Raw genomic sequence first — 54,261 nt, 5'->3', positions numbered from 1 at the left:
TTATATAAGATTTCCAGAAATCCTATGTATGTAGCATATTTCATATATTTTTTAGGTTGCTCACTATTGTCAGGTTCATTTGTACTGTTTATTTCATTGAAAAAACGGAATAAACAACAATGGATTATATAAGATTTCCAGAAATCCTATGTATGTAGCATATTTCATATATTTTTTAGGTTGCTCACTATTGTCAGGTTCATTTGTACTGTTTATTTCATTAATAATATTCCAGCTTGCAGTACATTGGATTATTTTATATGAGGAAAGATGGTGTATTAAAGAGTTTGGTAATGATTATAAGAGATATATGAAGAAAGTTAGACGATATATATAAAATCATTACTAACACTAATAGAGTTTGGTGATAGTCAGAATTAGACTAGGAGGATAAAAATGAGCGGTTTTGCTGTTATTAGTTTACTTTTTAATTTTATAATAGGTATTGCGTTATTAGTATACTATTTTTCAAACTTTAAAGAAGTAAATTCTTACATAAAATATGGTATATTTGTGTTAGGAGTATACATTGTTTTAACTGCTTTCGGTGGTGGAATTGATGTATCTTCAATACCCATGCTAATAATTCCCTATGTTAAACTTGCCATATATACATGCATAGGGATGCACCTATGTTCAAAGTTAGGCTTTAGAGATATGCCCTTATTGAGAAAAGTTTTTCGAGATAATACTACTGAAAAAATAAGCATAAAAAGTTATACACTTAGTACAATAGCTGTAATTATTGGCTCAGTAGGGTTTTCATATATACTATTTAAGCTTACAACGCCAAGTGCCTCGGAAGCAATCAAAAGATCTATTGATAATGGAGATGTTGTTACAGATTTAGGTGGTACATTATCAGTAGATATTATACTATTATTTATAGGTGTTGTTATAGCAGAGGAAATAATATTTCGTTTTGTAATACCTAACTATTTAGCAGTTCAGTTTAAGCTTGGTGAAAATAAATATTGGATTACAATAGTGGCATCTTCGATACTATGGGCCTTAGCACATGCAAATACATTAGATCCTGAATGGGTCAAGTTTGTTCAAATATTTCCTGTAGGATTAGCTCTAGGAGCTATCTATAAAAAATATGGTTTAGAAAGCTGCATAATAGCTCATTCAGGCTTTAATATTCTGATGATTTATGTTGCTGGTGGTTTGATAGCTTAGATATCGTAAAGGATAGGTGAATTCTTTGAAAATTGCTTTTTTAGATAGAGATGGAACAATAATAGAAGATTATGAAGATAGCTTATGGAGGCATGTATCTGAACCTGTTTTCATAGAAGGAGCCATAGACGCACTTAAAGCTATTATCGAGAAAGGATTTCAAATTATTATTATAACAAATCAATACATAATAAATGAAGAGATTATAACACTATCACAATATCAAGAGTTTACTATAAAATTTATTAACAAGCTAATAGAAAATAGAGTTGAAATACTAGATATATTTTATTGTCCACACACTAAAGAGGAGGGTTGTAACTGTATGAAGCCCAAAGATGGCATGATAAAAATGGCTTTAGAGAAATATGCAGATATCAACCTAGATGAAAGCTTTATTATTGGCGACTCTATGTGTGATATTCAATTAGGAAAAAGCTTAGGTATAAAAACCTTTGGCATTAAATTAAAGGATGAAGAAGAGAAAGTAGTTACAATTGATTCACTAAAATATATAGGTGAATATTTATAGTTCAGTAAAATAGTAAGTTTGAAAATACCTCCTAATTTGAAGTGCACCCCAAAAGTTTGGAACTGTCAACAAAAACTTGACAAAAAGTTAAGTAAATTTTATGAATTCATCTTCTCAAATTGCGTAGGGGAAAGATACCCAAGAGAGGAATTCATTCTTTTAGTGTTATAGTATAATTCAATATATTTAAATATTTCATGCTGAGCTTGTTCAGATGCTTCAAAGTTGGCATACTGAATAAGCTCTTTCTTTATTGTTCTATAAAATGATTCCATTAATGAGTTATCGTATGGATTACTTTTTCTACTAACACTTGACATAGCTCCGTGTGTGTAATAGCGTCCGAAAGTTACCGCCGGTAAACTGAGAGTTTTGACCCGTATGAACGATAAGTCCTTTATCGGGATGTTCACTCCCATAAGCCTGGCCTGCATGAATACATCAATTACAAGGCTGTTCTTCATTTTCCTGCCCATGGGCTATCCATATACTTTGCGTGAATAAGTATCTAGAAATACAGCTAAATACAAGCACACCTTTCTTAGTCGGCGCACATGTGATGTCGCCAACCCCAATTTTGTTCCTGCCATCAGTCTGAAATATTTGATTAAGTAAATTAGGTCTTTCTATTGAAGATGATTCCCGATTATATAAAATCTATAGAAAAAACTAAATGGAATATAAAATACTTAAGAAGTAAGATAAGACGGAAATGAATAAATGGATGATTTATTTTTAAAAAGTTATCTATGTTAAGTATTCTAATGAATTAATAGGATATACCAATTTATTATTTATAAATAAATTTAAGTTTTTGAATATAAAAAGAAATAATTAAATTTTTAACCTTGATATACAAACAAAAGTGGTGCATTAATACACCGCTTTTGTATATGGAGTGGCATTTGTGCACCGATTTTTGTTAATAATTTAATAAAAATGAAAGAAAAGGCCATTTTTAGAGGTTTAGATAATTGGCATGAAAATTGCTCATATAATAATTAGGTGCTAAATAATAAATATTTTGAAAGATCAATTATTAAAAACAATGGGAAAATAAAAAAAATGATATAGGTATTGATTCCTATTGAGGACAAAAGACTTGTTCAATATTTAAGCAAGAAAACAAAAAAAAAGATTTTATTGGTGAATTACACATGGAGTATCATTTCAAGAAAAGTAAAACCAAATATCTCATTCAAGTTTTGAATGGTAAAAATTTTATTACAAATATTTGAAGGTCACTCATTAAGTTGTTGTAAAGTAACTTCTTCAAAATTATGAGGAGAAGATAGAATCAAAAAATATTTTTGATGTTTTCTAAAAACATTGGAAAACGTTACTACTGTATTTTATATGTAAAATATTCTAAAAGAAGTTAATATGTAACTTATTTATAGCTATTTATCAGACAGAGGCACCACTTTTTTTCACGACAAAATCTTGGGCTCAAAGAGAGTATGGTGTAACTCTATCTAATAAATTTATTATATATTTAAAATTATTTGTTTATTATTTAACAAAGGATTATAGGTTTCCTTTAATAACCTAAATATATTGATAAGGAGAATAAAGATGAGCAAAGAAAAAAAGGGACTAGCATGGGCTGGAGTATTTAGTATTGCATCTGTATGGTTTGGAGCACATGTAGGAGGTGGTTTTGCTAGCGGGAGTCAAACAATGAGTTTCTTTATTCAATATGGTAAGTATGCAGCACTATTTGCTGTATTATCGATGGTTGTCGTAGGATTAACTTATCGTGAAAACATGATTATGGCCCGCCATTATAATGCTTACGATTACCACTCATTTGGCAAAGTATTATTTCAACCATACAATAAAATTTTATCTCCAATTTATGACATTTGCTATATAATGGCAGGAATGTTGGCAGTTAGTGCATCTATTGCTGGAGCCGCAGCATTATTAACTCAAGTCTTTGGGATCACATATTTTTTATCTGTATTAATTATTGGTATATTGACACTATTATTAAGTATGTTTGGATCAAATTTGGTTAGTAAAGCATCTTCTGTTTTAACTGTATTAATAGTTGCTTCTTTTTTATTAATTTGCATTCAGGGAATAGGCAAAAATAGTGTGATTTTACAGCAAAACTTATCTCTATCTGTTGGAGGATCAACATTTTGGAAAGGAGTTTGGAAGGCCTTAAGTTATGCTGGATTTCAATGTTTTGCATTTTTAGGTCTTTTAGGTGCAACTTCATTAACAAAAACAGACGAAGATTGTACAAAAGTAACAGCAATTGGGTTTGTTATTAATGGAGTGATGATTGCATTAACTGTATTATTAATTCAAGCGTATATGCCCGATGTTGCAAAAGAAACTTTACCAATATTAGCTGCTACAAAATTAATGGGCGGAGGATATTTAGTTGTAATTTATTCTATTGCTTTATTTAGTGCATTTCTATCTACTGCAGTTGCTGTAGTTTATGGGAATATAATGCTATTTAGTCGCCTTTCTATTGAAAAGGGTCTTAAAATTGCAAATAATAAAAAATCTTTATCTTTGGCTATAGGTATAATAATAATTTTGATTTCTATGATAGTTTCTTCAGCAGGATTAACAAAGATTATTGCTGTAGGATATTCTTACTTTGGTTACATTGGAATTTTCTTGGTGATTTTGCCATCCTTGACGTATGGACATTTTCGAAATAAGAAATATAAAAAAAATAATTGTAATAATTAGTTGAATATTTTCAAGAACAGGGAGGATTATTATGCAAATTACAAATGAAATGAAAGATTTACGAGAATTAGTGGAAAGTTACATGGAAAAAGAAGTAGCTCCAGTGGTGGGAGAATTTGATGCTTCCGGTGAATTTCCTGAAAAAATTTATAAAGATATTTTAGATATGGGAATTCACTTGTTAGAGGTACCTGAAGAATATGGTGGAGCTATGGTGGATCGAAAAACCGAAGTGTATATTGCGGAGACATTAGGCAGATATGATTGTGGACTTGCTTCAGCTATTGGAGCAAATAATTCTGCATGTAGTACGATAAATTTATTTGGAACTGCCGAACAAAAAAAACAATACTTTGATATCCTTGTATCTGGGAAATTAGCTGCTTTTTGCCTGACAGAACCAAATGCTGGCTCTGATGCAGCTTCGGTAAGTACAAAAGCCCATTTAGAAGGAGATGAATATGTATTAAGTGGAACAAAATGTTTTATCACCAATGGGGGAATAGCTGGAGTATACAGCGTATTTGCGTCTACTGATTTATCGAAGGGGACAAATGGTTTATCAGCATTTTTTGTGGAAAGAGATCGTCCAGGTGTATCTATTGGAAAACATGAAGACAAAATGGGAATCCGATTATCGAATACTACTGAGGTAATTTTTAATGAATGTAGAATTCCAAAAGATCATTTAATTGGAGAAGAAGGTAAAGGATTTGTTTATGCAATGAAAACATTAGATACTTCTCGTCCTTTCGTTGGAGCTACTGGTGTTGGACTAGCACAAAGAGCTATTGATGAAGCGGTAAAATACTCCAAAGAACGTGTCCAATTCGGCAAACCAATTGCCTCTAAGCAAGGATTGCAGTTTATGCTTGCGGACATGCAAATTCATACAGAAGCGGCTCGTCAGTTGGTATACCATACTGCAGAGTTGATAGATGATGGAGAAAATTATTCGATTTACTCTGCTATGAGCAAAGTGATGGGAGCAGATACTGCCATGAACGTGACGTGTGATGCATTACAAATATTTGGCGGATATGGCTATATGAAAGAATATCCTATAGAAAAAATGATGAGAGATGCAAAAATTCTTCAGATATACGAAGGAACAAATCAAATACAACGTGTTGTCATTTCAGGTATAATGCTGCATTAAATAGGAGGGATTTAAATGAATATTTTAGTTTGTGTGAAACAGGTTCCTGATACGACGGAAATCAAGATTGATCCTGTAACTAATACTCTTATACGTCAAGGTGTGCCTAGTATTGTAAATACCTTTGATGCTTATGCTCTAGAATTAGCTGTTCAGCTAAAAGAAAAGGAAGGCGGAAATATTACAGTAATTTCTATGGGGCCAGAACAAGCAAAAACAGCTTTAAAAGAATGCTTATCTATAGGGGCAGATGAAGCATATCTAATCAGTGATCGAGTTTTTGGGGGATCTGACACTTTAGCTACAAGTTATATTTTATCCACTTACATTCGGTTTTTGGAGCAAAAGAAAGGTGCATTTGATTTAATCTTTTGTGGAATGCAAGCGATAGATGGAGATACTGGGCAAGTGGGACCAGAAATTGCAGAACACCTAGGGTTACCGCAAGTGACCTATGCAACCGACATCAAACAGGAGCATGCCCAAACCCTAATCAAAAGAGACAATGATCAAGGATATGATTGGATTGAAGTGCAAACTCCGGCAGTAATTACAGTATCCAAAACGGAATTTGAGCCAAGATATGCTACCATAAAAAGCAAAATGGCTGCTAATAGAGCAGAAATTCCAGTGCTGACCTCAAAAGATGTATCCATAAACATAGAAAAATGTGGATTAAAAGGTTCTCCGACAAAGGTAAAGAAAACCTATACACCAGTACGATCTAAAAATGGCGTAATTATTCAACAAGAAACAGTAGAAAAATCTATAAAAACTTTAATGTCATTACTAGTAGATTCTAAAGTACTGTAAAGGAGGCAAATCATGAGTGTGAATTCAGAATATAAAAATGTGTGGATTTATGTTGAAACCGAAGATGGAAAAGAAAAAAAAGTAGGATTTGAATTATTACGTCCAGGCAGAGAAATCGCCGATGCATTAGGAGAAAAATTAGTTGCCGTTGTAATTGGACATCATGTACAAAAAGTAGCGAAAGAAGCCTTAGAGTATGGAGCAGATGAAGTTATATTAGTTGATAATCCTGTATATAATAGGTACTTAACTGATGCAGTTTATTTATGCTTTACACGACTAGTTGACAAATATAAGCCAAATACTATCTTAATTGGGGCAACAAGTAATGGAAGAGACTTTGGACCACGAGTAGCTTGTAAGCTAAGGACAGGGTTAACTGCAGACTGCACTAGTATTGAGTTCAACCAAGAAAGCAATAATGTAACTTGGATACGTCCAGCATTTGGTGGAAACCTTATGGCGAAAATCGAATGTCCAGATCGTCGTCCTCAAATGGGAACAGTTCGACCTGGTGTATACAAAAAGCCATTACGAAATGAGGAAGTAGACGGAAAAATTATTCAAGAAGACATTTCAATTCCGGAAGAAAACATTCGAACTCGAATACACGAAGCTATCAAAGAAGTATCCTCAGAAGTAAATTTAGAAGATGCAGAATTTATTGTCTCTGGAGGACGCGGGCTAGGAAAAGCGGAAAACTTCTCTTACATTCGAGAATTAGCTGAAGTATTGGGAGCGGCAGTAGGCTCATCTAGAGCAGCAGTAGATAGTGACTGGATACCACATGCTCATCAAGTAGGACAAACCGGAAAAACGGTAGCTCCTAAAATATATATAGCTTGTGGAATATCTGGAGCAATTCAGCACTTAGCAGGAATGTCAGGTTCAGATATTATTATTGCAATCAATAAAGATCCAGATGCACCTATATTTAAAGTTGCGGATTATGGAATTGTAGGAGATCTTTTTGAAGTTATACCACAATTTATTGAAGAATTAAAAAAATACAAAAATAATTAAAGGCTAACTATTAAAAATTAATCAGTTTTAAAAAAGGATTATAGGTTACCTTTATTGACCTAAATACATTATATAAGGAGAAATGAATTATGAGTAATAATCCATATAATCTACTAGAGGATGTGAAAATAGTTGAATTAACAACGTACGTAGCAGCACCTTCAGCTGGACGTATATTAGCTGACTGGGGTGCTGACATAGTTAAGGTGGAAGCTGTACCGAAAGGAGATACGACACGTTATGCGGTTCCTTTGCCTGGAATGAAATACATTACTTACGATGTTCATAATGCCAATAAAAAAAGCATTGCGTTGGACTTGAAAACTCTTGAAGGTAAGGAGGTAATGGATAAATTATTGGCAAATGCTGATGTTTTTCTAACTAATACTCGTGGTCGTGCTCTTGAGAAGTTAGGATTAGATTATAACACCCTTCATGGTAAATATCCTAGACTTATCTATGCACATATGACTGGATTTGGAGAAGGTGGATCAATGGCTAATGATCCAGGGTTTGATAATGTTTGCTTCTGGGCATTAGGAGGTGCAATGATTGCTTCTATGGAAAAAAATACAGCTCCTGTGATTCCTCCAAGTTCATTTGGGGATAATTCTACTGCTAGCACTATGGCTGCTGCAGTATGTGCTGCACTATACAAGCAGAAATGTACTGAAGAAGGTAGTAAAATTGTTGTATCGCTTTATGGACAGGCTATTTACAATATGTTAGAGCCTATACTTTCGATTCAGTGTAGTGATTTAGATAAATATCCAAAGAGTCGTCTTGAGAATACTCCATTGAATAATACCTATAAATGTAAAGATGATAAGTGGATAATGGTGTGCTGTCATGAGTATGAACGTTATTTTCCATATTTCATGAAGATTATAGGTCGAGAAGAGCTAATTGAAAATCCAGAATATAATACATTTGCTAAGGGAAATGAAAATTGTAGAAAAATTGTTCAAATTATTAGTGAAGGTTTCATGAAATTTACTCGAGATGAGCTAGATGAAATTTTAAGAGAAAATGATATACCTCATTCTATAGTATGTAATGTTTATGAAATATTAGAATCTCAACAAGCAAAGGACAATTTATACTTGTCTAAGTTTACTCAGCCTAATGGTGATCAATATATCGAGAGTGCTACACCTGCTAAATTTGGCGGTATTACACTCCCTCCGAGAAATCGTGCTCCATTCTTAGGTGAGCAATCTTCAAAAATTTTAGTTGAACTTGGATATAGCGAAGCACAAATTCAAGAAATGATATCAAAAGGCATTCTAATTGAGAAGCATCTACATGCTGATCAAGAAAAATAATTTTAATAAGCTGACTGTGTTTATCGAGCAAGGAGGATAAAATGGATTTGTTGAATGTTACTCTTTCAGATGTGTTGAAAAAAAATGCAGAAGATTATCCTGAGGATGTAGCCTATATTTTTGATGATGTCAGCTATAATTGGAAACAAGTGGATCAAATTACTGACAGCATAGCAGAAATGATGCTAAAAAAAAATATTCAAAAAGGTACACATGTGGGGGTTTGGAGCATTAATTCTATCCAACAGGTTTGTATCATATACGCAGCAATGAAAATTGGTGCAGTTACAGCTGTTTTTAATTATTCGTATAAGCATTTAGAAATGAAAAATGTTTTATCTTATGCTGATATTGAATATTTGTTCTATGGAGAATCTACGGGCTCTATTGATTACTTAGGAGTTATTAACAAAGTTAAGAAGAATCTTCCTAAGTTAAAAGATTACTTTAGTATTATAAGTATATTTAATGAAGCTATTGAATTACAGAAGTCCGATGATGCCATAGGATGGCAAACCATGGAAAAACTTAATAAAGCCAAGAGATTGGTTACAACTGAAGATACAGCTTGTATGCTTTTTACTTCTGGAAGTACACAACTACCTAAAGGTGTTTTACTATCATACTATAGTATACTTAATGATGCAAGAATATTATCAGATTTAATGCGATGGAATAAAAATAAAGATATTATGCTGATTGGTATGCCAATATTCCACTGCTCAGGGATGACATGTGGATTATTATTGGGATTAATGGTTGCGATGCCTACAATAATAATGCGTAAATATAAACCGGACCAAGCTATGGAACTCATAGAGAAGTATAGTGTTACAGCATTCAATGTGGTTCCTTCTATGTTAATGCTTTTAGTTCAGAATCCAAACTTTGGTAATTGCAATATTTCATCATGGAACTCTGGTATTTTAGCAGGCTCAGGCATAACGGGTGAGAAATATCGTGAGTTTGTTTCAAAGGTAGATATTCCTCATTTACAAATAGGATACGGGCAGACGGAAACGTCACCTTTAATTACTTTGTCAGACTATAATGATGACACTATGCTAAAATCAGAAGCGATAGGTAAGGCAATTCCAAATATAGAAATACGTATTTGGGACAATGAAGCCAATTGTGAGTGTGATGTGAATGTTAAAGGGGAAATCCAGACAAAAGGTTTTTGTATAATGAAGGGGTATTATAATATGCATCAAAAGGATCTGGAAAAGTATACTTATGACGGTTGGCTTAAAACCGATGATGTTGGGTATCGCGATAAAGATGATTATTTTTATTTTTGTGGACGAATGAGTGATATGATTGTTCGGGGCGGAGAAAATATTTCTCCAAGTGAAATTGAATGCGTTATAGAACACTATAGTGAGGATATTCTTAATGTTAAAGTTGTAGGAGTAGATGTAGATACTGCTGTTCAGGAAGAAATTACTGCTTTAATAATAATGAAACCAGATAAAAAAATTGATGTTGATGGGTTAAAAGCATTTGTTAAAAATCATCTTGCTAACTATAAGACACCAAATTTTGTTTTTCAGCTAGATAAGTTTCCGATGAATAGTACAGGAAAAGTTGATCTTGTATCTATTAAAAAGTTAGCAAAAAATAAGATAATAAAAATGTTAGAATTACCAAAATCATGTGAGGACATGACTGAATCTATGTCAATATAGTAGATACATTTTCTAAAGCTTTTATAGCTAGTTTAGTAGCTATATTTTTAGACATAGAGCAAACCAACTACTTTGCTTCTGTTAATATCCATAACAGAAGCAAGGTAGCACCAACCGTATTTAACACTATCCACCTTGTTCTTTGAAGAAAAAGGTCTAAATTTTCAACATACTACTGATTTTATACCTAGATTATTCATCTGATATTTTCCTTAGTGGATTATACTAGTAATGATTCTGGAATCAATAGAATCGATATCAAAGTTTCAAGGAGAAAATAGTGTCATTCTATCTTTTAAACAAATTATACAGTTTAAATTGTATAATTGCCAGTTTTAAAAAGGATTATAGGTTGCCTTTATTAACCTAAATACATTATATTATGAAAGTACTTCTGAGGTTTAGAAAATAGTGCTTTCTTCATGGTTAGGAGTAAAGTAGAATGGATACTTCTTATTATTTAGGCGTTGATATTGGTTCAGCATCATCTAAAGCTGTATTAATGAATGAAAATCGAGAGATTATTCAAACAAGTGTGGTGCAATTAGGAACGGGAACTAGTGGACCTAAAAAAGTAATTGATGAGTTGTTTTCGACAACGACCTTATCTGTTGAGCAAGTTAGCTATACGGTGGCTACTGGATATGGCAGATATTCACTTGAATATGCAGATAAACAATTCAGTGAAATAAGTTGTCATGCCAAGGGAATTAATTATGTCTTTAAAAACGTAAGAACTGTTCTAGATATTGGGGGACAAGACGTTAAAGCAATTTCTATTGATGAAAAAGGAAGAGTATTAAGTTTCTATATGAATGATAAGTGTGCAGCTGGAACGGGAAGATTTTTGGAAGTCATGGCACGTATACTAGAGATACCTATTGATGAATTAGGTACTTTAGATGAATTATCGCACACTCCGGCAACGGTAAGTAGTACATGCACTGTATTTGCAGAATCGGAAGTAATTTCATTATTATCCAAAGATGCTAAACGAGAAGATGTTGCCAGGGGCGTACATAATTCTATTGTTAATCGTGCACTTGGTCTGTTATATCGAACCAATATGGAAAAGGATTTTTCACTAACCGGCGGGGTAGCACAAAATCAAGGGGTAGTTCGTGCTTTGGAAAGAGTTTTAGAACAAAAAGTTTATGTAGCGAAAACACCTCAGCTAATTGGTGCAATTGGTGCAACGCTCTTTGCTGTTGAGTTTGGACAAGAAAGGGGTAGGATATGAGTATTATCAATGAAAGTATGAATTCAAAAGAAATGCTAAATATATTGGTGGCTAAGAATATGGAGGATGCAAGAAAAGCCAAGGAACGAGGTGATTTAGTTTGTTGGTCCAGTTCCATTGCTCCCTGTGAATTTTGTGAAACGATGGGGATTTATACCGTTTATCCTGAAAATCATGTGGTAGGAATTGCAGCACGTAAGGGAGCACCAGAATTGTTGGAATATGCAGAACGAAAAGGATACTCCAATGATATATGTGGTTATGCTAGAGCAAATTTAGCTTACATGGATGTACAGCAATGTGTATCTGAAGAGTTGCCGTTGCCAGACTTAGTTTTACTATGCAACAATATCTGTGAAACTTTATTAAAATGGTATGAAAATATTGCCTATGAATTGAATATACCTTTGCTTATTGTTGATGTTCCATATAATCATGATAAAGAAATTACCGAAGAAAACATAAAATATGTTGAAGCACAATTTCATGACATTATTCATCAATTAGAAGTAATTTGCAATAAGCCTTTTGATGAAAAAAAATTTCAAGAAGTAATGAAGATATCTGCACAGAACGCAAAAGACTGGTATGATGCTACTATGCTTTGTTCAGCGCGTCCCTCGCCCTTAAGTGGTTTTGATATGTTTAATTATATGGCGTTAATTGTTTGTATGAGGGGAAAAGAAGAATGTGGAATGACGTTTCGAAAGTTAAAGGAGGAATTAGAAGAAAAGATTTCAAGGAGTGAGTGTGGGTTAAAGGATACAGAGGAAAAATATAGAATTATGTGGGATGGCATAGCATGCTGGCCATATTTGTCCCATACGTATAAAGTTCTGAAAAATCATAGAATCAACATGACAGGTTCAACGTATCCATCGGCTTGGGCATTGGAGTATACACCTGGAAATCTTTTTGAAATGGCAAAGGCATATACGGGCATGGGAAATAATCTGTCTTTAGATGGTCAAATTAATCTTCGAAAAAGTATTATTGAAGAAACTAAGTGTGACGGTGTAATTATGCATATGAACCGTAGTTGTAAAATGTGCGATTTTCTTCAATATGAAGTGGGAAAAGAGTTGAAGGATAGTTTAAATATTCCTATTACGACTTTTGATGGAGACCAAGCTGATCCAAGAAATTATTCTAAGGCACAATATGAAACACGCATCGAAGCTTTAGTAGAAATGATGAGTCAAAAGGTTCCTTCAAAAAATAGTTCTGAAGATTAAAAGTAAAGGAGAACAAAATGGAGATAAATCAAATTATTAATTATTTAATACAAATAGCTGATTCACCAGATAAAGCTGTTAAACAATCCTGTGAAAGAAATCATAAAAATGCAGTAGGTTGGATCGCACCTTATGCTCCAGAGGAAATAATCTATGCTGCAAATTGTATACCTGTGGGGCTATGGGGAGGAGAGGTTGAACTTAGAAGAGCTAGAACTTACCTTCCGGCATTTGCTTGCTCAATAATGCAGTCCGTGATGGAATATGAAACCAAAGGCACTTACGATATATTAAAAGCAGTTTTAGTTCCTGCAATGTGCGATACTCTAAAGTGCTTTGGACAGAAATGGAAGGGAACTTGTCCAGCTATTCCTTTTGTTTACCCACAAAATAGACGAGTAAAAAGTGCAGAATTATTTTTGGAAAATGAATACAAATATATCACTAAAAAATTAGAAGATATTTTAAACGTAGATATTACCGAAAAAGCATTAAGAGAAAGCATAATTCTTTACAACGATTATCGCTTAGTCATGCGTGAATTCACAGAAATTGCCACCATGCATACAACTACTATTTCCCCTATGGTGCGTCATCAAATTATCAAAGCATCTTATTTTATGGATAAAAAAGAGTATTTATGCTATCTTCGGGAGTTAAATGAGAAGCTTCGACTACAGCCGATAGAACATTCTAAGAATAAACGAGTTATTGTTTCTGGAATTATGCTAGAGCCTAAAGGTATTCTTAGCCATTTTGAAGCATTAGGCATTGATGTGGTTGGAGATGATTTAGCACAAGAAACTAGACAGTTTAGAACAGACGTGCCTTTTGCAGGCGATGCTCTAAAGAGCTTGGCAAGGCAATGGATAAACCATAATGCTTGTTCTTTGGCTTTTGATCCGTATAAGCGACGTATTCAGCATTTAGTTGACTTAGTGCATCATTTCAAAGCGGATGGAGTGGTATTGGCACTAATGAAGTTTTGTGATCCGGAGGAATATGATGTACCAATTATCATGTCAAAGATGAAAGAAGAAAATATTCCTTTATTGGTAATTGAGGTTGACCAGCAAGCAACAACCTTTGAGCAAATTAATACAAGGTTGCAAGGTTTTGTAGAAAGTATGGATGATTAATAAATTATTGTACAAATTTTTCTGTTGAAAAAATTAAAAATCACTGATTCTGCAAGATATGTTGCAGATCTAGTTACGTAAGAAAATTCACCTTAAAATTTTTTAAATGTAAACAAAAGAGCAATTACAATTAAATTATGTTCTGAAGAAGGAATGGAAGTGATGTACGATTAAATTCAGTTTTCCATTCCGATCTTCAGAAAATTGTATAATACAAAAAATAACAAGTGTTGTATATCCATCAAGTCTTGTACAATGGGATATATCAGTTCCGACGAGACATGAGCAAATCATGTTTTAGTTAGAGCGTACTGTAGAGATGACAAGAAATTCGGATATTAAGAATTATTTGTAAATTCATCATATAATATTAAAGATTAGTGTAATATATTCCTTTCTTATACTAATCTTTAATATTATAATGAAAAGAAGATTTTTAGATGATCAGTTAAATACTTCTCAGTGCTTATAAAGCTTATAAAAAATCGCTAGAGAATATAGTAATGAAGTAGTCTATATTTATGAAGGAAGGATATACATGGAGTCAGATAGATAAACTTTCGAATAATCTACTCTATTTATCTGCAAGGGATGTGGCTTATAAAAGCACTCATGTGAGGCTTTGGAGAGTTAATTGCTTTGAAAGGCTATTATATTTATCTAGGACTTCAACATTAAGCACTGTGGTGGTATTATTAAACTATGAGTATAAATGTGTAGCTTCGTCTATGCTTTCTATTTTATTGGGCACATAAGGCACAAAATTGTGAGAGGAGGCGGGGACATGTCTCATTTCGAAGTTGAGAAAGTCATTACATCTTTTAGTGAAAATATATTAGGCTGGAAGGTTATTGATATTCTTGATGATATTTTGCATCAAGGAGTAGCAGTTCTTTTTATTATCAATGTCAGGTAAATAGAAATAGAGAAATAATAGATATATTTAAATACCCAATTTGTAATTTTTGTTTTTTGAAAGGAGAGAACCAATGAAAAACGACTTTATTACAAACGAAAATATGATTAAATGCATAGATGAGAGCAACGATGGGATAATGATTAGTGATGCAGAAGGAAGAATTTTATATGTAAATGCAAGCTATTTAATTATGACGAAATTAGATAAAACTATTTTAGGTCATTACATTGATGAATATGTATCAAAAGGAATTATTACTAAATCTACTTGTTTATCCTGTATTAAATATCAACGTACATATACTCATGTACACCATGAAAAAAATGGGGTAGAGATTATTACAGTTTCAAAACCAATTTTTTCAATAAATGGTGAATTAGAGTATACAATTACTAATGTTAGGGATATTTCTAGTTATGTTAATTTAAATCAAAACTTAATGGAAGTAAACGAAAAAATTGCTCATTCGTCAAATGATATAAAATGCGGTGATCAAGAAATTATAGCTAATTCTCCAGAGATGATACAGGTTATTGATTTGGCTAAGACAGTAAGCAAAGTAGATGCAAGTGTATTAATTTTAGGTGAGACAGGAGTTGGTAAGGATGTTGTAGCTAGCTATATTCATAAAAATAGTCCAAGAGCCAGTCATCGATTTATTACGTTAAATTGCGGAGCAATACCTGGTGAACTTATGGAGTCTGAGCTATTTGGTTATACACCAGGAAGCTTTACAGGGGGATTAAAAGAAGGGAAGAAAGGAATTCTTCATTATGCACAAAATGGAACTCTTTTTCTGGATGAAATTGGTGAATTACCTCAATATTTGCAGGTGAAACTTTTGCGAGTTTTGGAGAACAGAGTATATTCACCTATAGGTAGCGTAGAAGAAGTTCCTATTGATATTCGAATTATCGCAGCAACGAATCAAAATATTAAAGAACAAATTCAGAAGAATAAATTTAGAGAAGACTTATATTATCGATTAAGTGTTGTGACTATTAATATTCCGCCTTTACGAGAAAGACAATCTGATATTATTCCCTTAGCTGTACATTTCTTAAAGCGTTATACGAGTAAATATGGAATTACAAAAAAGCTAGGAGTAGATACATTAATTCAATTGCAGCAGTATGATTGGCCAGGGAATGTACGTGAATTAAAGAATATGATAGAAAAAATGGTGATATTAAGTCAAGGAAACACTTTGGATTTTCCTTCTAATAATAATATAAATAGAAAAGAGATGTCAAAGCACAGATTAAATGAATATATGGAACGTATGGAGAAAGAATATTTATTTAATGTGAAAAAATTATTTTCAAGTACAAGACAAATGGCAGAAGCCATTGGAGTTGATCATTCAACGGTAGTTCGTAAATTTAAGAAGTATAATTTATAAATTAAAGGTTAGTATTGTAGTGAATTAATACTAAATATTACTTAGCAAATTATTCCATACCACAAATGTCAAATTAATCTCATCTAAAATCAAGATATAAAGTACATAAAACAGCAGATTAAATAATCTGACTATACTTTAAGAGATGAAATATTTTAGCTTTATAAGATGAGATTAGGATAAGGTAATTTGATTTATAACATTTATTATACTTTTGGTTTTGAAATTGCTATCTATAAAGCCGTAAGAAAGAAGTTAGGTAAAATTATTACTAAAGAGCTCTTTTCCTCTGCCCAGAAAATTGAAAAAAAGATTAGAATTTTTATCAAGCAGAAGCAAGAATGGTTACTATTTACTAGGTTTGAAGTCTTAGATATCAATGATGAGATTTATAGCTTGAGATATGGATGGATAAAAACCTTTGGTATTAAATTAGGCTCTGTTAAAGCATAGTGTTGATAATATGATATATTTTAAGGGAACTCGTTAAAAAGTTCCCTTAACCCACATCTTATGAAAATACGAACAAAAATTTTTCTCATACTCTTCGTATTGGGAAAAAAATATATCCTTGTCCATCTTCAGGACAGGTATAGTCATGAACTGCACCCACAAGTTTGATATTGTTTTCTTTCAAATACTCTATAACTTCGGTAAATGTATTTTGATTTTCATTCTTGACATAAATATACTCATACGATGGAATTGTCCATTTCATCCAACCTTGTGGTGCTTGAGCATTGTCCATAACCTCAACACCTGCAAGGTAAAGTCCTTTTGTGAAATTATCCTCCCAAGGATTAAAGGAGCGGGATAAATCGGACATTGCACCCCATATTCCAAGAAGATTTCCATTCTCATCTTTCTTCGCTAATGGTGACACTTCTGCAAAACTAGAATTAGCATCAGCCCATAATTTCTGAATAAAACCTTTTCCGTCATTTGTAGAACCTTCTTTACCTATGACCGAAAACGACTCTTTTACACACTTTGTTATTTCCATATTTCAAACCTCCCATTATATTAAAGACTTTATGTTCTCATTTAATTATACATCAGATAATTGTATAATTACAAATATCTTACATAAGTTATACATATATTGCTTCTCTAAACCTAAAATCCTTTAATTTTGTGTCAGTATGAGAGGTATAAGATTGTACCAATAAACTTTTGCTCTTTATAGTATCTTTCTTGGCATTGAAGATTTCAAGCCATTTAAACCAATACATATAGTTAGCAAGGTATTTAGTTGCAACACCATTAAACCTATTCATCCACTTTTTGAGTTTACTATGAAAAGCGTTAATATGTTGTATATGATATATATCTTCCTTATGCTTACCACGTTTAATTTGTTGAAGTTCTATACCTAAATTTTGTGCGAATTTAATATAACTCTTATGGGAGTCAGTACACAGGATGGCTTCATCATCAATCATACCAGTAAAGAGCCTTTCTAAATCTGTATGCTTTATTCTTCCTTTACATATAAGTTCAGTAAAATAGTAAGTATGAAAATACCGCCTAATTAGGCGGTAATTTCATATACTTTAAGTAAAATGTTAAATATATTAACAAAAAATATTTCATTTTTGTAAATAATATTATAATATTAATAGTTAAATACAGTAATTTTAAGGAGGAAGTAGGATGTTAAGTAAAAGAATAAAAAACATGATACCATCAATGACTATAGGACTGTCTGATAAGATTGCGGAATTGAAAAGAGAAGGAATAGATATAAAAAACTTTAGTATAGGAGAACCAGATTTTAATACTCCTCAAAATATAATAGATGCAGCAAAAAAAGCATTAGATGATGGATTCACTAAATACACAGTTGTTGCAGGGATACTAGAGCTTAGAGAAGCAGTATGTAAAAAGCTTAAAAATGATAATAATGTTGAATATTTACCTAATCAAATAATAGTTTCAAATGGAGCAAAACAATCACTAATGAATACTATGCTTACAATATGCGATGCAAATGACGAGGTTATTTTATTAACTCCTTGCTGGGTGAGCTATATTGAAATGGTTAAGCTTGCAGAAGCAAAGCCTGTACTTGTACCAACTGATGAAAAAAACGGATTTATTCTTGATATAGATAAAATAAAACAAGCAATTACAGAAAAGACGAAAGCAATTATTATCAATACTCCCAACAACCCTACTGGAGCAGTATATTCTGAAGAACAGTTGAGACAGCTTGGTGAGTTGGCTGTAAAACATAACTTTTATATTATATCTGATGAAATATATGAAAAACTCATATATGACGGAGAAAAACATATATCTATAGCTTCATTTTCAGATGAAATAAAGGAGAAAACTATTATAATAAACGGGTTTTCAAAGGCATATGCAATGACAGGCTGGAGGCTTGGGTATGCAGCAGGGCCAAGAGATATAATAAAAGGAATGTGTGATACGCAAGGACATATGACTTCCGCTCCAAACTCTATTGCTCAAAGAGCAGCAGTTGAAGCATTATTAGGACCTCAAGATTCTATCGAACATATGAGACAAGAATATGCTAAGAGAAGAGAATATCTAATACAAAGACTTAATGATATAGAAGGTATAAAGTGTGCAGAAGCAAAGGGAGCATTTTATCTCATGCCAGAAGTATCAGCTCTTTATGGAAGAAAATACAAGAATCAGGTACTTAAGGACTCAATAGATATCGCTAAATTCCTTTTAGAAGAGGCTCATATAGCTGTTGTACCAGGTATAGCATTTGAAGCACCGAACAATATTCGTATTTCATATGCTAATTCTTTGGAGAATATTAAAGAAGGAATGGACAGAATGGAGAAGGCAATAGCTATATTATAGATAAAAACATAGATATAATATAGTAAAAATGTTCAAAAACGAACTATACTACGAAATATAAAAAAATAATACACTTATACACAAACTATAAATAAAAATTTGTGTTAAAAATTCGTAAAATCTATTGACTATCGGGTTTTTTGCTGTTATGATTTAAGTATCAGAAAAACTTGATATGAGCCCATATAAATCTCAGAATATGGCTGAGAAGTCTCTACCAAGTGACCGTGAATCACTTGACTATGGGTGAAAGTGTGCCTAGGGTTCCGGAGAAGGCTTTTGTCTTTTTGTCTGGTCCAAGCGGTACAGATATTATTTCGATAATATTACACCTAGGGGATAAAAGCCCGGGCGGGTAGGTTTCACTTGTAGTGAGCTTACTCTGCCCGGGCCTATTTTTTTAGAGGGTGGTGCTACGATGAATAGAGATGTACGAAGGGTATTTGTTGAAAAAAAAGAAGGATTTAATATAGAAGCCGAACATTTATGTATGGAATTAAAACAAAACTTAGGAATGAATGGTCTTGTTAAAGTGAGAATTATAAATAGATACGATCTCTCAGGTGTATCAGACGAAGATTATCGTAAAGCGGTAGAACTTATTTTTTCAGAGATTAATGTTGATGATGTCTATGAAGAAAACCTTGAAATAGATAAAAAAGATAAGGTGCTTGCTATAGAATATCTTCCTGGACAATATGACCAAAGAGCTGATTCAGCAGCGCAATGCATTCAGATTATTTCTGAAAAGGAAAGACCAATAGTTAAAACAGCAAAGGTTATAGTGTTAAATGGAGATATCACAGACGATGAATTTATCAAAGTTAAGAATTACTGTATAAATCCAGTTGACTCTAGGAAAGCATTACTTGAAAAACCAGACTTAATAGAAGATAAATTTGAAACCCCTAAAGAAGTTTCTATAGTTGAAGGATTTATTGACAAAACTATGGATGAACTAGAAGTATTAAGAAAAAATATGGGATTTGCAATGAGTATTGAAGATTTGGAATTTTGTCAGGATTACTTTAAAAATACTGAGAAAAGAAACCCATCTTTAACCGAGTTAAAGGTTATAGACACATATTGGTCTGATCACTGTAGACACACTACCTTTCAAACAAAGATAGGGTCAGTAGACGTTGATAATGGAAAATATGGCGATGTAGTAAAAATTGCATATGACGAGTATTTAAAATCAAGAGAATATGTCTATGGTGATGAGATCAAAGATATATGCCTTATGGATATAGCAGTATTGGCTATGAAAAAGCTAAGAAAAAAAGGACTTTTAGATGACTTAGATGTATCAGAAGAAATAAATGCATGCAGCATCAATGTAAATGTAGACGTTAATGGAAATGATGAAGAATGGCTTGTGATGTTTAAAAATGAAACACATAACCATCCTACAGAAATAGAACCATTTGGAGGAGCAGCTACATGTTTAGGAGGAGCCATAAGAGACCCACTATCAGGAAGATCTTATGTTTATCAGGCTATGAGAGTTACAGGCAGTGGTGACCCTAGAGCAAGGGTAGAAGACACTATACCTGGCAAGCTTCCTCAAAGAAAGATTACAACAGAGGCTGCAAGAGGTTATAGCTCTTATGGAAACCAGATAGGACTTGCTACAGGTCAGGTAGCTGAAATATATGATGAAGGATATGTAGCAAAAAGAATGGAGATAGGTGCAGTAGTAGCAGCAGTGCCAAAGGGAAATGTGGTTAGAGAAGTGCCTAAACAAGGAGATTTAGTTGTACTGATAGGTGGGAAAACTGGACGAGATGGATGTGGAGGTGCTACAGGCTCATCAAAGGCTCATACAGAAGAATCAATATTAAACTGTGGTGCAGAGGTACAAAAAGGTAATCCTCCCACAGAGAGAAAGCTTCAAAGACTTTTCAGAAACTCTGAATTCAGCAAAATAGTTAAAAGATGCAACGACTTTGGTGCAGGAGGAGTTTCAGTAGCCATAGGTGAATTGGCAGATAGTCTCGAGATAAACCTAGATATGGTTCCTAAAAAATATGAAGGTCTTGATGGTACAGAATTAGCCATATCAGAATCTCAAGAAAGAATGGCAGTAGTTATAGATAAAGATAATTTAGGAATATTGAGAAAATGCACTAGGGAAGAAAATTTAGAGGCTTCAGTAGTTGCAACGGTTACGGAAGACAATAGATTAAAAATGAGATGGAATGGCACGATTATTCTTGATATCAGTAGAGATTTCTTGAATACTAATGGAGTTAAGCAAAAGACAGATGTATATATAAAAGAGCCTACAGGAAAATGCTATTTTGAATGCTTACCAAACGCAGTAAATAATAATGAAGCTGATATCAATAAATTATGGCTTAAAAACTTGGAAGATCTGAATGTAGCATGTCAAAAAGGCTTGGTTGAAAGATTTGATAGTACTATAGGGGCAGGAACTGTACTAATGCCTTTTGGGGGAAAATATCAATTGACACCGACTTTAGGCATGGCTGCTAAAATACCTTTGACAAAAGGTGATACAAATACTTGTACACTCATGACATATGGTTTTGATCCTAAGCTTTCGAGCTGGAGTCCTTTCCACGGAGCATTGTACGCTGTAGTTGATTCGGTTGCGAAGGTAGTAGCACTAGGAGGAAATCACAAGAAGATAAGACTTACACTTCAAGAATACTTTGAAAAGCTAGGAAAGGATAAAGCAAAATGGGGCAAGCCATTTAGTGCATTACTAGGAGCATTTTATGCACAGAATGAGCTTCAAATACCTGCTATAGGAGGAAAAGACAGTATGTCAGGAACATTTAATGACATCAATGTTCCTCCAACTTTAGTAAGTTTTGCAGTGACTACTGGAGATGCTGATAAAACGATATCTCAAGAGTTCAAAGGTATTGATAGTAATGTTGTATTGATAAAGGTAAGAAGAAAAGAAAATGGATTGCCTGATTTTGAAGCTTTAGATAGAAACTTTTCTAAGATATATCAGCTTATACAGCAAGGAAAAGTTTTATCTGCAAATACAGTTGGTATAGGCGGAATAGCAGCAGCAATAAGTAAAATGTGTTTTGGTAATAAAATAGGCATAAAATTTACTAAGACCTTAAGCAAGAATGATTTATTCATTGCTGATTATGGCACAGTGATATTAGAGATTGATAGAAAACATAAATTATCAGAGCTATTTGATGAAATAGAATATAAAATCCTTGGACTTACGCAACAGAAGCAAGTAATAAATATAAATAATGCTGAGATAGAACTAGAAGCTGCGATACAAGCTTGGATAGAGCCACTAAATGAAGTTTTTCCAATGAAACAGAGCATTACAGGACAGCCTAACGGTACATGTTATCAAAAAGTAAGTAAAGCTAAAGCAAGAGTTAATATTGTAAAACCAAGAATATTTATCCCAGTTTTTCCGGGAACAAACTGTGAATATGATACAGCAAAGGCTTTTGAAAATGCTGGTGGAGATGTTCAAACGCTCGTATTTAGGAATTTATCACCTTCAGATGTAGAGCAGTCCATACAGGCTATGAAGCAGATAATAGATAATTCTCAGATTATAGCTTTGCCGGGAGGATTTAGTGCTGGAGATGAACCAGATGGTTCAGGAAAATTCATAGCAACAGTGTTTAGAAACCCATATATAAAAGAATCAGTTATGAATATGCTAAAACATAGAGATGGATTAATGATTGGTATATGTAATGGATTTCAGGCACTTATTAAGCTTGGACTCGTACCTTATGGAGAGATTACTGAACTAAATGAAAATAGTCCAACGTTAACGTTTAACAAAATAGGCAGACATATTTCTCGTATGGTACAGACAAAAGTAGTATCAGACGTATCACCTTGGTTTAACAATGTAAAAGTTGGAGATATGCATACTATTGCCATATCTCATGGTGAAGGAAGATTTGTTGCTGATGAGAATGAACTGATGAAAATGACACAGAATGGACAGATAGCAACACAGTATGTGGACTTAAACGGCACTCCAAGCTACGATGGTGAATATAACCCTAATGGTTCAATAGGATGTATAGAGGGAATCACAAGTCCTGATGGAAGAGTACTTGGGAAAATGGGACACTCAGAAAGAGTTGGACTAAATGTATGCAGAAATGTTCCAGGAAACAAGGATCAGAAGCTATTTAAAGCGGGAATTGACTATTTTAGATAACCATCTTGATTGGAAATTACACAAATCTTCGATTTGTTGTAAGTCACTTAGCTTCTTCATCAATCGCATAGTTCCTAGATTGGTTCAACTATAATTCAGCTGGAGAGAAGATTCCATCTGAATTAAGTTTCACTGTATTTACCTAATAGTTTTCTCAAAATCTTCATCGTATGAACGTTCTATTTTGTTTATATTCCATGTACCAAACCAAATTTATATAAATAGAAAGGGGATAGTTATGAAGGTTGCTATAGTTATGGGTAGCGATTCAGATTTACTAGTAGTAGAAAGAGGTCTTAGAATACTGAAGGAGTTTGGAGTTGATACAGAGGTAAGAGTTATATCTGCCCACAGAACTCCAGATAAAGCAGTTGAATTTGGTAAAAGCGCTGAAGATAAAGGGATTGAAGTAATAATAGCTGCAGCAGGAAAAGCAGCTCATCTTGGTGGAGTATTGGCAGCGGTAACCACTATTCCTGTTATTGGACTTCCTATTAAATCATCTACACTTGATGGTTTAGACTCATTATTGTCAATTGTACAGATGCCAAAAGGAATACCAGTTGCCACTGTAGCTATAGATGGAGCTGAAAATGCAGCCATTCTAGCAGTACAGATGCTTTCATTAAAATACGATGAACTCAAGATAAAGCTAATTAAATATAGAAAAAAAATGGCTGAGCAAGTTGAACAAAAAGACATAGAATTACAACAAAAATTAAAATAGAACGGGGGAAATAGTGATGAAAAAGCTTGAAATGTTATATGAAGGAAAAGCAAAAAAGGTGTTTAAAACTGAGGATGAAAAAAGATATATAGTTGAATACAAGGATGATGCTACTGCATTTAATGGAGAAAAGAAAGGCACTATCGTTGGTAAGGGAGTAGTAAACAACAAAATGTCAGCTTTGCTTTTCAAGATGCTTGAAGAAAAAGGGGTACCTAATCACTTCGAAGAGTTGATAAATGATAGAGAAATGATAGTAAAAGCGGTTAAAATACTTCCATTAGAAGTTATAGTTAGAAATATTGCAGCAGGTTCACTAGCCAAAAGACTTGGGTTGGCAGAAGGAACTGTACTCAAAAGCACTGTATTAGAATTTTGCTACAAAGATGATGAGCTTGGTGACCCAATAATAAATGAATATCATATAGAAGCTATTGAGCTTGCTACAGATGAACAAATAGATATTATAAAAGAATATGCCCTTAAGGTAAATGAAATATTGGTAGATTTCTTTGGTCAAAAAAATATGAAGCTTGTAGATTTCAAGCTTGAATTCGGAACTTATGATGGAAAGGTTATATTAGCTGATGAGATATCACCTGATACATGTAGACTTTGGGATAAAGACACAGATAAGAAGCTTGACAAGGATAGGTTCAGAAGAGATTTAGGAGATGTTGAAGAAGCTTATGAAGAAGTACTAGGAAGACTTTCCTAATAGAGGAGGTGGAAATATGAGAAGTGCTTTTATAACTGATGACAAATTGAAAGAAGAGTGTGGAGTTATCGGAGTATATTCGAACAGTGAAGAAACTGTATCTGATATGATCCATTATGGACTTTACGCACTACAGCATAGAGGTCAAGAAAGTGCTGGAATAGCTGTAAGTAAGGATGGTGTAATTAATTATCACAAAAACATGGGACTTGTTTCCGAAGTATTTACCCAAGAAAACCTTGATGAGCTAAAGGGAAATACAGGAATAGGACATGTTAGATATTCAACTACTGGAGACAGTCTTGTAGCAAATGCACAGCCACTAGTTGTAAAATATAAGAATGGAAGTATTGCACTTGCTCATAATGGAAATCTCGTGAATGCTGATAGCTTAAGAGAGATACTTGAGGATGAAGGAGTTATATTCCAGACAACAAATGACAGCGAGGTTGTAGCCAATCTAATAGCAAGATACCACAAAGACGGAATTGAAAAAGCGGTAAAAAGAGTTATGGAAGTATTAAAGGGTTCATATGCTTTGGTAATATTAACAGATAACAAGCTGATAGGTGTACGAGATAATCAAGGGATAAGGCCACTATGCTTAGGAAAGATAAATGATGGATATGTTTTGGCCTCTGAAAGCTGCGCGTTAGACACTATGGGCGCTGAATTCGTAAGAGATATTGAACCTGGCGAGATGGTTATTATAGATGAAAATGGTGTTCAAAGCATCTTTAATGATAAATGGTGTAAAAAAAGACTTTGCATATTCGAAATTATTTATTTCGCAAGACCGGATAGTAAAATAGATGATATAGGAGTGTATGCAGCAAGAAAAGAAGCAGGAAAAATACTAGCAAGAGAATACCCAGTAGAGGCAGATGTGGTTGTTTCCGTACCTGACTCTGGTACATCTGCCGCAATAGGATATGCAGAAGAATCAGGAATTCCTTATAGTATAGGACTAATAAAAAACAAATATGTGGGTAGAACATTTATTCAACCAAATCAGGCACTTAGAGAACAAGGAGTAAGGCTTAAGCTAAATGTTTTGAAGGAAAACATTGAAGGAAAAAGAGTAATATTAGTAGATGATTCAATAGTAAGAGGAACGACTAGTAGAAGAATAGTTGACATGCTTAAAAATGCAGGAGCCAAAGAAGTTCACTTAAGGGTTAGTTCACCACCGGTTAAATATTCATGCTATTTTGGAATTGATACTCCAAATAGGAGACATCTTGTTGGAGCCAACAAAAGCATAGAAGAAATTAGAGACATGGTAAATGCAGATAGTTTAGGATATTTATCACAAGAAGGACTTGTGAGATCTACTGGAAAAAATGTCGGATACTGTACTGCGTGCTTTAGCGGAGATTATCCAATGGAAATTCCCAGAGAACGTATAGAATAATAGGAGGCGGTATCATGGATAATGAAAAAATAACCTATAAAAATTCAGGGGTGGACGTGCATGCAGGCTATGAAGCAGTCAAGCTTATGAAGCAGCATGTTAACAAAACATTTACTAGTGGAGTTCTATCTGGGTTAGGCGGTTTTGGAGGTCTCTTCTCTATTGATAAAGATAGATATGATGAGCCAGTATTAGTTTCAGGAACTGATGGGGTTGGAACAAAGCTTATGATAGCTTTTATGATGGATAAGCACGATACAATAGGTGAAGATTGTGTAGCTATGAGTGTCAATGATGTTCTGTGTCAAGGAGCTGAGCCATTGTTTTTCCTTGACTATATAGCTACTGGAAAGCTACATCCTGAGAAGGCAGCAAAAATAGTAGAAGGCATAGCAAATGGCTGCGTTAAGGCAGGGTGTGCGTTAATCGGAGGAGAAACAGCAGAAATGCCTGGGCTGTATAGTGAAGGTGAATATGATGTAGCAGGCTTTGCCGTAGGAATAGTTGATAAAGAGAACATAATAAATGGTTCAGATATTACTGAAGGAGATGTACTGATAGGACTTCCTTCAAGTGGGTTACACAGTAACGGCTTTTCGTTAGTAAGAAAACTATTATTTGATATTAAAAAGCTAGACATTAACCAATATATTGATGAGCTTGGCTCGACTATTGGAGAAGAATTGATAAAGCCTACTAGAATTTATACTAATCCGCTAATTGAGCTTATAAAAAAGTTTAAGATAAAAGGAATTAGCCATATAACAGGTGGAGGTTTTTATGAAAACATACCTAGGATGATACCAGAAGGTCTTATGGGGATTATTGATAGAAGCAGTATAGAAATACCTCCTATATTTAACTACATTAAAAAACTAGGAAATATTGATATTGATGAGATGTACTCTACATTCAATATGGGAATAGGTATTGTTATGGCTGTGGCTAAGAATGATGCGGATGACATTATAAAATTTTTAAAAGATAGTCATAATGATGGTCATATTATTGGTGAGATAATAAAAGGAGAGGGTGGCATAAAGATATGTCACAAGTAAAAATTGGTGTATTAGTATCTGGTGGAGGAACAAATTTACAAGCACTGATTGATAATATAGATAATGGAAATATTAGAGGAGAAATAACTGTAGTCATAGCTAATAGAAAAAATGCTTACGGTTTAGAACGTGCTAAAAACAAAGGAATACCATCAGTTTATATAGATAGAAAAAAATTTGAAAATGATATTGATTATGATAGAGAAATAATAAGGATACTAGATGAACACAATGTAGAGCTAGTTGTTTTAGCAGGGTATTTAAAGATATTAAGTGAAGAACTAATAAATAAATTCAGAAACAGAATAATTAACATCCACCCTTCTTTGATACCAAGTTTTTGTGGCAAAGGATTCTATGGAGAAAAGGTTCATAAAGCAGTGCTTGAATATGGGGTGAAGATTACAGGCGCTACAGTTCATTTTGTTGACTATGAAACAGATAGTGGGCCTATAATACTTCAATACACTGCTGTAGTTAATGATAATGATACTGTAGAATCTTTACAGAAAAGGGTATTGGATATAGAGCATAAAGCTTTGACTGAAGCAGTTAAATTGTTTTGTGAAGGTAGACTTAATGTTGAAGGAAGAAATGTTTTAATCAATAGATTTAGTTAATTAAGTTCAAAAGCATAATCATGCCATGAAGAGTTTGAGAAAATTAGGTAGGGAGTGTTATAGATGAAAAGAGCATTAATAAGTGTTTATGACAAAACAGGAATCGTTGAATTTACAAAAAAACTAGTAAGCTTAGGATGGGAAATCATATCAACAGGAGGTACATCCAAGAAACTCAATGAAGAAGGTATTGATGTTATCGACGTTTCAGATATTACTGGATTTCCAGAATGTTTTGACGGAAGAGTAAAGACACTACATCCTAGAATCCATGGTGGACTATTAGCTCTTAGAGATAATAAAGAACATACAAGCATGATGAATGAGCTTAATATTCAGCCTATAGATATTGTAGTTAACAATCTATATCCTTTTAAGCAGACAATTTTAAAAAAAGGTGTAACTCACGAAGAAATAATCGAAAACATAGATATTGGTGGTCCTTCAATGCTAAGAGCAGCAGCAAAGAATTATAAATTTGTTTCAGTTATAGTTGATCCTAGTGATTATGATACTGTCTTAAATGAGTTAGAGCATAGGGGTGAAGTTACAGAAAAGACAAAAGAATATCTTGCAGCAAAAGTATTTCAGCATACAAGTAGCTATGATGCATTGATTTCGGATTACTTTAATAAAAAAGCTAAAATAGAGCTTCCTGATGCAATAACTATAACTTTTGAAAAAAAACAAGATTTGAGATATGGAGAAAATCCTCATCAAAAAGCGGCATTTTATACAGAAATTAAAGATATAAACGGGACTCTTTGTGATGCTATACAGCTTCATGGAAAGGAACTTTCATACAATAATATCGGAGATACAAATGGGGCTTTGGAAATATTAAAGGAATTTGAAGAGCCAACAGTTGTAGCAGTAAAGCATGGCAATCCATGTGGAGTAGGAAGTGCAGATACTATAGAAGAGGCATTTATTAAAGCATATGAAGCAGATAATATCTCTATATATGGAGGAATAGTAGTTGCAAACAGACAAATAGATGAGAATACTGCAAAGCTGATAAACGCTATATTCATAGAAGTAGTTGTAGCTCCTTCGTACACAGATAAAGCCATAGAAATATTAGGCTCAAAGAAAAACATAAGAGTATTAAAACTTTCTGATATAACTAAAAATGATTATATAAGCTATGACATGAGGAAGGTTTTAGGCGGAATTTTAGTTCAGGATAGAGACACTAAGCTCTTAAACGGAGAGTTTAAAGTTGTAACAAAAAGAAAGCCTACAGAAGATGAAATCAATGATTTATTATTTGCTTGGAAGGTTGTTAAAAACACAAAATCTAATGCAATAGTACTTGCTAAAAATAGTGGAACAGTAGCAGTGGGACCAGGTCAGGTAAGTAGAATATGGGCGCTTGAAAATGCTTTGAAGCAAGGTGGAAATAGCGTAAATGGAAGTGTAATGGCATCAGATGCATATTTTCCATTTCCTGATTGTGTAGAAGAAGCGGCTAAGGCTGGAATTACTGCAATTATTCAACCAGGTGGCTCTATAAGAGACGAAGAATCAATAGAAGCTGCTGACAAGTACGGTATTGCAATGGTGTTTACAGGGATAAGACATTTTAAGCATTAAGTTATTCAATCGACATCTTTAAACACTAAATTTCTCGGGAAATGACACGCATCTACAAATGAACTTCAAATCTAAATTCTAAAGGGGATGATATGATGAAAGTTCTTATCATAGGTAGTGGAGCCAGAGAGCATGCTATTGTATGGAAAATAGCTCAGAGTAAAAGAGTATCAAAAATATATTGTGCACCAGGTAATGCAGGAATACAGCAGGTAGCAGAATGTATAAACATAAAAGATGATGATATAGAAACTCTTGTTAGTTTTGCATTAAAAGAAAAAATAGAGCTTACTGTAGTTGGACCAGAAGTTCCTCTAGTACATGGAATAGTTGACAAATTTCTTGAAAACGGATTAAAAGTTTTCGGTCCATGCAAGAAAGCAGCTATGCTTGAAGGTAGTAAAAGATATTCAAAAGAATTTATGGACAAGTATGACATTCCTACAGCAAAATTTAGAAGTTTTACAAGTACAAAACAAGCATTAGAAGGATTAAGTGAGTTCAATTACCCACTGGTAATTAAAGCTGATGGATTAGCAGCAGGAAAAGGTGTAGTGATATGTCAAAATGAACAGGAAGCAAAGGATACAATCAATAGCATGCTTGAGAATAAGAAGTTCGGAGAATCCGGAAATGAAATAGTTATTGAAGAGTTTTTATATGGAACTGAAGCATCACTATTATGTTTTGTAAATGGAAACAAGATAATACCAATGGAAAGTGCCAGAGATTATAAGAGAGTATTTGATGGAGATAATGGCCTTAACACGGGCGGTATGGGATGCTTTTCACCTAATACTATTTTTACTGAAGAGCTAGAAAAACGAATAAAAGCAGATATATTAGATAGAATCATATATGGATTTGATGGAGAAAGTATAGATTTTAGAGGGGTGCTGTTTATCGGGCTGATGATTACTGTTAATGGGCCTAAGGTTATAGAATTTAATGTTAGAATGGGAGATCCTGAGACTGAGGTTGTGCTTCCTAGACTAGAAAGTGATATAGTTGATATTTTTGAAAAAACTATTGATGGAACTTTAGAGTCAAGTGATTTGAAATGGTTAGACAAAAAATGCGTATGTGTTGTAGCTGCGTCAGGTGGATACCCTGAAAGTTATGAAAAAAACAAAGTTATAACTGGACTTGAAAATGTTGATAAAGATGTAATGGTTTTTCATGCAGGAACTAAAAGAATAGAAGATAAAGTACTTACAAATGGCGGAAGAGTTTTAACAGTAACTGCATTAGCAGATACAATAGATGAAGCAAGAAGAAAAGCGTATAGAAATATAGGAAAAATAAACTTTGATGGAATGCACTATAGAAAAGACATTGCAAATTAGCAAGAGGGGAAGGTGCTTGCTTTTTAGGATAATAGCTTGAATAGTATAAAAAAATGCTCCTTTCTGGATTTAATCTTACTTAGATTTTTCCAGAGAAGAGCATTTTTTTCGCGAGAGTTTAGATTATTTTCATTATCTATTTTAGAGGTTTATCTTTATCTTAACTTCATTTCTTTCCCAACAAATTCATCCCATGAGCTTACTATTTTCCTTATAATCTGTGGTCCTATTTTAGATATTATAACAATTTGTGAATTTGTCTCACTATTATCTGAAGGCTTGTAATCTATCCTCTTATTAACTACATCTACTTGATTCCATCCATCATCAAGCTTAAAGAAGCCTTTTATTCTATAGCTATCTTCCTTGATAATGTCTAAAAACCTAGTTAATTGTTCTTTGGTTACTTCTCCCTCAAATGTAAGACTTAGAGTTTTAGGCTTATTTTCTGGAGTGTTTGTTGTATCTTCAGATTCTATCCATTGGTTTTTCATAAGGTCTTCTTCTAAAAAATTATAGTCAAGCTTCCCAAATACTGATGTTTGAATATCAACCTTATTATTAATGCTTTTGATTTTCTCGATTATTTTAGCTAATGTATCTTGATCAATTAAATCAACCTTGCTTATAACTGCTAGATGGCAATGCTTTAATTGTCTTTCAACAGTTTCTAAATCTTCTATTTGGTCAAGGAAGTTAACTCCGTCTATTATACATATTGCACCTTTATATTCATATATTTTACCTTTTACAGATTCCACACCAGCTAATACTTCTCCGATGTTTGAAGGGTCAGCAAGTCCAGAACTTTCAACAAAAAGATAGTTTAAATTTTGATCTGCCATTTCTATCATTGCTTGAACAAATGACAGTTTTAAGCATGAGCAGAATATTGAGCCCCTATTTATTTCAACAAGCTCCATACCTTCTTTTTTTATAATAGTTCCATCTATACCAATTTTACCGAATTCGTTCATTATGACTCCGACTTTTTTTCTAGACAGATCATCTAGTATATTAGTTAAAAAGGTAGTCTTTCCAGCTCCAAGAAAACCTGTAAGTAGATATAAGTTTGTTTTTTGACTCATATTATCACTCCTTGTATTTAAATAAAGATATATGAAAATGCATTAAATAGATAACCAACGATAATTATTCCTAAAGCTACTATAGTTATAAAAATACCCAATAATTTAGGTTTTACTACTTTACTTAACATAATCATAGAAGGGAGTGAAAGTGCAGTTACTGCCATCATAAATGATAAGACTGTACCAACTCCAACTCCTTTTCCAAATAAAGCTTCAGCTATAGGTATAGTTCCAAATATATCCGCATACATCGGTATACCAACTATTGTAGCTAAAAGAACAGCGAAAGGATTATTATCTCCAACTACTGTTTCTATAATTGATTGAGGGATCCAGTTATGAATCGCAGCTCCAATACCCACTCCAATCAATATATATAGCCATACTTTACGGATTATATCATTAACTTGGCTTCTAGCATAAGAGATTCTCTGCTCTCTAGTCATCTCATCAACTTCAGCATCAACATTTTCTATTCCCCATACATATCCTTCAACATATTTCTGTAACTTTAACTTATCAATAATAGTTCCTCCTAAGACTGCTATTATTAATCCTACAACTACATAGGCTATAGCAATTTTAGCTCCAAAGAACGACATTAAAATTAACAAAGATGCTAGATCTACCAATGGTGAGGATATCAAGAAAGAAAAAGTAACACCTAGTGGAAGTCCTGCAGATGTAAATCCAATAAATATAGGAATACTAGAACAACTACAAAATGGTGTGACAGTGCCCAATAAGGCTCCAAATATATTTCCTTTTATTCCATTAAATCTGCCAAGAATCTTCTTTGTTTTTTCGGGAGGAAAATAGCTTTGAATATATGAAATGATAAAGATAAGTACTGATAAAAGTATAAAAATCTTTATTGTATCATATATAAAAAAATGTATACTTCCCCCAAGCTTACTTTTAATAGATAAACCAAATAGATTTTCTACTAATAGTCTTACTAACTCATATAACCAAGTCATTTTTAATAGTATATCGTTAAGACCGTTAAAAATTAAAGATAATATATTCATAAATTTCACCTTCTTTTTTTTATGGAAAGCATAGACAATTCCTAATTGTCTTCTTACTTATTATTTTTTACACAGAGATAGGTATTTATTTGCATCAACAATTTTTTCAAGATCACCTTTTAGGACCGGGTATTTTTCTATATTATCCGATATACTCTGTATAATTTTTTTAAAAAGCATATCATCTGAATCTAGGTAATATGATATAAACTGACCTTTTCTTTCATCCTTAACCAAACCTATGTCTCGTAATTTCGAAAGATGTTTAGAAACATTTGGTTGAGATAAACCTGTTATTCCGCATATCTCACAGACACATAACTCTTTGTTGGCAAGAAGCATAATAATCCTTAGGCGAGTTTCGTCTGATAATACTTTAAATAAATTTGTTAATTCGTTCATTAAATCACTCCTTTCTAAATTGATGGTTACTGATAAATAAGTAATAAAGCAGGCATGAGGAAGTTCAACAACACATGAACATATAACTACATAAGCATATATTAATAATATAACTATTATATTTATATGTCAATATGTTTTATTAAAAGAAATAATCAAAATAATCTTGAAAATTCCAAATTGTAATTTTGTGAAAAATAATATAGCTTAACAGTAAATGGATTACATAGTATAATATTCATAATAATAAAGATTAGCTTTATATTTCATTAACAATAGCTAAAGTAATTCTATATTATAAATACCACTGTAAAAGATGAATATTTACTTGAAGATGAAATACACCCATGGTGAATGTTAGAAAAAACGTAGAATAGTGAGAGGTGAGCATATTAAATGAGAAAAAAAGAATATATAACAATATTTATTTCATTAATATGTATTTTAGTTGCATTTTTTTCAATAGTCAGATCGAACAGGGTCGATAGAATTGTAAAAATAATGAATGAATATGATAATGTTGATAAGATTGTTATCAAAACAAGTACAAATAATATTTCAATTACTGATCAAGAAAAACTCAAACACTATAAGACGAACTTAGAACCTGATTCTATTTTAGAAAATCAAAAAAAAGATATAAATAATAGTCTTGACAAAAAAGTTCTCGAAATTGAATTCTTTGTAAATGATAAAGTACTATTTACTGAGGAAATTTATTTATTAAATGATGACACACAAGCAACAGACTACTTTATGATAAATGACTCTAAATATATTGCAAAAGTTCATAACTTTTATAGAGAACTACATATCCAAGACAATGCTATATTTGATGATATTTTAATCATAGATTAAAATTAACATTAAATAAATACGTTGATGAAACTATAGAGGCTATCTTAAGCTTTCTGTAAGTTAAAATCTTAAGATTTTTTTGTATTGACAGTTGTATTATAAAAGAATATTATATAGCTATATCAATATATATCGATATAGCTATATAAGCATATATCGATATCAAGTATAATATATCTACAGCTGTTAATTATTAGAGTTAGGAGGTATGTTTATGAACATTAAAGTTTTAGGTACTGGATGTGCAAATTGCAAAAAGTTAGAAAGCAACACAAAAGAAGCGGTTAAGCAACTAGGCATTGAAGCAACTGTTGAAAAGGTAGAAGATATACCAAGTATAATGAAATATGGGGTAATGAAAACTCCAGCATTAGTAGTAGATGAACAAGTCAAAATAATGGGAAGAGTTCCAAGTTCTGATGAGATAAAACAATACTTAGTCTAGCAATATATTTGATAAAAGGAGTAAGGACTTCTATTTTATAGAGTAGGACTTACTTTTTTTAGTTTTCTAGAGTATATTAATTATAAATAGAGAAGATCTATTCAATTTAAATTTTGATATTAAAATATAACAAAATGTATTAATATTTATATTCTTAAAACATATTGACAGTCACAAAAAAAGCTAGTATCCTAAATATAGACACATAGAAATGTATCGATATATGAGAGGTGAAAAAATTGGATGAAAAAGTAGAAATATTTAAGGCATTATCTGATAAAAATAGGATGCTTATACTTGAAATGCTTTCATGTGGAGAAATGTGTGCATGTGACATAATGGATGGCTTGGAATTGACTCAGCCCACAATATCACATCATATGAAGGTCTTGCAGCATGCAGGTTTAGTAGATGGAAATAAAAAAGGAAAATGGATGGTATATTCTATTAATAAAACAAAAGTAGATGAACTGTGTGATTTTATAAAACACTTAACAAGCTTCAAAGAGGACTGTATATGCAAAACAGTAAATAGCTGTTGTAATTTTGAAGAGTAAAAAGGAGGTCTAATATGTCAGAAAAACAACAAAAACAAAGTGAAGGTTTAGACTTTTTTGGAAGGTATCTGACTGTATGGGTCGCATTATGCATAGTAGTTGGAGTTGGAATAGGGCAGCTTATTCCTATAGTACCGCAGACATTAAGCAAATTTGAATATGCTAAGGTTTCAATCCCAGTTGCTATACTTATTTGGCTTATGATTTATCCAATGATGATAAAGATAGATTTTTCGAGCATTGTAGAAGCTACAAAAAAGCCAAAGGGATTAACGGTGACATGTGTTACAAACTGGTTAATTAAACCTTTTACTATGTACATTATAGCAGCATTTTTCTTGAAGGTAGTATTTAAATCTCTGATATCAGCAAACCTAGCATCAGAATATTTAGCAGGTGCAGTATTATTAGGGGCAGCTCCATGTACAGCTATGGTTTTTGTATGGAGTCATTTAACAAAAGGTGATCCAGCATATACTTTAGTTCAAGTTGCGGTAAATGATCTTATTTTATTGCTTGCTTTCACACCAATAGTAGCTTTCCTACTAGGAGTAAGTAATGTTGCAGTGCCTTATGATACACTATTCTTATCAGTTGTATTATTTGTTGTTATTCCATTAGCAGGTGGATATTTTTCAAGAAAATATATCATTAAAAGCAAAGGATTAGATTACTTTGAAAATGAATTTTTAAAGAAATTTAGTAATGTAACAATAATAGGGTTATTACTAACTTTAGTTATAATATTTTCATTTCAAGGAGAAGTAATATTGAACAACCCGCTTCATATTGCACTAATTGCAATACCTCTTATAATACAAACATTCTTTATCTTTATAATAGCGTATGGATGGGCTAAAGTTTGGAAGCTTCCTCATAATATTGCTGCACCAGCCTCTATGATAGGAGCAAGTAATTTCTTTGAATTGGCAGTTGCAGTTGCAATATCGTTATATGGACTTCAATCAGGAGCAGCTTTAGCAACAGTAGTTGGTGTATTAGTTGAAGTGCCATTGATGTTAACACTTGTGAAAATTGCAAATAGAACTAGACACTGGTTCCCAGAAGTAAAAGCAGGGAAGTAAAGGAGGCGCCAATATGAAGAGAAAAATAGCATTTGTATGTATTCACAATTCCTGCCGTTCTCAGATGGCTGAAGGATGGGCTAAAAAGCTTGGTAGTAATGTATTAGAAGCTTACTCAGCCGGCACAGAAAAATATCATGAGGTAAAGCCCGGAGCTGTACAGGTTATGGAAGAAGTAGGAGTAGATATGAGTGAGCACTATCCAAAGCTATTAACTGATATACCTGAAGAGATAGATATTCTCATAACTATGGGTTGCGGAGTAGTATGTCCTTATGTACCATGCAAATATCAAGAAGATTGGGGACTTGAAGATCCGTCAGGTGGATCTATTGAAGACTATAGAAGGACAAGAGGCATCATCAAGGAAAAGGTTGAAGAGCTAATTAGACGAGTACAAAATAGTGAAATACAGTCAAACATGTGTAAAAAATAAGCAACAAAAAGCAAGCAAGAATCATTTCTGCTTGCTTTTTTGCATTCTTTTTGATTCAAATATAAAATAGGTATACAAAATTTGAACAAAAAACTTTCAAATGTTGTATATTTATGTAATTAAATAAATTATTTATAATAAAGACGTGGTGATGATAAATGAAAATAAGTGATAGGCTAATTAAGGTTTACAATTATTTGAAAATTCACAATAAAACATCTATTGAAGAGATATGTACGCACCTAGATATTTCACAGAGAAGCGCTAGATATGAAATTGATAATATAAACTATATTTTACAAAAAGTTAATCTTAAGGAAGTTGAGAAATTGCCAAAAGGAGAATTGAGATTTTATCCTGATAAAAATATCTATGCACTTTTTGAAGAACTTACAAAGGTTGAGGCAGTTTCTAAAGAAGAAAGGATCAGTTTTTTGATATTAAAGCTTTTAATTGATGGAAAGATTAATGTTTCCAAAGTAAGCAGGCAACTTGATGTTAGCAGAAGCACTATAAAAAATGACCTTAAATGTATTGAAGAGATTTTTATAGAAGATGATATAAAGCTTATAAATAATAACGTTGTTGCATTAGAAAATGATATTAGAAGATGTTTACTTAAAAACTATTATTCTATGCTTGGGGAGTTTTATCATATAGAAGATGAAACTATGAGAAATGTGAGTAAAGTCAAACAGCTAATTTATCAGTATATAGAAAACATAGATATAGGATCAGTAAAGGTATTTGTTGAATCGTTAGGAACTAGCTTTGACATTAAGGATAGTAAATTTTATGAGCTTATATTTGCTTATTTAATCATAAGTTATTTAAGAATAAAAAAAGGATACAAAGTGAAAAGTATCTCAAATAAAGCGTTTCTCAAAAGCACATCTGAATATAAGCGATTATTAAATATTATAGACAGCATGAAAAATATACGGGAAGAAAATGAGATATTAATGCTAACTGATTACATTCTGGGCTTTGTATCATATGAGTATAATACCCTAATATTTGAAAATTGGATTAAAATCACAATACTTATCAAAGAGATAATATCATTTGTAGATAAATATATCGAAGAGGACATAATAAACGATGATATTTTAATAGAAGGATTATTAAATCATATTAAACCAACAATATATAGATGCAAGAAGAATCTAAGTATAGAAAATGAAATATATTTTGAATCTATAGAAGGATATCCAGAGTTATTTAACATTGTAAAAAAAGCTTTATCAAAGCTAGAAAAGCTTATAGGTAAGGAATTGTGTGATGCAGAAGTGGCACTAATTACAGTACATTTTTTAGCCTCAATAAGACGAAATGAAAATAAAAGACAAGATAAAAAGCGAATTCTGTTAATCTGTGGTGGTGGTTATGGCACTTCTAGTCTTGTTAAAAATATACTTGAACAAAACTACGAAGTAGAAATAGTAGACAATATATCATGGCTTCAAATTTTAGACTATAATCTAAAAAACATAGACTTAATAATAAGTACAACTAAAATAAACAAAGACATTAGTATAAAAATCGATATACCAATGGTATTGATTACACCATTCTTTACCTTTAAAGATGATGAAATCCTTAAAAAGTATAACATTAATAGAAAAAAAACAGAAGATAAAATTTCGTTAGTTAAACTATTAGAGGTTATAAAAGAGAATACAGTTATAAAAGATGAAGAGAAGCTTAAAAATGATCTTTTAAAAATAATTTATAAGGACAAGAAGCATATAGAGGATATAAACCATCAAACATTGTTTGATAAGCTAAGAGATGATCAAATTGAAATCACAAGCGAAATTAAGGATTGGCAAACTGCATTAAAAATATGTGGTGGAAAATTAATCAAAACTAATGAAATAAAACAAGAATATTTAGACGAGATATTTAATGTCATAGATACATTTGGAGCATATTTTGTTTTAACAAACAATGTTGCAATACCTCATGGTCAATCAAAAGAAAACGTCAACACATCATGTATGAGTATATTATATATAAAAAAAGGTGTCATATTTCCAGGGGACAAGCTAGTAAAGTTACTGATACTAATTGCATCTTCTGAAAAAAATATCTTAATAAAAACAGTAGAAAAAATAAATTCATTAGCACAAAAAGATAATCTATATAAAGAATTAGACGAGGCTAAAAGCAAAAAAGAAATTATAGATTATCTTAGAGACAAGGCTGTATAGAAGGGGAGAAGAAGATGAAAATAGATGATGACCTAATATTTCTAGGAAAAAGCTTCAATAATCAAGACGAACTGTTTGATTTTATGGCAGATATATTATTTCAAAAAGGATATGTTACTGAAGAATATAGGAAAAAGATAAAAGAAAGAGAGAGCGTATTCCCGACAGGATTTAAATTAAAAGATATAAGTGTTGCAATCCCACATACGGATCCAGAATTCACCAAGGCTAGTAAAATAATATTTATAAAACTATTGAAGCCAGTAGAATTTGCAAATGCAGAAGACAATGAAAAAATCCAAGTTGAAATGATATTTGGATTAGTGTTTGAAAATAGCGACAAGCATATTGATGACTTAATGAGACTAGCTAACCTTTTGCAAGATGAAAAAGAGTTACTAAGGTTAAAGAAATCTGACAATATTGGTGAAATCAGCTCTATATTGGGTAGAACACTAAATTAGCATCAAATTATTAACTAGACAATTCAAAATAAAAAAAGATCTGACCTACTATCATAATATATTGTGATAGCAGGTTAAGCAGAGGAGATTAGTTATGGACAAATTGAAAAATTTAATTAAGGATTTGACAGAAATCAATGGGAACTCAGGATATGAGGATGAAATAATAAGATATGTATATAATCGATTAAAAAATAAGTGTGATGAAATAACAGTAGACTCAATAGGCAATGTAACAGCAAAATATTTATGCGGAAAAACAAATGCAAAGAGAATAATGCTATTTGCACATATGGATGAAGTAGGCATGGTAGTTAGGAAGATAGAAGACAATGGGTTAATAAGAGCAGAAAAGCTTGGCTCAATTAATCCTAATGTATTACCTGGGCAAGCTGTAGAAGTCATAGGCTCAAAAGGGAAAATTGTGGGAGTTATAGGAGCAAAGTCACATCACTTCTTAAAGCCTGAGGATAAATATAAGGTTGATGGATTTGACAAGCTGTATATAGATATAGGGGCAATTTCAAAGGAAAATGTTTATGAATTAGGAGTAGAAGTTGGAAATCCAATTGTAATGCAAAGTAGATTTAATGTCCTAGCTAATAATATGATTTGTAATAAAGCTATGGATGATAGAGCATTACTTGCAATTTTGGTTTATTTAGGTGAAAACATAAGAAAAGAAGCTTTGGATTGTGACTTGTACCTAGTGTTTAGTGTTCAAGAAGAATTCAATATAAGAGGGATTATGCCTGTAGTTAGAGATGTTGTCCCTGATATTGCAATAGGCTTAGATGTTACCCCATCTTGTGATGTACCAGATATAGAAGCTTATTCAGGAGTAGTAATTGGGAAAGGACCAGCATTGACTTATATGAATCATCATGGAAGAGGAACTCTGGCAGGACTTGTTCCAAATATAAAGTTTTTAAGCTTCATTGAGAATATATGCAAAGAAAATAATATACCAGTACAAAGGGAGGTGGCGCTAGGAGTATTAACAGAAACAGCATATATTCTATTTGAAAATTCAAAAACTGTTGTAGCTAATATTTCCATACCTACAAGATATACTCATACACCAGTAGAAGTTGTAAGTTTAGAAGATATATTATACTGCTATAATTTGCTTTCTAACTTCTTAAAAAAATATGAATCAAATCAAGAGTTTGGTAAATTTACAATTGTAAAGGAGGGTTAAAATTTGAAAAAAATCGTGGTAGCATGTGGCACAGGTATGGCAACTTCTACAATCATTGCAGAAAAGATCAGAGGGATTTTAGAACAAGAAGGTATTAAATATAGTATCACTCAATGCATTTTAGGAGAAATTGAAAGCTATGCAGCTAACGCAGACCTAATAGTGACATCAATGAAAGTGCAAGAAGAATATGCAGCTCCAGTAGTAGTAGGAACACCATTTATAGTAGGCATAAATGAAGAAATAGCAAAAGAAAAAATACTTGAAATTCTTTCAAAATAAAAGGGGGGAAATAAAAGTGCAACAAGTAGTGGATTACATATTATCTTTAGGGTCTAACGTTTTTGTTCCATTAGTTTTATTCATAATTGGGTTAGTATTTGGTATAGGTATTTTGAAATCAATTAAAACAGCAGCTACAGTAGGAGTTGGTTTTGTAGGCTTAGGTCTAGTAATAGGAATTATATCTGAAAAATTAACACCAGCAGTAAACCTGATGGTAGAAAGATTTGGACTAAATATGACAGTAATAGATGTTGGGTCAGGCACTGCAGCAGGGATTGCCTTTTCAACAGCTATAGGAGCACTTATTATACCAGTTGTCTTTGGAGTAAATGTGTTAATGCTAATATCTGGTGCATCAAAAACTATGAATATAGATGTGTTTAACTATTCACATTATGCGCTAACAGGCTCTGTAGTGTATATAATATCAGGAAGCTTAGTAGCAGGAATAGTAGCAGGAATATTCCATTCAATGCTCTCGCTATTATCAGCAGATTTTACAGCAAAGAGAGTGCAAAATCAGATTGGAATAGAAGGTATATCAATACCACAAGGTTATGCATCAAGTACAGTTCCTCTATATGCAGTACTAGATAAGATTTATGATAGAATACCGTTCATGAAGAATATTAAGATAGATACAAAGGTTATCCAAAAAAAGCTAGGTATGATAGGTGATCCGGTAATTATAGGAATTTTTTTAGGAATTCTATTTGGATTATTGGCTGGATATAACTTTAAAGACACAATGAATTTAGTTATAGCAGTTGTAGGCATTATGGTATTGTTCCCAAGAATGATAAAAATCATAGTTGAAGGATTATTACCAATATCAGAAGCTGCAAAAAACTTCTTCAATACTAAATTTAAAGGTAAAGAAGTTTATATTGGATTAGACTCAGCTGTAACATTAGGACATCCAACAACAATAACAGTTGGAATACTATTAATCCCTATTACCTTACTAATGGCAGCTATATTGCCAGGAAATAAAGTATTGCCACTTGCAGATTTACCTTTTGTGCCATTTTTTATATGTATGGCAACAATTATCCATAAAGGAGATATGTTAAGAACACTTATAAGTTCAACTATAAATATGATATTAGTACTTTTAATTGCAAGCTGGTTCACACCTTACTTTACGGAATTAGCCAATACCAATGGTTTCAATGTTGCAGAGGGTGGAAAAGTATCTGCACTTTATATAGGAAATGTATTTGATCTTTTGATAACTAAGTTTGGACAATTGGGAGTATTAGGATTCATAGTATTGGCGGCAATAACAGTTGGTGGAGTAATATTTGTAAAAAAGAATGCCTATCAAGAATAGCATTTTGAGTTAATACTTTACAGAAATCATTTTTAAAAAATAAACAAATTACACAAAAAACTAAAGCGAAGGAGGAGTAACAAATGACTTGGTTAAAAGAAGTTATAGGAACAGAAAAGGCAATTATAGCAATGTGTCATTTATTACCATTACCAGGAGATCCATATTATGATAAGGAAAAAGGAATGAACTATGTAATAGAAATGGCTAAAAAAGACTTTTTAGCACTCCAAGAAGGTGGGGTAGATGCAGTAATGTTTTCAAATGAATTTTCTCTTCCTTACTTAACAGATGTTAAATCAGAAACAGTGGCAGCAATGGCAAGAATTATTGGAGAACTAAAACATTTAATTAAGATTCCATATGGAGTAAATGTTTTATGGGATGCTAAAAAATCTTTAGACTTAGCTGTAGCAGTAGATGCTAAGTTTGTAAGAGAAATATTTACTGGTGTTTATGCAAGTGATTTTGGTCTTTGGAATACAAATGTAGGTGAGACAGTTAGACACCAAAGAAGAATAGGTGCAGAAAACGTAAAATTATTATTTAACATAGTTCCAGAAGCAGCAAAATATGTTGCTGATAGAGACATTAAGCAAGTAGCAAAATCAACAGTATTTAATAATAGGCCAGATGCATTATGTGTTTCAGGGTTGACTGCAGGAAGCGAAACAGATTCAGCAATATTAAAACAAGTAAAGGATATAGTTCCAGAAACAGTAGTGCTAGCCAATACAGGAGTAAGGCTTGAAAATGTTGAGCAGCAATTATCAATTGCAGATGGAGCAGTTGTTGGAACTACATTTAAATATGATGGCAAATTCGAGAATCATGTGGATATTGAAAGAGTAACTAAATTCATGAGTAAAGTGAAGAGTTTTAGAGAAAAAATTTAACATAACACAAAGGAGTATCATATGAAAATAATTCCATCTATAGCATCAGCAAATCAAGTTAATTTGCAGAATGAAGTTAAAAGGTTAGGTATGTGCTATGATAATCTTCATATTGATATAGAAGATGGAAATTTTATTGAGAATATTACTTTTGGATTTAAGACAATACAAGATTTGAGAAGTATTTGTGAAAAGAAATTCTCAGTTCATTTAATGGTGAATGAGCCTAAGCATTATATAACTAAACTGGCTGCTTTAAATTGTTCACACATATTTGTTCATGTAGAAAATATTATTTATTTAAGAGAGCTTATTAATCTAATAAAATCTTTTGATATAAAAGCAGGAATAGCTTTAAACCCTATATCAAAGGTATATGAGTATAAGTATATTTTTAAAGACATAGATGCAGTTTTATTTATGACTTCAGAACCAGATAATGAAGAACAGTGCTTTAATGAAGAAATATTAGAAAATATCATAGACTTTAAATCGTACAAGCATATAGAATTGTGGGCAGATGGAGGAATAAAGCTTGAACATCTATCAAAATTAGAAAAGAAGCAAATTGATTATGTAGTTATGGGAAGAGAGCTTTTTAGAAGTCATAAGCCAGATGAGATATTAAAAACAAATAATAAATAACTGTAAAGAGGCCAGCCCTTTGGTTAGCCTCTTAATTATTATCTTGAAGGTGGGATAAAGTGTATGAAGGATATATTTTTGATAGATTTTGACGGTACTATTGCGTTTAATGACAGTACTCATTTACTCGCTAATAGATTCATACCGAAAAAATACGAATATTATCGGCAGAAGTTTAGTGAAGGGAAAGTCAACGTAAAAAAGTTTGTATACGATTTGTTAACTTCGTTAAATATTGACCAGGAAACATTTAGAAAAACTTTGCATCAAGAAATTTTAGTGGATAAAAGCTTTAAGGATTTCATAGATAAAGATATAGAAGTTAGAATTGTTAGTGCAGGAACTAAGTTTAATGTAATATATTCTTTAGAAAGTATAGACCTTGATTTTAATGAAGCTAATATATATGCAAATGATATTTTTTTTAATGGTAATGAGATTGAGCTTCAATATCCGTATTTAGATAAATCAGAAGAAAATGGAGTAGATAAAGCTAGTATAATTTACAAATATAGAGATGCTGGATACAGGGTAATTTTTGTTGGAGATGGACCTTCAGACTACATGGCTGCCAAAGAAGCAGACATAGTATATGCAAGAAAGGGAACTAGACTTGAAAAGAAATGCAGAGAATACAATATCAACTTCATGACTTTCTCGGATTTTAATGAGTTATATGCTAATTACTTAAATAACTACAGAGTACGTCAAGAAAATTGTGTAAACTCATCAAAAATATATGTGTAAAATTTCTATATTGCTTAGAAAAGCAAGCAAGGGGCATTCCTGCTTGCTTTTTGTGTTTACTTGTTTTTTTGTTTTTTATTAACTGCATCAGTTCCTTCATAGAACTTCATTGTATCAATAGCATCTACATCTCTCTGCATACTCCATGGAAAAACAAGAGCATTCATTTGATTTTCAATGACTGGGTACTTATGTGAATTATATGTGTTTAAAATTATATCATATCCATTGTTGCTGATAGTGTTAGTCTCATCTTTTTTATTATTCATCTATATTTCCATCCTTTATATCAAAATTTGAGGGTAGTGATTTTTTATTACGTAATCTTTATATACTTATTATTAGTATTATCATAGAAAAATATTTTATATTTTACATGTAGAAAAATGTCAATTAACATAAAAAATAAAAGTATTTTGTTAGCTGTTATAGTATAATTTAAAGTAAATAAGTCTTTTCCAGGGAGTGATAGAATTGCACTTTAGAAAAAATATAATAGCGATAATAATAATTTTTTGTGCTATAAGCTTAGCATCATCATATGCATATTGTGATGATGAAACAATTAAAATAGCAGGTGACAATAATTATCCTCCATATGAATATGTAGATGAAAATGGTGTATTTAAGGGATTTAATGTTGATATTATGAGAGCGGTTGCCATTGAGCTTGAAATAGATATTGAGCTTATACCGATGGCATGGGAAGATGCTCAATTAACCTTACAAAAAGGTGAAGTAGATGCTATTCAAGGTATGACAAAGACAAAAATCAGGGATGAAATTTTTGATTTTACTGATGAACTAGTAATAAATTCACAAGCCATATTTGTTAGAAAAGATACTAGCTATATACAGGATATGAAAGACTTATCAGGTCTTAAGGTTGCATTTCAAAAAGGTGATGTCACTAATGAAGTAATAAAAACTGTACCTGATATTATTACTGTTGAAAAAGAAAATCAGACTATGGCAATAGATGCTTTATTAAATGGAGAAGTTGATGCATTTGTTGGAAATAGGCTTACAGGACTTTATTATTTACAAAAGATTAAGAAAATAGATGGAATAAAAATTGTTGGTGAGCCAATGTATGTTACTGAATATTGTTCAGCAACTAAAAATGGTAATGAAGAAGTGTTGGAATTGTTAAATAAAGGAATTTCTGCAATAAAAGCAAATGGAACTTATGATAAAATTTATAGGAAATGGTTTGGACAAACCTTCACAGATACTGGAGAGAGATGGAAAAAACTACTATATGCTTCAGTTATAACATTGCTAATATCTCTTAGTGCTATTATATTTATTATGTATTGGAATAGAAGCTTGAAAAAAGAAGTTGAAAAACAGACAGCAAAAATAGTGCAAAAACAGAAAGAATTGGATCAAAGTGATAGACTAAAAGGTAAGATTATAGAAAGTATTGTAAGTGGTATAGTTGCATTTGATAATGCTGGCAGAGTTATACAATCAAACTCATTTGCTAAAATGCTCATCGAGAAAAATATAGTTGATACTATGACATGGGATGAATTAGATATAGATGAAAAAATAGACATGAATGCACTAGAATGTGCGTTGAATGGAGAGACATGGAGAAAAAACATAGTATGGAGGACGATGTCAAATAGTGATGTAAGACACGTAGACTGCAGTATAATCCCTATAAAAGGACCAGAAACTATAGAGGGCGTGATACTATTGCTGCATGATTATACTAAAGAAAAGAAACTGCATGATATAGTACAGCATAATGATAAAATGCAAGCTTTAGGAAAGCTGTCATCAGGGATTGCTCATGAGTTGAGAAATCCATTAACATCTATAAAGGCTTTTATAGATATGATGCCAGATAAGCTAGATAATGAAAAATTTAGAGAACAACTGCTTAGAATAGTTCCTCAAGAAATAAACAGGCTGAATAGCTTAGTTAGCTTGCTTCTTGATTATTCAAGACCAAAAGCTTCTAACCCTCAGCAAATAAACCTTGATGAAGTTTTAGAGGATATTATTGCATTATTTTCAACACATATAAGGAAAAAAGATATCAAAATTATAAATAGAATAGATAATATAGCATTTTGGGCAGATATGTCTCAAACAAAGCAAGTGCTTATAAACATAATCCTAAATAGTATAGATGCTATAGACAAGGATGGACAAATCTTCATTGAAGGCTCAACAGAAAATAAAAAAGCTGTAATTATGATTTCAGACAATGGATGCGGCATACCAAAAGAAAAAGTATTTAAGGTGTTTGAACCTTTTTATACATCCAAGAAACAAGGATATGGTATAGGATTATCAATAACACATCAACTTGTAAGCGAAAATAGAGGAGAAATATTTATTCAGAGCGAGGAAGGAAAAGGAACCACAGTAATATTACATTTTCCAACTACCGCGTTGGAATGTGAATAAAAAATTATCCTTCAGGCATCAGACAAACTAGGCACTAGATAAATACAGAAGGGAGAAATAGTATATGAACAATATACTTGTTATAGATGATGAGCCATCAATTTTAACGGCATTACAATTTGCACTAGAGGATAGCTTTAATGTTTTCTGTACAACTAGTGTTCCAGAAGGGCTTGAAATGGTAAGCAGTAAGAATGTTGATTTAGTTTTACTGGATCAATACCTGGGTGAATACAAAGGGATAGAGGTATTGCAGACAATAAAAAAGAACAATCCTGGAGTTTTAGTCATTGCTATGACTGCATATGGAAGTATAGAATCATCTGTTGAGACTATACAAAGAGGTGCATACTATTATATAACTAAGCCCCTAGATATAAATGGATTGAAAATATTAATAAACAAGGCCCTTGATTACAAGAATCTAACAAATAAAGTAGCAGACTTAACAAAACAGGTTACCGAAAAATCTAATATGTTTAATATAGTAGCTTCGAGTAAAGCTATGAATGAGGTTTTCAAGATTATTGATAGAGTAAAAGACTTAGACATTAATGTTCTTATAACTGGAGATAGTGGTACAGGTAAAGAGCTTATAGCTAGAGCTATCCACAATTCAAGTAATAGAGCATCAGGGCCTATAGAAGTAATAAATTGTGCTGCTATACCACATAACTTACTAGAAAGTGAGCTTTTTGGATATGAAAAGGGAGCTTTTACAGGAGCAAATCAAAGATACAAAGGGAAAATTGAGCTTGCTCATAAAGGGACTTTGTTTCTTGACGAAATAGGAGAAATGGATATTTTGTTGCAAGCAAAGCTTTTAAGAGTAATTCAAGAAAAGAAAATAGTTCCTCTTGGCAGTGAAAAACCTATTCCGGTGGACTTTAGACTAGTAGCGGCAACAAATAAAAATTTAGCTGACGAGGTTAAAAAAGGAAATTTTAGAGAAGATTTATTTTTTAGACTAAATGTTATTTCTGTAAAAATGCCACCACTGAGAGAGAGAAAAGAAGACATTCCTGCTTTATGTAGGCACTTTATGAAAAAGTATAGTCAACTTTTTAACAAAGAAGTAGCTGGAATATCAAAGAGTGCCATATCAGTTCTTGAAAAACATGAATATCCAGGAAACGTAAGAGAACTTGAAAATATAATTGAAAGAGCAGTAGCGTTAACTAATAATGACATGATTGATCTACAAGACTTACCTGAAGAGCTCTTAGGAGAACTTAGTATATCTGCATCAAAGGATTGGATTCCTGTATATATAGGTGAGTCAATAGCAGAAGCTGAGAGAAAGCTAATATTAGCTACACTAGAGTATTGTAATGGTAATAAAAGAAAGACTTCTAAAATGCTTGGATTAAGTGAAAGACATCTTCATACAAAACTAAAACAGTATTCAGAAAATAATGAATAGGTTGACAAAACACTGAAATAATTTCATACTATGAGATTATTTCATACATGATGTATATAGAATTCTTGAAGAAATAAGAAAGGTCATTAAATAATGACCTTTTTTTATTTCTTGTGACATTGTTAAAAATTCGCCAAACACTTAGTTTTAGCTGTTTATCAAAGTAAAGTAAAAAAATATATAAAAAAATAATAGTTGGCACGCTTCTTGGAATATAAGAGTGAAAATGAAACTATAGAATATATCTATATATGAACTAATGAAAAAAGGTTTTTTCTATAGCTAAGGATGAGGGAGGGAATGTTTCGGCATGAGTATTTTTAAATAGCAACGGAAAACGTTTACAAAATCAATTAATATTACTAATCAATCTTAAGGAGGATTACTATGATGAAGAAAAGATTATTAATCGGATTATTAGTTATTTCAATGCTTGGAGTATTAGCAGGGTGTGGAAGTTCTTCTACCTCAGGAGACAATGCTTCTGAACTATATATTGCTGCTGCTAACCCAATGACTGGTGACTCAGCACAGTTTGGAGATATGAAGGTTAAAGCTATACAATTAGCATTAGATGAAGTAAATGAAAAAGGTGGAATAGATGGCAAGCAAGTTAAACTTATTGTTGGTGATGATACTGGAAATCCAAAAGAAGCACCAAACGTAGCACAGAAATTTGCTGCAGACAATAAAATATTAGCTGTTATAGGACACTGGAATAGCTCATGTACACTAGCAGCTAGAGGTATATATGAATCAGCTGGGATACCAGTAATTACTGACTCAGTTAATAAAGCTGTAACTGATGGAACAACACCACATGTTTTCCGTATATCTTTAACTGATACAGCACAAGCACAGCATCTTGCAAAATATGCTTATGAGCAAATGGGTAAACGTAAAGCAGCTATTTTATTTACAGCCAATGACTTCGGAACAGGACTAAAAAATGACTTTACTACAAAGTTTACTGAATTAGGTGGAGAAGTTGTAGCAGCAGAAACATACTTTGAAGGACAATCAAAAGACTTTAGTCCACAAATTACAAAGATAAAATCTCAAAACCCAGATTTATTATTCGTACCTGGATATTATGTTGAAACAGCTTTAATAGCTCAACAAGCTAAAGCTGCAGGTTTAGATGTACCAATGTTAGGAACTGAAGGTATAAGCTCAGATGAGCTAATTAAACTAGGTGGCGATGCAGTTGAAGGCATTAAATTTACAGGATTCTTCCATCCAGAAGTGGAATACCCTGGAACAACAGAATTTGTTGAAGCATTCACTGCTAAATATAATAAAGAACCTGACACATATGCTGCTTTAGCTTATGACTCTGCAAAGGTTGTACTTGAAGCTATGGCTCAAAATGGAGCAGATAGAGAGGAAATCAAAAAATATCTTGAAACTGTCAAAGACTTCCCTGGTGTTGCAGGACCAATATCATTTAAAAACAATGATGTAGAAAGAGGAATTATAATTCTTACAGTTAAAGATGGCAAAATAGTTCCTGCAGATGTTCAACCAAGCAATTAATTAAATAAATAGTTATATAAGGGTGGGGATCCCCCACCCCCTGATTATAACGAATAGGAAAGTTCTACTTTTATATTTTTAATAACAAGAATTTTCCGTAAATGAGTTTCAAAAAAGGCGACATTATAATGCTTCTTTAGAAGCCTTTTTTATAATAGGAAGGAAGGTGAAGGCTTTATGTTCATGGAACAGCTAAGCAACGGAATAGCATTAGGAAGTATATATGCATTAACAGCAATTGGCTTTACAATGGTTTATGGAATTATCCGTCTTATTAACTTTGCACATGGCGATATATATATGATTGGAGCATTTTTAACACTTACAGGACTTACTTTATTAAATATGCCGCTTGTAGTGGCCTTCTTATTCGGTATGGTAGGTGCATCAATATTTGGTATTTTGATAGCAAAGTTTGCTTATAGCCCTGTTTTTAAAGCACCAAGGATAAATCTCTTCCTTTCAGCTATAGGTATAGCAATATTTCTAGAGAATTTTGCAATGCTTGTATGGGGACCAGAAACTCAGTCATTTCCTGATGTTATAAACAATAATGTATATAATATTTTAGGATTTAGAGTTTCTACATTACAGCTTATTATTTTAGGAACAACTATAGTGTTAGTAGCAATACTAACGTATGTAGTTCAATATACAAAAATGGGAAGGGCAATGAGATGTACTTCTCAAGATATGGATGCAGCTAGATTGATGGGAATAAACACAAATAGAATAGTTTACTTTACTTTCGTATTAGGTTCATCTTTAGGAGCTGCAGCAGGAGCTTTAGTTGGGATGTACTACAAAGCGGTATTCCCTATGATGGGATTTGTACCTGGACTAAAGGCATTTATTGCAGCTGTAATTGGTGGTATAGGAAGTATACCTGGAGCTATGCTTGGCGGTATCATAATGGGTATATCAGAAAGCTTAGGTGCAGCATATATTTCATCCGGATATCGTGATGCTATAGCGTTTATTATTCTAATAATAATACTTCTTGTTAAACCATCGGGACTACTAGGAAAAGCAGTTAAAGAAAAGGTATAAAGGGGTGAACTCATATGGCAAATCTAGCTATAGTATTAAAAAATCTTGCTATATATACAGTCATATTATTTTTGTCAATTAAGATTTTATCAAGGGTGTTTGACTGGGGTACAGCAAAATTTTCTAAAACAGATAAGAAGACTAGAAGAATAGTATCATTAGCAGTAGTTGCAGTTATATGTGCCTGGCCAATTTTATTTTCGAGTCAGCCTTATGTATTAAGAACAAGTATCATAGTTTTACTGTATATAGTTCTTGCATTAAGCTTAAATTTTGTATTAGGTTTTGCAGGGCAGCTTTCAATGGGTCACGCAGCCTTTTATGCTATAGGAGCATATACTACAGCATTGCTTACAGTAAATTTTAAAATTTCTTTCTGGATAGCCTTAGTTCTAAGTGCAGTGATTGCTGGTGTATTTGGGTTATTACTAGGTATTCCTACACTCAGACTCAAAGGTGACTATTTAGCAATTACAACAATAGGCTTTGGAGAAATTTTACGTTTAGTTTTAATAAACTGGACATCCTTTACAAGAGGACCAGCAGGGATTCCAGGAATTCCATCTCCAAAGATTTTTAGTTTAGTAATAAACAATAACATTGGTTACTTTTATTTGATATTTGCATTAGCTATTTTCACAGTATTTATTTCATATCGTCTATTAAATTCAAGATTAGGACGAGGCCTTATTGCAGTAAGAGATGATGAAATAGCTGCCGAATCAATGGGAATTAATTCAACATTTCTTAAGATATTGGCCTTCGTGCTTGGTGCAGCTATTGCAGGTATGGCAGGAAGCTTCTTCTCAACATTTGTTCACTATGTAAACCCAGACAACTTTGCTTATATGGAGTCAGTAGTAATACTAACAATGGTGGTATTAGGTGGAGTTGGAAGTATACCAGGAGTTATACTTGGTGCAGCCGTATTGGCTATAATACCTGAGGCATTAAGAGATATTGCAACATATCGTTACGCTATATATGGAATATTACTTGTTCTAATGATGATTATACGTCCACAAGGAATGATCAGTATGGATAGCTTAAAGGGAGGTGCACAAAATGAGAATACTAGAGGCAAAAGGAATAACAAAATCCTTCGGGGGCTTAGTAGCAGTAAATAATGTTGATTTTCACATAGATGAAGAAGAAATTGTCAGCTTAATTGGACCTAATGGGGCGGGAAAAACTACATTTTTTAATACTATTACTGGTATTTATGAACCAACGTCAGGAGAAGTACAATTTTTAGGTGAAAAGCTGAAAAAATCAAAGCCTTTTGAGATTACAAAGCTTGGAATAGGAAGAACGTTTCAAAATATACGTTTGTTCAGTAGCATGACTGTTCTTGAAAATGTAATGGTAGGACAATACTGCAGAACATCTACTAACTTGTTTGGTGCAATCTTTACAACTCCAAAGGTTAAAAACGAAGAAAAAATGGTAAAAGAAAGGGCTCTTGAAATATTAGATTTTCTTGAACTTACAGATAAAAAAGATGAGATAGCAGTCAGCTTGCCATATGGCTATCAAAGAAGAGTTGAGATAGCAAGAGCATTAGCAACTGAGCCTAAGCTTCTTTTACTTGACGAACCTGCTGCTGGTATGAATACAGGTGAAAAGGTTGAGATGACACAGCTTATAAAGAAAATTCGTGGCAAGGGATATACTACATTAGTTATAGAACACGATATGAAGTTGGTAATGGGAATATCAGATAGGATAGTTGTTTTGGAATATGGTAACAAGATCGCTGAGGGACTTCCACAAGAAATTCAACGCAACGAAAGAGTAATAAGTGCTTATCTAGGTAAGGGAGGTGCCCAAAAAGATGCTTAAAGTACAAGATTTAAATGTTTATTATGGCGGCATTCATGCTTTAAAGGGAATATCGTTTGATATAGAAGAAGGGCAAATAGTAACTTTAATAGGTAGTAATGGAGCTGGTAAGACAACAACATTAAGAGCAATATCGGGGCTGGTAAAGGGGAAAGGGAGTATAATGTATAAGGGTCAAGAAATACTTGGAATTCCTTCAGAAAAAATTGTTGCTCAAGGACTTTGTCAAGTACCAGAAGGCAGAAGAATATTTACAGCATTAAATGTTCAAGAAAATTTGACGATGGGTGCATATTTGAGAAATGATAAGCAGAAAATAGAAGAAGATCTTGAATATGTTTATGAGCTTTTCCCAAGGTTAAAAGAAAGAGCTAAGCAAATGGGCGGGACATTAAGTGGTGGAGAACAGCAGATGTTAGCTATAGGAAGGGCTATAATGTCAAATCCTAAGCTGCTAATGCTTGATGAACCTTCTATGGGACTTGCTCCTATAGTAGTAGAAGAGATATTTGAATCTATCAAAGATTTAAATAAAAAAGGTTTGACAGTTTTACTTGTAGAACAAAACGCAAATATAGCACTTCAGGTTGCAGATATAGGATATGTTATTGAAACTGGGAATATAGCATTTTCAGGTAATGCTAGAGATCTTCTTAATGATGACAGGGTTAGAAAGGCTTATCTTGGAGAAGAATAAAATAATATACAGACACTATAAGGAGTGAATAGTGTCTGTATATCTGTTAAAATAAAATAAGATACATACAATTAAAAGATAAGGGAGGATTTTAAATGTCAGCAGAAAAACAGTACATTTTGGCAGTACCAAACTTCAGTGATGGAAGAAGAGAAGAAGTAATAGAAGCAGTAGTAAATGAAGTAAAAAACGTAGAAGGAGTAAAGCTAGTAAGCTATGAGCCAGAGCATGATTTTAATAGAACAGTAGTAACAATAATAGGAGAACCACAGCCATTAAAAGAAGCATTAATAAACATGGCAGCAAAATCAATAGAATTAATAGACATGAGAGAACAAAAAGGATCACACCCAAGAATAGGATCACAAGACACAATACCACTATTCCCATTTAAAAATATAACAGTACAAGAATGCGTAGACCTAGCAGAAGAAATAGGAAAAGAACTACATGAGAGAACAAAAGTACCAGTATTCTTCGCAGCAGAAAACGCAAGAACAGCAGACAGAAAAGCATTAGCATTCATAAGAAAAGGACAATACGAAGGATTAAGAGACTTACTAAAAGAAATAAAAGACGATGCAAGCAGAGAAGAAGAATACAACTCAAGAAAACCAGACTTAAGCGTAGACGGATTACTAAGCGAAACAGCAGGAGCAACAATCTGTAGTGCAGAAGCAGAAGGACTAACAGCATACAACGTATTCCTAGCAACA

At 32.5% G+C, this 54,261-nt stretch carries 52 protein-coding genes, 1 pseudogene and 1 riboswitch; of the genes and pseudogenes, 46 read left to right on the top strand and 7 right to left on the bottom strand.

Annotation, left to right across the window (positions count from 1 at the left end):
* Window positions 1-9: 9 nt before the first annotated feature.
* From HNR33_RS15530 to HNR33_RS15515, 4 genes are read left to right on the top strand one after another with little or no spacing between them, the layout of a single operon-like run.
* Window positions 10-132 (top strand): hypothetical protein, encoded by a 123-nt coding sequence (locus HNR33_RS15530; protein ID WP_429085084.1) that lies wholly within the window; start codon window positions 10-12, stop codon window positions 130-132.
* 58 nt (window positions 133-190) lie between these two features.
* Window positions 191-337 carry a methyltransferase family protein gene (locus HNR33_RS15525; protein ID WP_429084978.1) on the top strand — a complete coding sequence of 49 codons (147 nt, stop codon included), beginning with the start codon at window positions 191-193 and terminating at the stop codon, window positions 335-337.
* A gap of 59 nt (window positions 338-396) precedes the next feature.
* Window positions 397-1,182: a CPBP family intramembrane glutamic endopeptidase gene (locus HNR33_RS15520; RefSeq protein ID WP_429084977.1), complete on the top strand. Its 786-nt coding sequence runs from the start codon at window positions 397-399 to the stop codon at window positions 1,180-1,182.
* Between the two features lie 25 nt (window positions 1,183-1,207).
* Entirely contained in the window at window positions 1,208-1,714 is a 507-nt protein-coding gene (locus HNR33_RS15515; RefSeq protein WP_429084975.1) for an HAD-IIIA family hydrolase, read from the top strand.
* Window positions 1,715-1,812: 98 nt separating this feature from the next.
* Here the strand turns inward: HNR33_RS15515 and HNR33_RS15510 are convergent, their stop codons facing one another.
* Complete coding sequence (locus HNR33_RS15510) at window positions 1,813-2,178, bottom strand: IS3 family transposase (RefSeq protein ID WP_429084973.1); 366 nt, start codon at window positions 2,176-2,178, stop codon at window positions 1,813-1,815.
* A 1,111-nt stretch (window positions 2,179-3,289) separates the two neighbouring features.
* On the opposite strand from HNR33_RS15510, the gene HNR33_RS15505 reads away from it, so the two are divergent.
* The 12 genes from HNR33_RS15505 to HNR33_RS15450 all read left to right on the top strand — a co-directional run bounded on the left by HNR33_RS15505 (window position 3,290) and on the right by HNR33_RS15450 (window position 16,825).
* The gene (locus HNR33_RS15505; RefSeq protein WP_429084971.1) at window positions 3,290-4,429 is read left to right on the top strand and encodes a hypothetical protein; all 1,140 of its coding nucleotides are present in this window, start codon (window positions 3,290-3,292) and stop codon (window positions 4,427-4,429) included.
* Window positions 4,430-4,460: 31 nt separating this feature from the next.
* Window positions 4,461-5,588, top strand: a complete 1,128-nt coding sequence (locus tag HNR33_RS15500; RefSeq protein ID WP_429084970.1) for an acyl-CoA dehydrogenase family protein — start codon at window positions 4,461-4,463, stop codon at window positions 5,586-5,588.
* Between the two features lie 15 nt (window positions 5,589-5,603).
* Window positions 5,604-6,401, top strand: a complete 798-nt coding sequence (locus tag HNR33_RS15495) for an electron transfer flavoprotein subunit beta/FixA family protein (protein WP_429084969.1) — start codon at window positions 5,604-5,606, stop codon at window positions 6,399-6,401.
* Window positions 6,402-6,413: 12 nt separating this feature from the next.
* Complete coding sequence (locus HNR33_RS15490) at window positions 6,414-7,424, top strand: electron transfer flavoprotein subunit alpha/FixB family protein (protein WP_429084967.1); 1,011 nt, start codon at window positions 6,414-6,416, stop codon at window positions 7,422-7,424.
* A gap of 89 nt (window positions 7,425-7,513) precedes the next feature.
* Entirely contained in the window at window positions 7,514-8,749 is a 1,236-nt protein-coding gene (locus HNR33_RS15485; protein WP_429084965.1) for a CaiB/BaiF CoA transferase family protein, read from the top strand.
* 41 nt (window positions 8,750-8,790) lie between these two features.
* Window positions 8,791-10,437, top strand: a complete 1,647-nt coding sequence (locus tag HNR33_RS15480; RefSeq protein ID WP_429084963.1) for a class I adenylate-forming enzyme family protein — start codon at window positions 8,791-8,793, stop codon at window positions 10,435-10,437.
* Window positions 10,438-10,879: 442 nt separating this feature from the next.
* Window positions 10,880-11,677 carry an acyl-CoA dehydratase activase gene (locus HNR33_RS15475; RefSeq protein ID WP_429084961.1) on the top strand — a complete coding sequence of 266 codons (798 nt, stop codon included), beginning with the start codon at window positions 10,880-10,882 and terminating at the stop codon, window positions 11,675-11,677.
* The gene (locus HNR33_RS15470; protein WP_429084959.1) at window positions 11,674-12,912 is read left to right on the top strand and encodes a 2-hydroxyacyl-CoA dehydratase subunit D; all 1,239 of its coding nucleotides are present in this window, start codon (window positions 11,674-11,676) and stop codon (window positions 12,910-12,912) included. Before HNR33_RS15475 ends, HNR33_RS15470 begins: the two co-directional genes overlap by 4 nt.
* Window positions 12,913-12,929: 17 nt before the next feature.
* Window positions 12,930-14,051 carry a 2-hydroxyacyl-CoA dehydratase subunit D gene (locus tag HNR33_RS15465; RefSeq protein ID WP_429084957.1) on the top strand — a complete coding sequence of 374 codons (1,122 nt, stop codon included), beginning with the start codon at window positions 12,930-12,932 and terminating at the stop codon, window positions 14,049-14,051.
* 784 nt (window positions 14,052-14,835) lie between these two features.
* Window positions 14,836-14,967 (top strand): hypothetical protein, encoded by a 132-nt coding sequence (locus HNR33_RS15460; RefSeq protein ID WP_429084956.1) that lies wholly within the window; start codon window positions 14,836-14,838, stop codon window positions 14,965-14,967.
* 73 nt (window positions 14,968-15,040) lie between these two features.
* Window positions 15,041-16,372, top strand: coding sequence for a sigma-54 interaction domain-containing protein (locus HNR33_RS15455; RefSeq protein WP_429084954.1), 1,332 nt, complete (start codon window positions 15,041-15,043; stop codon window positions 16,370-16,372).
* A 189-nt stretch (window positions 16,373-16,561) separates the two neighbouring features.
* Entirely contained in the window at window positions 16,562-16,825 is a 264-nt protein-coding gene (locus tag HNR33_RS15450) for a hypothetical protein (RefSeq protein WP_429084952.1), read from the top strand.
* Window positions 16,826-16,910: 85 nt separating this feature from the next.
* On the opposite strand, the gene HNR33_RS15445 is transcribed toward HNR33_RS15450, so the two are convergent.
* A complete protein-coding gene (locus HNR33_RS15445) occupies window positions 16,911-17,375 on the bottom strand; it encodes a GyrI-like domain-containing protein (protein WP_429084951.1) in 465 nt (154 codons plus the stop codon).
* Between the two features lie 88 nt (window positions 17,376-17,463).
* A pseudogene (locus HNR33_RS15440) lies at window positions 17,464-17,871 on the bottom strand (IS1595 family transposase); the annotation flags it as partial.
* A gap of 154 nt (window positions 17,872-18,025) precedes the next feature.
* Between HNR33_RS15440 and HNR33_RS15435 the strand changes: the two are divergent.
* From HNR33_RS15435 to purD, 9 genes are all read left to right on the top strand, one after another.
* Window positions 18,026-19,213 (top strand): pyridoxal phosphate-dependent aminotransferase, encoded by a 1,188-nt coding sequence (locus tag HNR33_RS15435; RefSeq protein ID WP_429084949.1) that lies wholly within the window; start codon window positions 18,026-18,028, stop codon window positions 19,211-19,213.
* Window positions 19,214-19,374: 161 nt separating this feature from the next.
* Window positions 19,375-19,476: riboswitch (purine riboswitch) on the top strand.
* Window positions 19,477-19,631: 155 nt separating this feature from the next.
* Window positions 19,632-23,405, top strand: a complete 3,774-nt coding sequence (locus HNR33_RS15430) for a phosphoribosylformylglycinamidine synthase (RefSeq protein ID WP_429084947.1) — start codon at window positions 19,632-19,634, stop codon at window positions 23,403-23,405.
* Window positions 23,406-23,643: 238 nt separating this feature from the next.
* Window positions 23,644-24,132, top strand: a complete 489-nt coding sequence (gene purE / locus HNR33_RS15425) for a 5-(carboxyamino)imidazole ribonucleotide mutase (protein WP_429084945.1) — start codon at window positions 23,644-23,646, stop codon at window positions 24,130-24,132.
* A 16-nt stretch (window positions 24,133-24,148) separates the two neighbouring features.
* Window positions 24,149-24,850: a phosphoribosylaminoimidazolesuccinocarboxamide synthase gene (purC, locus tag HNR33_RS15420; protein ID WP_429084944.1), complete on the top strand. Its 702-nt coding sequence runs from the start codon at window positions 24,149-24,151 to the stop codon at window positions 24,848-24,850.
* A gap of 16 nt (window positions 24,851-24,866) precedes the next feature.
* A complete protein-coding gene (gene purF, locus HNR33_RS15415; protein ID WP_429084942.1) occupies window positions 24,867-26,264 on the top strand; it encodes an amidophosphoribosyltransferase in 1,398 nt (465 codons plus the stop codon).
* Window positions 26,265-26,278: 14 nt separating this feature from the next.
* A complete protein-coding gene (gene purM, locus HNR33_RS15410; protein WP_429084941.1) occupies window positions 26,279-27,322 on the top strand; it encodes a phosphoribosylformylglycinamidine cyclo-ligase in 1,044 nt (347 codons plus the stop codon).
* The gene (gene purN / locus HNR33_RS15405) at window positions 27,310-27,942 is read left to right on the top strand and encodes a phosphoribosylglycinamide formyltransferase (protein ID WP_429084939.1); all 633 of its coding nucleotides are present in this window, start codon (window positions 27,310-27,312) and stop codon (window positions 27,940-27,942) included. The genes purM and purN overlap by 13 nt, the downstream gene beginning before the upstream one ends.
* A gap of 63 nt (window positions 27,943-28,005) precedes the next feature.
* A complete protein-coding gene (gene purH / locus HNR33_RS15400) occupies window positions 28,006-29,538 on the top strand; it encodes a bifunctional phosphoribosylaminoimidazolecarboxamide formyltransferase/IMP cyclohydrolase (RefSeq protein ID WP_429084938.1) in 1,533 nt (510 codons plus the stop codon).
* 95 nt (window positions 29,539-29,633) lie between these two features.
* A complete protein-coding gene (gene purD / locus HNR33_RS15395; RefSeq protein ID WP_429084936.1) occupies window positions 29,634-30,884 on the top strand; it encodes a phosphoribosylamine--glycine ligase in 1,251 nt (416 codons plus the stop codon).
* 155 nt (window positions 30,885-31,039) lie between these two features.
* Here the strand turns inward: purD and HNR33_RS15390 are convergent, their stop codons facing one another.
* From HNR33_RS15390 to HNR33_RS15380, 3 genes are read right to left on the bottom strand one after another with little or no spacing between them, the layout of a single operon-like run.
* A complete protein-coding gene (locus HNR33_RS15390; protein WP_429084934.1) occupies window positions 31,040-31,972 on the bottom strand; it encodes a CobW family GTP-binding protein in 933 nt (310 codons plus the stop codon).
* 17 nt (window positions 31,973-31,989) lie between these two features.
* Window positions 31,990-33,006 carry a permease gene (locus HNR33_RS15385; RefSeq protein WP_429084932.1) on the bottom strand — a complete coding sequence of 339 codons (1,017 nt, stop codon included), beginning with the start codon at window positions 33,004-33,006 and terminating at the stop codon, window positions 31,990-31,992.
* 60 nt (window positions 33,007-33,066) lie between these two features.
* Window positions 33,067-33,408: an ArsR/SmtB family transcription factor gene (locus tag HNR33_RS15380; protein WP_429084931.1), complete on the bottom strand. Its 342-nt coding sequence runs from the start codon at window positions 33,406-33,408 to the stop codon at window positions 33,067-33,069.
* Between the two features lie 396 nt (window positions 33,409-33,804).
* Here HNR33_RS15380 and HNR33_RS15375 point away from each other — a divergent pair, with 396 nt between their 5' ends.
* From HNR33_RS15375 to HNR33_RS15315, 13 genes are all read left to right on the top strand, one after another.
* On the top strand, window positions 33,805-34,266 hold the full coding sequence (locus HNR33_RS15375; RefSeq protein ID WP_429084929.1) for a hypothetical protein: 462 nt from the start codon (window positions 33,805-33,807) through the stop codon (window positions 34,264-34,266).
* A 214-nt stretch (window positions 34,267-34,480) separates the two neighbouring features.
* Window positions 34,481-34,711, top strand: coding sequence for a thioredoxin family protein (locus HNR33_RS15370; protein ID WP_429084927.1), 231 nt, complete (start codon window positions 34,481-34,483; stop codon window positions 34,709-34,711).
* Between the two features lie 239 nt (window positions 34,712-34,950).
* Window positions 34,951-35,268, top strand: a complete 318-nt coding sequence (locus tag HNR33_RS15365) for an ArsR/SmtB family transcription factor (protein WP_429084925.1) — start codon at window positions 34,951-34,953, stop codon at window positions 35,266-35,268.
* A gap of 14 nt (window positions 35,269-35,282) precedes the next feature.
* Window positions 35,283-36,353: an ACR3 family arsenite efflux transporter gene (gene arsB, locus HNR33_RS15360; RefSeq protein WP_429084923.1), complete on the top strand. Its 1,071-nt coding sequence runs from the start codon at window positions 35,283-35,285 to the stop codon at window positions 36,351-36,353.
* 13 nt (window positions 36,354-36,366) lie between these two features.
* On the top strand, window positions 36,367-36,789 hold the full coding sequence (locus tag HNR33_RS15355) for an arsenate reductase ArsC (protein WP_429084921.1): 423 nt from the start codon (window positions 36,367-36,369) through the stop codon (window positions 36,787-36,789).
* A 158-nt stretch (window positions 36,790-36,947) separates the two neighbouring features.
* The gene (locus HNR33_RS15350; protein ID WP_429084919.1) at window positions 36,948-39,002 is read left to right on the top strand and encodes a BglG family transcription antiterminator; all 2,055 of its coding nucleotides are present in this window, start codon (window positions 36,948-36,950) and stop codon (window positions 39,000-39,002) included.
* A 14-nt stretch (window positions 39,003-39,016) separates the two neighbouring features.
* Entirely contained in the window at window positions 39,017-39,466 is a 450-nt protein-coding gene (locus HNR33_RS15345; RefSeq protein WP_429084917.1) for a PTS sugar transporter subunit IIA, read from the top strand.
* Window positions 39,467-39,560: 94 nt separating this feature from the next.
* A complete protein-coding gene (locus HNR33_RS15340) occupies window positions 39,561-40,667 on the top strand; it encodes a M42 family metallopeptidase (protein ID WP_429084915.1) in 1,107 nt (368 codons plus the stop codon).
* Between the two features lie 3 nt (window positions 40,668-40,670).
* Complete coding sequence (locus tag HNR33_RS15335) at window positions 40,671-40,949, top strand: PTS sugar transporter subunit IIB (protein ID WP_429084914.1); 279 nt, start codon at window positions 40,671-40,673, stop codon at window positions 40,947-40,949.
* Between the two features lie 16 nt (window positions 40,950-40,965).
* Window positions 40,966-42,285: a PTS galactitol transporter subunit IIC gene (locus HNR33_RS15330; RefSeq protein ID WP_429084912.1), complete on the top strand. Its 1,320-nt coding sequence runs from the start codon at window positions 40,966-40,968 to the stop codon at window positions 42,283-42,285.
* An 83-nt stretch (window positions 42,286-42,368) separates the two neighbouring features.
* Entirely contained in the window at window positions 42,369-43,181 is an 813-nt protein-coding gene (locus HNR33_RS15325; protein WP_429084910.1) for a BtpA/SgcQ family protein, read from the top strand.
* A gap of 21 nt (window positions 43,182-43,202) precedes the next feature.
* Window positions 43,203-43,826, top strand: a complete 624-nt coding sequence (locus HNR33_RS15320; RefSeq protein ID WP_429084908.1) for a ribulose-phosphate 3-epimerase — start codon at window positions 43,203-43,205, stop codon at window positions 43,824-43,826.
* A gap of 63 nt (window positions 43,827-43,889) precedes the next feature.
* The gene (locus tag HNR33_RS15315; protein ID WP_429084906.1) at window positions 43,890-44,573 is read left to right on the top strand and encodes an HAD-IB family phosphatase; all 684 of its coding nucleotides are present in this window, start codon (window positions 43,890-43,892) and stop codon (window positions 44,571-44,573) included.
* Between the two features lie 56 nt (window positions 44,574-44,629).
* Here HNR33_RS15315 and HNR33_RS15310 read toward each other — a convergent pair whose 3' ends face one another.
* Complete coding sequence (locus HNR33_RS15310) at window positions 44,630-44,842, bottom strand: hypothetical protein (RefSeq protein ID WP_429084905.1); 213 nt, start codon at window positions 44,840-44,842, stop codon at window positions 44,630-44,632.
* 205 nt (window positions 44,843-45,047) lie between these two features.
* Between HNR33_RS15310 and HNR33_RS15305 the strand changes: the two genes are divergently transcribed.
* From HNR33_RS15305 to HNR33_RS15270, 8 genes are all read left to right on the top strand, one after another.
* A complete protein-coding gene (locus HNR33_RS15305) occupies window positions 45,048-46,997 on the top strand; it encodes a transporter substrate-binding domain-containing protein (protein ID WP_429084903.1) in 1,950 nt (649 codons plus the stop codon).
* A gap of 64 nt (window positions 46,998-47,061) precedes the next feature.
* Window positions 47,062-48,420 (top strand): sigma-54-dependent transcriptional regulator, encoded by a 1,359-nt coding sequence (locus HNR33_RS15300; protein ID WP_429084902.1) that lies wholly within the window; start codon window positions 47,062-47,064, stop codon window positions 48,418-48,420.
* 390 nt (window positions 48,421-48,810) lie between these two features.
* Window positions 48,811-49,956 (top strand): ABC transporter substrate-binding protein, encoded by a 1,146-nt coding sequence (locus HNR33_RS15295; protein ID WP_429084900.1) that lies wholly within the window; start codon window positions 48,811-48,813, stop codon window positions 49,954-49,956.
* 183 nt (window positions 49,957-50,139) lie between these two features.
* On the top strand, window positions 50,140-51,006 hold the full coding sequence (locus tag HNR33_RS15290; RefSeq protein ID WP_429084898.1) for a branched-chain amino acid ABC transporter permease: 867 nt from the start codon (window positions 50,140-50,142) through the stop codon (window positions 51,004-51,006).
* 14 nt (window positions 51,007-51,020) lie between these two features.
* Window positions 51,021-52,133, top strand: coding sequence for a branched-chain amino acid ABC transporter permease (locus HNR33_RS15285; RefSeq protein WP_429084896.1), 1,113 nt, complete (start codon window positions 51,021-51,023; stop codon window positions 52,131-52,133).
* The gene (locus HNR33_RS15280) at window positions 52,072-52,848 is read left to right on the top strand and encodes an ABC transporter ATP-binding protein (RefSeq protein ID WP_429084894.1); all 777 of its coding nucleotides are present in this window, start codon (window positions 52,072-52,074) and stop codon (window positions 52,846-52,848) included. The genes HNR33_RS15285 and HNR33_RS15280 overlap by 62 nt, the downstream gene beginning before the upstream one ends.
* Entirely contained in the window at window positions 52,841-53,545 is a 705-nt protein-coding gene (locus tag HNR33_RS15275; protein ID WP_429084892.1) for an ABC transporter ATP-binding protein, read from the top strand. The genes HNR33_RS15280 and HNR33_RS15275 overlap by 8 nt, the downstream gene beginning before the upstream one ends.
* Window positions 53,546-53,640: 95 nt before the next feature.
* A partial coding sequence (locus HNR33_RS15270; protein WP_429084890.1) for a glutamate formimidoyltransferase occupies window positions 53,641-54,261 on the top strand: 621 nt, incomplete at its 3' end.

It is taken from the genome of Brassicibacter mesophilus (genome assembly GCF_050433385.1).
GTDB lineage: Bacteria > Bacillota > Clostridia > Tissierellales > Proteiniboraceae > Brassicibacter > Brassicibacter mesophilus.
This window is presented reverse-complemented; position numbering and strand designations above follow the sequence as displayed.

Coding starts and splice junctions, on each gene's coding strand:
- arsB (WP_429084923.1), top strand. CDS start 35,283: ATGTCAGAAAAACAACAAAAACAAAGTGAAGGTTTAGACTTTTTTGGA.
- HNR33_RS15480 (WP_429084963.1), top strand. CDS start 8,791: ATGGATTTGTTGAATGTTACTCTTTCAGATGTGTTGAAAAAAAATGCA.
- HNR33_RS15390 (WP_429084934.1), bottom strand. CDS start 31,972: ATGAGTCAAAAAACAAACTTATATCTACTTACAGGTTTTCTTGGAGCT.
- HNR33_RS15280 (WP_429084894.1), top strand. CDS start 52,072: ATGAGAATACTAGAGGCAAAAGGAATAACAAAATCCTTCGGGGGCTTA.
- HNR33_RS15475 (WP_429084961.1), top strand. CDS start 10,880: ATGGATACTTCTTATTATTTAGGCGTTGATATTGGTTCAGCATCATCT.
- HNR33_RS15505 (WP_429084971.1), top strand. CDS start 3,290: ATGAGCAAAGAAAAAAAGGGACTAGCATGGGCTGGAGTATTTAGTATT.
- HNR33_RS15325 (WP_429084910.1), top strand. CDS start 42,369: ATGACTTGGTTAAAAGAAGTTATAGGAACAGAAAAGGCAATTATAGCA.
- HNR33_RS15295 (WP_429084900.1), top strand. CDS start 48,811: ATGAAGAAAAGATTATTAATCGGATTATTAGTTATTTCAATGCTTGGA.
- HNR33_RS15375 (WP_429084929.1), top strand. CDS start 33,805: ATGAGAAAAAAAGAATATATAACAATATTTATTTCATTAATATGTATT.
- purH (WP_429084938.1), top strand. CDS start 28,006: ATGAAAAGAGCATTAATAAGTGTTTATGACAAAACAGGAATCGTTGAA.
- HNR33_RS15460 (WP_429084956.1), top strand. CDS start 14,836: ATGTCTCATTTCGAAGTTGAGAAAGTCATTACATCTTTTAGTGAAAAT.
- HNR33_RS15500 (WP_429084970.1), top strand. CDS start 4,461: ATGCAAATTACAAATGAAATGAAAGATTTACGAGAATTAGTGGAAAGT.
- HNR33_RS15300 (WP_429084902.1), top strand. CDS start 47,062: ATGAACAATATACTTGTTATAGATGATGAGCCATCAATTTTAACGGCA.
- HNR33_RS15320 (WP_429084908.1), top strand. CDS start 43,203: ATGAAAATAATTCCATCTATAGCATCAGCAAATCAAGTTAATTTGCAG.
- HNR33_RS15340 (WP_429084915.1), top strand. CDS start 39,561: ATGGACAAATTGAAAAATTTAATTAAGGATTTGACAGAAATCAATGGG.
- purD (WP_429084936.1), top strand. CDS start 29,634: ATGAAAGTTCTTATCATAGGTAGTGGAGCCAGAGAGCATGCTATTGTA.
- HNR33_RS15495 (WP_429084969.1), top strand. CDS start 5,604: ATGAATATTTTAGTTTGTGTGAAACAGGTTCCTGATACGACGGAAATC.
- HNR33_RS15355 (WP_429084921.1), top strand. CDS start 36,367: ATGAAGAGAAAAATAGCATTTGTATGTATTCACAATTCCTGCCGTTCT.
- purC (WP_429084944.1), top strand. CDS start 24,149: ATGAAAAAGCTTGAAATGTTATATGAAGGAAAAGCAAAAAAGGTGTTT.
- HNR33_RS15290 (WP_429084898.1), top strand. CDS start 50,140: ATGGAACAGCTAAGCAACGGAATAGCATTAGGAAGTATATATGCATTA.
- HNR33_RS15470 (WP_429084959.1), top strand. CDS start 11,674: ATGAGTATTATCAATGAAAGTATGAATTCAAAAGAAATGCTAAATATA.
- HNR33_RS15520 (WP_429084977.1), top strand. CDS start 397: ATGAGCGGTTTTGCTGTTATTAGTTTACTTTTTAATTTTATAATAGGT.
- HNR33_RS15380 (WP_429084931.1), bottom strand. CDS start 33,408: ATGAACGAATTAACAAATTTATTTAAAGTATTATCAGACGAAACTCGC.
- HNR33_RS15385 (WP_429084932.1), bottom strand. CDS start 33,006: ATGAATATATTATCTTTAATTTTTAACGGTCTTAACGATATACTATTA.
- HNR33_RS15345 (WP_429084917.1), top strand. CDS start 39,017: ATGAAAATAGATGATGACCTAATATTTCTAGGAAAAAGCTTCAATAAT.
- HNR33_RS15310 (WP_429084905.1), bottom strand. CDS start 44,842: ATGAATAATAAAAAAGATGAGACTAACACTATCAGCAACAATGGATAT.
- HNR33_RS15315 (WP_429084906.1), top strand. CDS start 43,890: ATGAAGGATATATTTTTGATAGATTTTGACGGTACTATTGCGTTTAAT.
- purN (WP_429084939.1), top strand. CDS start 27,310: ATGTCACAAGTAAAAATTGGTGTATTAGTATCTGGTGGAGGAACAAAT.
- purF (WP_429084942.1), top strand. CDS start 24,867: ATGAGAAGTGCTTTTATAACTGATGACAAATTGAAAGAAGAGTGTGGA.
- HNR33_RS15510 (WP_429084973.1), bottom strand. CDS start 2,178: ATGAAGAACAGCCTTGTAATTGATGTATTCATGCAGGCCAGGCTTATG.
- HNR33_RS15275 (WP_429084892.1), top strand. CDS start 52,841: ATGCTTAAAGTACAAGATTTAAATGTTTATTATGGCGGCATTCATGCT.
- HNR33_RS15465 (WP_429084957.1), top strand. CDS start 12,930: ATGGAGATAAATCAAATTATTAATTATTTAATACAAATAGCTGATTCA.
- purM (WP_429084941.1), top strand. CDS start 26,279: ATGGATAATGAAAAAATAACCTATAAAAATTCAGGGGTGGACGTGCAT.
- HNR33_RS15445 (WP_429084951.1), bottom strand. CDS start 17,375: ATGGAAATAACAAAGTGTGTAAAAGAGTCGTTTTCGGTCATAGGTAAA.
- HNR33_RS15485 (WP_429084965.1), top strand. CDS start 7,514: ATGAGTAATAATCCATATAATCTACTAGAGGATGTGAAAATAGTTGAA.
- HNR33_RS15350 (WP_429084919.1), top strand. CDS start 36,948: ATGAAAATAAGTGATAGGCTAATTAAGGTTTACAATTATTTGAAAATT.
- HNR33_RS15430 (WP_429084947.1), top strand. CDS start 19,632: ATGAATAGAGATGTACGAAGGGTATTTGTTGAAAAAAAAGAAGGATTT.
- HNR33_RS15455 (WP_429084954.1), top strand. CDS start 15,041: ATGAAAAACGACTTTATTACAAACGAAAATATGATTAAATGCATAGAT.
- HNR33_RS15490 (WP_429084967.1), top strand. CDS start 6,414: ATGAGTGTGAATTCAGAATATAAAAATGTGTGGATTTATGTTGAAACC.
- purE (WP_429084945.1), top strand. CDS start 23,644: ATGAAGGTTGCTATAGTTATGGGTAGCGATTCAGATTTACTAGTAGTA.
- HNR33_RS15370 (WP_429084927.1), top strand. CDS start 34,481: ATGAACATTAAAGTTTTAGGTACTGGATGTGCAAATTGCAAAAAGTTA.
- HNR33_RS15285 (WP_429084896.1), top strand. CDS start 51,021: ATGGCAAATCTAGCTATAGTATTAAAAAATCTTGCTATATATACAGTC.
- HNR33_RS15435 (WP_429084949.1), top strand. CDS start 18,026: ATGTTAAGTAAAAGAATAAAAAACATGATACCATCAATGACTATAGGA.